Consider the following 55,892-nt stretch of genomic DNA (forward strand, 5'->3'; position numbering starts at 1 on the left):
ATCTCCGCGGCGAACGCCTCAAGGCGCTGCCGCACAACCGAAAGCTCATGGGGGGTCATCGCAGCATGAAACTACCCACACCGTCACAGTGGCTCCACGACACGCCGACCTAACAAAGCACTACTAGCGAGCTCGTTCCTCGAACGCCCCGCCCGATATCGGACGGGGCGTTTTCGTTCGGCATGGATGCCCAAACTTCGGGTATGCCCGACACGCTGCAACTAATGATCTACCTTCTGTTAGGGAAGGCTGGCCGTTAGGGTCTTGCCATCGCGGGGCCGGTGATGCAGTGTCTAGCAAAAGAGGCTTCATCTCATGGAGGTGCCCATGTCGTTGAACCACTCACAGGAGACGCAGAGCAAGCTGATCGCCAGGGTTCCGGACATCACCGGACGCGCACTCCCCGAGTGGTTCCAAACCATCGACAACGGCCCGTCTTTCCTTCGCTGTGACGAGCGAGCCAACTGGCTCGCCGACGAGCACGGGCTGACCCACGGCTACGCCGCCGCGATCGTCATCGAGCACGAGCGGCAGCGCCGTTCCCGCATGGGCTTCCTGTAAGCCCTGCCACGCCTCAGCGCCCACGCCCCGAATTCGGCGTGGGCGCCGTCTTGTCCTCGGCCATCATGGACACATGGATCTGGACAAGGCACGTGAATTCCTCAGAGGCAACCATCGCGCGGTCATGCTGACCACCCATCCCGACGGCCGGCCGCAGATGTCGCCGGTGACCGTCGGCGTGGACGCCGAGGGGTACGCCGTGGTCAGCACGCGGGAGACCGCCGCCAAGACCCGCAACCTGCGCCGGAACCCGGCCGTGACGCTGTGCGTGATGAACGACGGGTTCTTCGGCGCGTGGATCCAGATCGACGGCACCGCCGAGATCGTCCCGCTGCCGGAGGCGATGGAGCCGCTGGTGGAGTACTACCGGAGCATCTCCGGCGAGCACCCCGACTGGGACGACTACCGTGCCGCCATGGAGCGGGACCGGCGCGTCATCGTCCGCATCGACCTGAAGCGCGCCGGCCCCGACACTCACCGGTGAGGGGCGCGGCGGTGGTCTGAGGAGGAGGGAGGGTGAGGGACGAGCCCGGACGACGACGAAGGCCGCCGCCTCAAGGAGCGTCCCTCACCCGCCGAGCGGAGCGAGGCGATCGAACGCTGCTAGCTGAGGCGCTCCAGCACCATCGCCATGCCCTGGCCGCCGCCGACGCACATCGTCTCAAGGCCGATCGACTTGTCGTGGAAACGCAGGCCGTTGATCAGGGTGGAGGTGATCCGGGCGCCCGTCATGCCGAACGGGTGCCCGACGGCGATGGCGCCGCCGTTGACGTTGAGCCGGTCGAGGTCGATGCCGAGCTCCTGGTACGACGGGATCACCTGGGCCGCGAAGGCCTCGTTGATCTCGACGAGGTCGACGTCGGAGATCGACATCCCGGCCCGGCTCAGCGCCTGCCGGGAGGCCTCGACCGGGCCGAGGCCCATGATCTCGGGGGACAGGCCGGTGACGCCGGTCGAGACGATGCGGGCCAGCGGCGTGATGCCGAGCTCGGCCGCCTTGACGTCGCTCATTACGATCACCGCGGCGGCGCCGTCGTTCAGCGGGCAGCAGTTGCCCGCGGTGACGGTGCCGTCGGGGCGGAACACCGGCTTGAGCTGCGAGACCGCCTCGTAGGTGGTGCCCGGCCGGGGGCCGTCGTCCTTGCTGACGACCGTGCCGTCCGGCAGCGTCACCGGCGTGATGTCCTGCTCCCAGAAGCCGTTGGCCAGGGCCTTCTCGGCGAGGTTCTGCGACCGGACGCCGAACTCGTCCTGCTCCTTGCGGCTCACGCCCTTGAGCTCGGCGACGTTCTCGGCGGTCTGCCCCATAGCGACGTAGATGTCGGGCAGCCGGCCGTCCTGGCGCGGGTCGTGCCACTCGGGGCCATTGCCCTCGGCGCGGGCGTCGGTGCGGGCCTTGGCGTCGAGGAACAGGGGGTTGGTGGTGTCGGGCAGCGAGTCGGAGTTGCCCTTGACGAAGCGCGAGACGCACTCGACTCCGGCGGAGATGAACACGTCCCCCTCGCCGGCCCTGATCGCGTGGAAGGCCATGCGCGTGGTCTGCAGCGACGAGGAGCAGTAGCGGGTGACCGTGGTGCCGGGGACGCCGTCGAGGCCGAGCAGCACCGAGACCACGCGGGCCATGTTGAAGCCCTGTTCGCCGCCCGGCAGGCCGCAGCCCAGCATCAGGTCGTCGACGTCGTTCGGGTCGAGCTGCGGGACCTTGTCGAGCGCGGCTTTGATCATCTGGACGGTGAGGTCGTCGGGACGGATGTCCTTCAGCGACCCCTTGAAGGCTCGGCCGATCGGCGAACGTGCGGTCGCGACGATGACTGCCTCGGGCATGTGGCTCTCCTGGGTTCGTGGCAGGGGACTCCCTCCTGCGGAGGTTACCGCGCGGTAGCCCACTTGCCACGACCCGGGGCGCCAAGAAACAGAACTATGTACGGCAAGCGCGCGTTAGGGGCACTCGTCGCCGCAGGGTGGGGGCCGCCGCCGGCCTCGCGGCGTCAGCCGTACATGCCCGGCGTGGTGCCCGTGCCGTCCTTGACGGCGTGCACGGCGCCCTTCTCGTCGCGCCACAGGCGCCAGCCGTCGTGGCTGCCGGTGAACCAGGCGGGCGGGACCGGCGAGCCCGGCACCCGCGCGCCGGTCGCGAGGTCGAACTCGCACAGCGCGGCCACGGCGTAGAACCCCGGCGCCTGCCCCGCCAGCGGCAGAGGCTTGGGGTCGGTGACGCAGAACGACCAGCCCCGCTGCCCCTGGAGGGGGACGGCCTGGCCCGAGGGCAGGTCGAACGCGGCGCCGGCCTTGCCGGGCTTGAGGAAGCCGAGCCTTGCCATGTTGCCGGGGAAGGCCAGCCACCAGCCGGTGCCGGGCACCTGCCCGGCCGTGATCTGGCCGATCACCCGTCCCGAGGCCGGGTCGAGCCTGGCGAAGCCGCCGTATTCGCCATGCTCGTCCACGGGACGGACGATCGGCGCGAACCCCGGGCTCCCGCTCGGGTAGACGCGCACCACCGAGGGACGCAGCCAGTTGACCGTGCCGTCGGAGAGCTTGACCGAGAAGAGGCCGAAGGCGGAGGTCTTCTCGGTCCTGGGGTTGGTGTACGGCGCGACGTATCCGATGAGGTTGTCACCGGATGCGCCGAAGGCCCATCCGCCGGAAAGGTCGACGCCGGGGCTGACGGCGTGCTCGACGGGGAGCTGCCAGGACGGCCGGCCGGTCTTCAGGTCGTGGGACGACAGCACGGGGTGTTTCGCCATGTGGAGCATGACGACCCTGGAGGAGTCGGACCACTCCACCTCGGCGATGCCGGGCACCTTCCACAGTGTCCTGCCGGTGGCCGGGTCGAGGACGACCATGCGGGCGGAGGCGAGCGCGGTGTTCTCGGTCATGCAGATGTAGGGGCCGCAGCTCTGGGGGCCGAACGTCGAATGGACCGGACGGGTCCACTTCTGCCGCCCGGTGCGCGCGTCGCCGGCGACGAGCCGGGCCTTCGCGCCGCCGTGGTCAGGTGGGGCGATCGCCGCGATGACACCCTGGCCGGGCCCGGTCTCGACGGCGGCGGGCGGCTGCACGCCCATGCCCGGCAGCCGCCCGGCCAGCGTCGCGGGGTGACTCCAGAGGGTCTTGCCGCTGGCCAGGTCGAGGGCCGTGGTCGCCAGCGTGCCGTCCGGCTTGATGGAGGTGAGGGCCGCCACACCGGCGGCGACACCGGCGCGGCTGACGGCGTTCACCTCGGTGTTGTGCCAGGTGGGCGCGGCCGAGGTGTCCTCGGTGGCGGCCTTGCTGCCGGAGCAGCCGGCCAGGGCCATGACCCCGGCGAGCGCCAAGGCCGGTTTCGCGAGGGGCCGGATCACGGGCATACCACTCCAATGCGGGCGAAAAGTGACGACCGCGTCGCGGAGGGTGACCGGATTCAGGCGCTGCGAGGCATCACCCCCGGCCGCCGACGGAATATCGTGGCCCACCTTCCCTGGGGGCCGGTCGCACGGCCGGCGACGCGGGTCGCGGTGACCTCGGTGCCGGGCTCCTCCGCGGCGATGGCCGCCGCGAGGTAAATCGATTGCGATCCCTCGCCGCGCTGAGGCTCGGGTTCTGGCCACAACCCCAACGCGGCGCATACAGAAGGTAGCACTACGTAAGCGGCTCGTTGGTAGCCTCGCGCAGATGGGTGGTATCGGTCGGGTCCGAACATCTCGCCCGGATATGAGGCGAATTCCGGGCCGAGGACGTCGGCGAACGCCACGGAACGTCCGCCCTCCTCGATCACCGCGACCGTCTGGGCGGCGGCCAGCTGGCGGCTCCACCGCCGGGTGACCCAGCGCAGCGGCTGCGCGATGGGACGGATGGTGCCGAGGTCCGGGCAGGTGCCCACCACCACCTCCGCCCCGGCCTCCCGCAGCCGCCGCACGGCCTTCTGCAGGTGCCGCACGGCCTGGCCGGGCATGGTCTGGGTGGTCACGTCGTTCGCGCCCACCCAGATGACCGCGACGTCTGGCTTCTCCTTCAGAGCCCGGTCGACCTGGATGTCGAGGTCGGCCGACGCCGCCCCCGAACGGCCGAAGACGTTCAGCCGTACCGGACGCCGGGCCGCCTCGGTGAGCCCCTTGGCGAGGATCACGGCGGGGGTCTGCTCGGGGTCCGTCATGCCCAGGCCGACCGACGTGGAGTCGCCGAGCATGACGAGGCTGATCGGTTCGCCCCGGGGATTCTCGCCGTCCGGCCATCTCCCGTAGACGCCGTCGGAGGGAGGGCCCTCCATGCCGTGCGGCCGCCCGACGATCTTGCGGGCGAGCAGTGCCTCGGTGAAAAGCAGTCCGTAGACGGCGGCGCCGAGGAGGGTGACGCCTCCGCCGCCGACGGCCGCGGCGGCCGCGATGCGGCGCGCCGCCCGTGAGGTTGCCGGGGTCCAGATCACTTCCCGTTTCCCCTTCCTGTCCGATCTGCCTGCGCGGGATCTCTTCCTTCCGTGGACTCCGTTGTCATATGGCCTGTTCCCGGCGGGTTGCCCGTCGGATCAGGGTGTCGAGCATTATGATCGCGGCCTCGCCGGACGACGAGCGTGCGACTCGCGGACGCCTGTCCCTCTCGGTGGTGGTCGTGACGGTACGGTGAGGAATTGAACACAGGCCGGACACCGGATCATCCTTCGGAAACCGGCATCGTCAAGCTGGCAAAGCTTTGGTAAATGAGGTGCTATTCCCGGTGCGCGTACACGATTCGCTCATCGAGCTCATGGGCGACACCCCGCTCGTGCGGCTGCGCAAGGTCACGGCCGGCGTATCCGCCCAGGTCCTGGCCAAGGTCGAATACTTCAACCCCGGCGGGTCGGTGAAGGACCGTATCGCGCTCCGCATGGTCGAGGCCGCCGAACGCTCCGGCGAACTGCGCCCCGGTGGCACGATCGTGGAGCCGACCTCCGGCAACACCGGTGTCGGGCTTGCGATCGTCGCCCAGGAAAAAGGCTACCGCTGCCTGTTCGTCGTGCCCGACAAGGTCGCGCAGGACAAGATTGCGGTGTTGCGCGCCTACGGCGCCGAGGTGGTCGTCTGCCCGACGGCGGTCTCGCCCGACCACCCCGACTCCTACTACTCCGTCTCCGACCGGCTCGCCCGCGAGGTCCCCAACGCCTGGAAGCCCGACCAGTACTCCAACCCCGAGAACCCCGAGAGCCACTACCACTCGACCGGCCCGGAGATCTGGGAGCAGACCGAGGGGCGCGTCACCCACTTCGTGGCCGGCGTGGGCACCGGCGGCACCATCAGCGGCACCGGCCGCTACCTCAAGGAGGTCTCCGGCGGCCGGGTCCAGGTGATCGGCGCCGACCCGGAGGGCTCGGTCTACTCCGGCGGCAGCGGACGGCCGTACCTCGTGGAGGGCGTCGGCGAGGACATCTGGCCCGCGACGTACGACACGACGGTCGCCGACCGCATCATCGCCGTCTCCGACAAGGACTCCTTCGGCATGACCCGCCGCCTGGCCCGCGAGGAGGCGCTGCTCGTCGGCGGCTCGTGCGGCATGGCCGTGGTGGCGGCGCTCAGGGTGGCGGCCGAGGCCAAGCCGGACGACGTGGTAGTGGTGCTGCTGCCGGACGGCGGGCGCGGCTACCTGTCCAAGATCTTCAACGACGAGTGGATGGCCGACTACGGCTTCCTGACCACCTCCAGCGAGGAGGGGCTGGTGCGCGACGTGCTCGGCCGCAAGGCGCCGGGGCTGCCGGAGTTCGTGCACACCCACCCGCACGAGTCGGTCAGCACGGCGATCTCCATCATGCGCGAGTACAGCGTGTCGCAGCTGCCGGTGATGAAGGAGGAGCCGCCGGTCATGGCCGCCGAGGTGGTCGGCTCGATCGTCGAGCGCGACCTGCTGGAGGCCCTCTACCGCGGCAAGGTGCGCGGCGAGGACCCGATCGCCGACCACATGTCCGCGCCGCTCCCGATGATCGGCGCCGGTGAGCCGGTGTCGAAGGCCATCGAGGCCCTGGAGAAGGCCGACGCCTCGGTCGTCCTCGACGACGGCAAGCCCATCGGCCTGGTCACCCGCCAGGACCTGCTCGCCTTCCTCGCACGGTGACGAGCTAGCCGCGAGGGGCGCGGCGGTGGTCTGAGGAGGAGGGAGGGTGAGGAACGAGCCCGTACGACGACGAAGCCCGCCGCCTCAAGGAGCGCCCCTCGCCGCCGAGCACAGCGAGGCCATCAAGCACTGCGCTCCAGCGGGAACCAGGCGCGGACCTCCCAGGTGCCCTCGTGGGTGGGCCCCGCCTGGAGGTCGCCGCCGACGGCCTTGACCCGCTCCGTCATGCCGACCAGGCCGAACCCCCCTCCGAGCCGCGAGACCCGCGGGTCGGAGGACGACCTGGGGTTGCGGACGTGGAGCAGCACCCCGCGGTCGGCGGCCTTCAGGTCCGCCTGCACCCACCAGGTGTTCGGCGCGTGCTTGCGGATGTTGGTGAGGCTCTCCTGCAGTACGCGGTGCAGGGTGGTGAGCACCTCGGGCGCCAGCGCCGACTCGGTCACCCCCTGGCCGATCTCGAAGGAGACCTGGGGGCCGGCCGCGGAGAACTTCTCGACCATCAGGCGCAGGTCGGCGAACGTCGTGCCGGCCTGCCGGGAGGCGTCGTCCTCGGCCCGGAGCACCCCGACGAGGCGGCGCATGGACGTCAGGGCGTCGGCTCCCGCGTTGGCGATCGCCTCCAGCGCGGGCTCCACGGCCTGAGGCTTCTGCGCGGCCACGGTCTTGGCCGCCTGGGCCTGGACGACGATGCCGGTGATGTGGTGGGCGACCAGGTCGTGGAGCTCGCGGGCGAGTTCGAGCCGTTCGGCGCGTCGTACGGCGTGCACGGCCTCCTCGCGACGCTCCAGCTGGTAGCGCAGGTAGCCGCCGATGGCGATCGCCACCGCCCAGGCGACGAAGAACAGGAAGCCGAAGGCGACCTCGGTGCCGTTCGGCCCGCGCAGGCCGGCGGCCATCTGCAGCACGACCATCGACACGCCCGACAGCACCAGGGCCAGCCGCAGGGGCTTGACCCAGCGCAGGACGCCGACGGTGAGGAGCAGCAGCACCCCCGCCTCCGCGAAGCCGGGAGAGCCCTGCCAGTTGAGGAAGCCGGCCGCGAAGGACACCACCGCCGACATCGCCGCCAGAAGGATGAAGCCCTCGACGCGGAAGCGGCGGCGCAGCAGGTAGGTGCCGACGGCGAGAAGCCCCAGCAACGGCACGAGGAACTGTCCCCGGACGATGCCCGCGGCCCGGTACACCGACCCTACGGTGTCGACCAGGAGGAGCAGCCCGAGCCAGCAGACCAGTGCGATCTCGCTGAGCCGCTGAACCCACGACGCGATCCGCTGGGTCTTCCTCACCTGTACCTCACGGTCACCGAGCCTAGACCGAGTGGTGGAGTGCCGGATCGGCCATTCGGACGAGCCGCGACCAGCAGGATCGATCGTTGTGGCGAGGTCGCGCCGGGCCTCTCCGGGCGAAGCTTGATGCCAGGAGGGGAGAGACAAATGACTCTTTTCGGAGTGATCCTGCTGATCGTAGGGATCTGCGCCATCGGCCTGCTGGCCATCGCGGACCCCCTACTGCTCTCGCGCATCACCGGGGAACGCGAGAAGCCGGTGTTCCTCCACCGCGACCTGCCCTCGGGAGGGCGATAACGTGGGGACATGATTGAAGGCTTCGAAACCCTGGCCATTCACGCAGGCCAGGAGGCCGACCCGCGCACCGGCGCGGTCGTGCCCCCCATCTACGCCGTGTCGACCTACAAGCAGGACGGCGTGGGCGGCCTGCGTTCCGGATACGAGTACAGCCGTTCGGCCAACCCCACCAGGACCGCCCTGGAAGAGTGCCTGGCGGCGATCGAGGGCGGGACGCGCGGGCTGGCGTTCGCCTCGGGACTCGCCGCCGAGGACACCCTGATGCGCACCGTCTGCAAGCCCGGCGACCACGTCATCATCCCGGGCGACGCGTACGGCGGCACGTACCGGCTGTTCGCCAAGGTTCTGTCCCGCTGGGGCCTTCAGTACGACCCGGTGCCGCTCGGCGACCTCCAGGCGGTGCGCGCGGCCGTCCGGCCCGAGACCAGGGCCATCTGGGTCGAGACGCCGACCAACCCGCTGCTGGGCATCGCCGACATCGAGGCCCTGGCCGAGATCGCGCACGCCGCGGAGGCGCTGCTGGTGGTCGACAACACCTTCGCCTCGCCGTACCTCCAGCAGCCGCTGGCGCTCGGGGCGGACGTCGTCGTCCACTCCACGACCAAGTACGTCGGCGGCCACTCCGACGTGGTGGGCGGAGCCCTGGTGACCCGCGACCAGACCCTCGGCGACGAGCTGGCCTACCACCAGAACTCCATGGGCGCGGTCGCCGGCCCGTTCGACGCCTGGCTGACGCTGCGCGGCATCAAGACGCTGGGCGTCCGGATGGACCGTCACTGCGACAACGCCGAGAAGGTCGTCAACCTGCTGCTGTCGCACCCGAAGGTCATCGAGGTGCTCTACCCCGGGCTCTCCGAGCACCCCGGCCACGAGGTGGCCGCCAAGCAGATGAGGCGCTTCGGCGGCATGGTGTCGTTCCGTGTCGCCGGTGGCGAGGAGGCCGCGGTCGAGGTCTGCAACCGTGCCAAGCTGTTCACCCTCGGCGAGTCGCTCGGCGGTGTGGAGTCGCTGATCGAGCACCCCGGCCGCATGACCCACGCGTCGGCCGCCGGCTCGCCCCTGGAGGTGCCCGCCGACCTCGTCCGGCTCTCGGTCGGCATCGAGACCGTGGGCGACCTCCTGGAGGACCTCACGCAGGCGCTTGCCTAAGAGGGGTTGAACCACACCATCAGCGCCAGGATGACCAGCCAGATCAGCGCCATGATCGACGAGAGCATGGCGATGCGGCCGGTCTGAACCTTGGCGTCGTCATCCTGGGCCTCGTTCGACAGCACGCGGACGGCGGTGCCCTGGTCACGATCGATCATGATCAGGAGCACCGCCGCCACGATGAACAGCGTCATCGAGACCGAGAGGTAGGGCTTTCCGAGGTTCGATCCGCCCAGGGCGAGACCGAAGAGGAATACGCCGAGGGTGAGGACGCCGAAAATGCGCGTGCTGCGGTGCAGGTAACGCAGCACGGCGACGTCCTTGGCCCTGATGTATCTCGGGGTGAACATGGTGGTGGCCGTCACCGGGCCGATCGCGAAGATCGCGAAGCCGATGTGCAGCCAGAGCAGGAGGTTGCCGAGAAACGACATGCCGCCGACATTATCGTCTCGGTGATCAGTGAGGGAACGCCCGCCGCCGAGCGTACGCAATCATGAGAGATGTCTCATGATTTCGGGACGTCCGGCGTGGCGTGCGTCTCCGCGACCTGCGCCTTCGGCTCCTCCTTGGGCGCTTTGGGATGCCGGGGCCGGTTGTTCACCGTCACCTCGAACATCGCCACCGTGAAGATCATCAACACCAGGAGAGCGACCGCAGCGAACATGTCACCCTCCTCCCGTGCCGTGGGGAACCGCCTGGCCGTCGTAAAGGGTGTGCGTCGAACACCCCTCGAAAATATCCTCGGCCATTGCATATCGATAGGCAACCGATTAATGCGGCGCTCGTAAAAGCGACCACTTTCCGCGCGCCGTGAAATATCCGGATATGTACCCACGTGGGGCGGCCATGCAACGGCCGGTGCTCAGCGGGCGCGGCGGGAGCGCAGGAAGTCGCTGACGACGTACTCCCCGAGCCGGTCGGCGCTGGGGGAGAAGACGCGCCCGCCGTTGCGCCGGGCGAGCTCGTCGACGAAGTCCTTGAGCCTTTCGTCGGCGGCCAGCATGAACACGTTGATCGTCGCCCGGCGCCGGGTCATCTTGTCGACCTCGGCGAGCGTGAGTTCCAGCGTCTCGCGGGAGGGCGGCCACTCGAACCAGTAGCGGCCGTTGCGCATGAGGTGGGCCGTCGGCTCCCCGTCGGTGACGACGAGCACCACGGGCTCGAAGTCGGGGTGCCGGTCGAGGTGGCGTCCGGCGATCAGCAGGGCGTGGTGCAGGTTGGTGCCCTGCACCATGTCCCATTCGAGCCCGGCAAGCTCCTCGGGCTGCAGCACCCGCGCGTAGTTGGAGAAGCCGATGATCTGCACGGCGTCCTGCGGGAACTTGGAGGCCACCAGCGCCTGCAGGGCGAGCGCGGTCTGCTTGGCGGGCCCCCACGTGCCGCGCAGGGCCATGGAGTACGACAGGTCGACCAGCAGGCAGACCGCGGCGGCCGTCCGCCGCTCGGTCTCGGCGACCTCGAAGTCGTCCACCGACAGCGTCACCCCCCGGCCGGCGCCGCGGCGCACGCCGTTGACCAGGGTGCGTACGACGTCGATGGGCTGCTCGTCGCCGAACCGCCACGGGCGGGAGGTGCCGGTGAGCTCGCCGGCGGCCCCGGCGTCGCGCTGATCATGGTCGCCGCGCCGCCCGCTGTCGAGCGAGTCGAACACCCGGCGCAGGGCGGTCTCCCCGAGCCGGCGGACGGCCTTCGGGGTGAGTTCGAGCTTGCCGCGCTGCCGCCGGAGGTATCCCTGCTGCTCCAGCTCGCGCTCGATCCGCCTGAGGGTCTCCAGGTCGTCGACCGCCGACCGGCCGAGGGCGCGGCGGATCGCGGCCTCGTCGATGTCGTCGAGGCGCGCTCCGGGGTAGTCCTGGCGGAGGGCGGCCTCCAACTGGCTCAGGTCGGCCAGTTCCTCCAGGACGCTGACCGCGTCGCCCATGCCGAGGGGCTGGTCGCCGTCCATGCGCTCGGGGGTGTCCCAGGCGAGGTCGGGACGGCGGGCGTACAGGGCCTCGCCCAGGCGGGCCATCTGCTCGGCCAGGCCGGCCTGCTCCAGGGTCTGGTCGATCAGGGCCTGGAGCTCGGCGCGCTGCTCGGGGCTCATCGAGGCCATCATGCGCTGGGCGGCGGCGGCCCGGCGGGCGAGGATGTCGACCAGCTCTTCGAGATTGCGGGGGTTCTCCGGGAAGAATTCCCCATATTTCTGCATGAAGTGATCGAAATCTTCTTGCGTGTGCTGCCCGCGGGCGTCCCGGTCCAGCATCTCGTTCAGATCCGACATCATCTGCCGGACCCGTTCCATCGCCGCCGGGTCGGGATTCGCCAGGGCGTCGCGCATGCCGCGGAACCGGCTGTCGAGGACCTCTCTGCGCAGGAGGTCACGCAGCTCCTCGAAGGTCTGCCGCGCGGCCGCCGACCGCCACTCGTACGAGCCGAGCTGCCGCACCGCGCTCGCGGTGTCGCCCGGCACCGAGTCGAGCTCGGCCTCGCGCAGGCGCGCCTCGTCGGAGGGGTCGGGGAACAGCTCGGCGCGTTCCTGCCCGATCGCCTTGTCGAGCAGGGCCCGGGCGCGCTCCAGGGTGCCGTCGAGGTTGCCGCGTTCGCGCAGCTGACGCCGCCGCTCGCGCACCTCGCGGAGAAGATCGTCCAGCCCCCGCCGGTCGGGGGCCCCGGGCAGGCCCCGCCTCAGCAGGTCGCGCAGGGAGTCGAGCGGGCTCGTGCCCGAAAGGATCGCGTCGCCCATCTCGTCGAGCGCGGCGCGGACGTCGTACGGCGGCGCCAGCGGATCGGGCCCGTCGTGGTACTCGCCGTATCGGTAGCCACTCATCTCTTCGGAGCCTAACGTCGTGTGCCGGTGTGGCGGGAAGGTCGCATGACCGGTCCCGGCTCGGCGCGAACCGAGCCGGGAGAGCAGGGGTCAGGTGCGGTAGACCGAGCCGCCGTCGGTCTCGTCCTTGGACAGGCGCCGCATGAGGTAGAGACCTTCGAGGGCGAACTCCAGCGCGGCGGCGGCGTGGCCCGGGGACTCGTCGCCCTCGCCCATGCCCACCGCGGACATGATCTTCGACAGGCCGTTGACGGGCCCGATGCGCTGGAGCAGCTCCGTGGCGGGGGTCAGCTCGCCGGACTCGATCTGGGCGCCCTCGGTGAACTTGTCGAGCAGGGCGGACAGGTCCATGCCGCCGAGGGTGCCGCGGAAGGTCTCGGCGACGGCCCGCCGCAGGAGGTGGGCGAGCACCTCGACCTCGCGCCCCTCCTCGCTGACCTCGAACTCCACCTTGCCGCGCAGCGTGGGGACGACTCCCGGCAGGTCGCAGACCCGGGTGACGGGCCGCTCCTCGCCGGTGATCGCCGCCCGTCGTACCGCGGAGGCGGCCGCCGTCTCCGCCGCGGCGATCGAGAACCGCGCCGACACGCCGGACCGCGAGTCGACGGCGGTGGACTCGCGTACCAGGCGGGTGAAGCGGGCGATGGTCTCCACGATGTGGTCGGGCAGCTCGGCGCTCAGCCCTGGCTGCTCGCCGTCCTTGCCGGCCGTGCCGCCCGTGGGCCGGCGCCAGTCGAGCTCGGCCTCCTGGCGGATCAGGTCGAGCTCGTCCTCCAGGGTGAGCGGGTAGTGGGTGCGGATCTCGGCGCCGAAGCGGTCCTTCAGGGGGGTGATGATGCGGCCGCGGTTGGTGTAGTCCTCGGGGTTCGCGCTGGCGATCAGCAGGATGTCGAGGGGGAGGCGCAGGTTGTAGCCGCGGACCTGGATGTCGCGCTCCTCCAGCACGTTGAGCAGCGCGACCTGGATGCGCTCGGCGAGGTCGGGCAGCTCGTTGACCGAGAAGACGCCCCGGTTGGTGCGGGGGACCAGGCCGTAGTGGACCGTCTCGGGGTCGCCGAGCGTGCGGCCCTCGGCGATCTTGATGGGGTCGACGTCACCGATCAGGTCGCCGACGGAGGTGTCGGGGGTGGCGAGCTTCTCGCCGTAGCGCTCGTCGCGGTGCTTCCAGGCGATCTTCAGCTCGTCGCCCTGCTCGGCGGCGAGCCTGCGGCAGCGGACGCACTCGGGGGCGTACGGATGATCGTTGATCTCGCAGCCCTCGACGACGGGGGTCCACTCGTCGAGGAGGCCGGTGATCGTGCGGATGAGCCGGGTTTTGCCCTGGCCGCGCTCGCCTAGCAGCACCAGGTCGTGGCCCGCCAGCAGAGCCCGCTCCAGATGGGGCAGGACGGTCTCGTCGAATCCGACGATGCCCGGGAATCTCGGCGCGCCTGAGCGTAGTCTGGCCAGCAGGTTCTCGCGGATCTCCGCCTTGACCGTGCGGTATGGGTGGCCACTTTCGCGTAGTTCGCGGAGATTGCGGGCGTGCGGAGCTTCGGTTCGCGGTGTGGGCGATTCATGCACGGAACCGAGACTACGTCGCGGGGGAAGGTCACGGCAGCGGATACAGATTTCGGATCTTGACCATTATGAGACGCTATGGGTGCGTTGTCGCTCCGGTAGTGGGGAGAATCCGGCCAAGAGGGTCTATTGTGCGACACGCTACGACTCGCGACCACTCGCGACCTGTGCGCGACCGCTCGCGACCTGAGGGGAGGCGAGGCGTGTGGCAGTGCTGACCAGCCGCTTCGCGGATGGTCTCGCCGTCGGTTCCGACCTGGTGGTAGCCGCCGAGCAGGCGGTACGCCAAGCGCTCTCCGGCCTGTCGGGACCTCCCGACCTCGTGTGCTTCTTCATCTGTGGCGACGACCCCGAGGAGGTCGCCCGTGCCGGGTTGCGCGTCATGCGCATGGCGCCCGGGGCCCAGGTCATCGGGTGCAGCGCCACGGGCGTCATCGGCGACGGCCGGGGCGTCGAGCTCACCTCGGCGGTCAGCGCCTGGGCGGCCAACCTCGGCGGCGGCCGGGCGACGACGTTCGCGCTGGAGACCCTCCGCATGGAAGACCGCTTCGTGATCATCGGCCTGCCCGACCGGGATCCGGACGACCGGGTGGCGATCCTGCTGGCCGACCCCTACAGCTTCCCGGCCGACGCCTTCGTGGAGCACTCCCGCGACGTCCTCGGCGACCTCCCGCTGGTCGGCGGCCTGGCCAACGGCCTGCGGGGCCAGGGCTCGGTGCGGCTGTTCGCCGGCGGTGAGATGTACACCGAGGGCGCCATCGGCGTGATGCTCAGCGGCCCCATCAACGTCAGCACCGTGGTCAGCCAGGGCTGCCGTCCCATCGGGCCCACGATGGTGGTCACCCGGTCGGAGGACAACCTGCTGCTGGAGCTCGCCGGGCAGCCCGCCCTGGCGCGCCTGGAGGACATCGTCAGCAACCTCGACGAGGAGGACCGCGAGCTCGTCGCCTCCGGCCTGCAGATCGGCATCGCCATGGACGAGTACGCCGAGAGCCACGAGCGCGGCGACTTCCTGATCCGCGGCATCCTCGGCATCGACCCCGAGCGGGAGGCCGTCGCGGTCGGCGACGTCCTCGACATCGGGCAGAGCGTCCGCTTCCAGGTCCGCGACGCCGCCGCCGCCGACGAAGACCTGTACGAGCTGCTCGACGCCCACACCGAGGAGCGCGGGCGGGTCGACGGCGCCCTGCTGTTCTCCTGCAACGGCAGGGGCACCGCGATGTTCGGCAGCCCCGACCACGACGCCCTCGCCCTCCACGACACGCTGGGCCCGATCGGCATGGCCGGCTTCTTCGCGGCGGGGGAGGTCGGCCCGGTCGGCGGCCACAACCATGTGCACGGCTTCTCCGCCTCCATCCTGGTCTTCTCCAGCGACACCGGCCACGAGGTCCCCGGGAGAAGCGAGAAGGCCACCGGCCACATGTAACGGTTTTTACCCCTTCGTCCAAGCAGGGGCGTAAGTATGCGGACGACGAAGGGAGCGAGGCCGGTGCGCCTCAAACGTTCGGGGTTGGCGTCGATCGCCGACGACCCCGAGGCTTTCGAAGCCTTCTACCGGCGGCACGTCGACGAGGTGACGCGGTTCCTGGCCCGGCGGGCCGGCGATCCCCACACCGTGGCCGACCTGGTCGCCGAGGTCTTCCTCGCCGTTCTCGACTCGGCCCACACCTACCGCCCGGCCCTCGGCAGCGAGACGGCCTGGCTGTACGGGGTGGCGCGCAACACGCTGCTGGCCGAACGGCGGCGGGCGGCGCGCGAGCTCCGCGCGGGCGGCCGGATCGCCGGCCGCCGGCTCCTGGAGCCCGACGACGTGGCCCGCCTGGAAGACCGCATCGACGCCGAGAGCCCCGCGCGCAGGGCTCTGGAGGCGATGAACGACCTGCCGGAAAGCGAGCGGGCCCTGCTGGAGCTGGTCGTGATCGACCAGCTCACCGTGTCCGAGGCCGCGGCCGCCCTCGGCATCCGCCAGGGCACCGCCCGCGTCAGGCTCTACCGCGCCAGGCGGGCGCTCCAGCGCGTCCCCGGCGTCGTCCCGCCCCTGGTCATGGAAGGAATCAAGTGAACAGCACGTTCGAGGACAGACTGCTCGCCGAGCTGAAGACGGAGATGGCCGCGAGGCGCTCGGAGGCCCGTACGGCCGTCCCCGCCCGCCGCTGGACGACCGGCCGCCGGTTCTTCGCCGCGGCCGGGGTGCTCGGGGTCGCCGCGGCGGCGGCGATCGCCGTCCCGCTGGTGACGGGCTCGTCGGCCCCCGCCTACGCGGTGACCAAGAACCCCGACGGGACGATCAATCTGAGGATCAACGAATTCCGGGACCCGGAGGGGGCCGAGAAGGAGCTCGCCGCGGCCGGCGTGAAGGCCGACATCACGTACATGCCGCTCGGCAAGCGGTGTGAGGAGGGACGATTCCACCGGCTGCCCGAGGACGAAGTGTCGGTGTCGAAGGAGGAATTGGAGAGTCGCGATCCCCAGGTGCGGGCCGAGGTGAGAAGGAAGATGCTGGACACTCCTTCCGGCAAGGCCATCCAGATGAGGAACGGCATCACCATCCATCCGGAGTACATCAAGCCCGGCCAGACCGTGGTACTGGAGATCGCGGAGAACTCCAAGGAGCCCACCGCGGAGCACCCCGGCGTCGCCTACCAGGTCATCAGCGGCCTGACCGACGGACCGGTCCAGCCGTGCAAGCTGATCGACCAGCCCGATGCGTTCGACATCGGCGACGCCACACCGCCGCCCGGGGCGCACTGATCCGGAGCCGGGGCTCTCCGGCCGCCCGCCTGATCGGCCGTGATGCCGGCACGCGAGCCGGTCAGGCGCTACGGGGCCCCGTACGCCCATGAGGGCCTCCCGAGACTTGTGGGGCGGTGGAGGCGCGGGCGGGCCGTCAGTGGGAGACTTCGGGCATGGCGCACCCTCAGGTGACCTATGACGACGTGGTCGCCGCCCGTGAACTGCTGGACGACCTGATCGTCCACACGCCGCTGCTGCATTCCCGCGTGCTGTCCGACATGATCGGCGGTCCGGTGTACCTCAAGTGCGAGAACCTCCAGCGGGCCGGTTCGTTCAAGGTGAGGGGCGCCTACGTGCGCATCGCCCGCCTGAGCGACGAGGAGCGGGCCCGAGGGGTGGTGGCGGCCAGCGCCGGCAACCACGCGCAGGGGGTCGCCCTGGCGTCCGGGCTCCTCGGCTGCAAGGCCACGGTGTTCATGCCCGAGGGCGCGCCGCTGCCGAAGGTCGAGGCGACGCGCTCCTACGGCGCCGACGTGATCCTCACGGGCACCACCGTCGACCACGCGCTGGCGGCGGCCAAGGAGCACGCGGAGGAGAGCGGGGCCGTCTTCATCCACCCGTTCGACCACCCCGACGTGGTGGCCGGCCAGGCCACGGTGGGGCTGGAGATCCTCGAGCAGCTCCCCGACGTCGGGACGATCACGGCGGCGGTCGGCGGCGGCGGGCTGGCGGCGGGCATCGCCCTGGCGGTGAAGTCGCTGCGTCCGGGCGTCCGGGTGGTGGGCGTGCAGGCGGAGCGGGCCGCCGCCTACCCCGCCTCGCTCGCCGCCGGCCACCCCGTGGTGGTCGAGCCCATGTCCACCATGGCCGACGGCATCGCGGTCGGGCGTCCCGGCGACATCACCTTCGAGATGATCCACTACCTGGTCGACAGCGTGGTCACGGTCTCGGAGGAGACGCTGTCGCGGGCGCTCCTGCTGTGCCTGGAGCGCTCGAAGCAGGTGGTGGAGCCCGCGGGGGTCGCCGGTGTCGCGGCGCTCCTCGACTGGCCGCACGCCTTCGAGCCGCCCGTGGTGGCCGTGCTGTCCGGGGGCAACATCGACCCGCTGCTGCTGTCGAAGGTGCTGCGGCACGGGCTCTCGGTGGCCGGGCGCTACCTCGCCTTCCGCATCCGGCTGCCCGACCGTCCCGGGGCGCTCGCCACGCTTCTCTCCCGCCTGGCCGAGCTCGGGGCCAACGTCCTCGACGTCGGCCACGAGCGGGTCGACCCGCGCCTGCACCTCGACGAGGCCGAGGTGCTGCTCCACCTGGAGACCAAGGGCCCCGTCCACTGCGACGAGGTCCTCGCCGGCCTCCGCCGCTACGGCTACAAACTGATCTTCAGCTAGTCCCGGGCGAGGACCCGGGTGAGGACGTCGTGAAGCGCCGTGGCGGGGTCGGGGGCCGGTGAGGGGGAGCGCCAGGCGACGTAGCCGTCGGGGCGCACCAGCACCGCGCCCGCGTCGGTGACGCCGTATCTCGCCGCCCAGTCGCCGCTCACGTCCCGGACATCCTCGCCGATCCGGTACACCTCCAGCTGGACACCCAGCCGTTCGGCGGTGGTGGCGGCGGCGGACGCCCAGGCCCCGGCCTGCGTCCCGGCCCCCGTGAGCAGGACGAAGGCCCGGCCGAACAGCTCGAGCACCGACATCTCCTCTCCGCCCGCGGAGATGGTGAAGTGCGGCGCGCGGCCTCCGGGGCGGCCGGTGAGGTGGCGGACGTCCTCGGCGATGGAGCCGTCGTCGCCGGGCTCGGTCAGGACGGCCTTCGAGTGGTAGCGGTGCCCCAGCATGTACGAATACGGGTCGGCGACCGGCTCGGGGAAGTCGACCCGCTGGGCCGGAGGCATGCGGAAGCCCAGGTTGGCGAGTTGCGCGTCGGCGGTGAGCTTGCCGATCGGCCGCCGTTCGGCGTCGTAGGAGTCGAGGAGGCCGGGACCGGCCTGCCCCGAGAGGACCAGGGCGAGCCGCCAGGCGAGGTCGCAGCCGTCCTGCAGCGCGGTGCTGCCGCCCTGGCCGCCGGTCGGCGGCATCGTGTGCGCAGCGTCCCCGGCGAGGAAGACGCGGCCGGAGGAGAACCTCGTGGCCACTGCGTGTCCCAGCGCCCAGGTGTTCTGGTCGACGATCTTCACCTCGAGGTCGGGGACGCCGGTGCCGATCCGGACCAGCTCGACGCACCGCTCCTCGGTGAAGTCGGTCTCGCTCTGTCCCAGCGAGGGATCGAAGTTGATCGCCATCACGTGAACGCCGACCCCGGTGCCGGTGACGATGGCGCCGTCGAAGGCGTCGTTGCGGAGGTACCAGAGGGTCAGCGTCCGCTCGTCCACCTGCTCGGACAGGTCGGCCCTGAACATGATCGAACGGCACAGCCCCAGCTCGCCGCGTCCCTCGACGGGGACGCCCAGGCGCTCGCGGACGCCGCTGCGGTGCCCGTCGGCGCCGATGAGGTAGTCGGCGCGGACGGTCCGGGTGTCCCCGCTCGCCCGGTCGCGGATCACGGCGGTGACGCCGTCGTCGTCCTGCTCGAAGTGGACCAGCTCGGTGGAGAACCGCAGGTCGGCGCCGTGACGCTCGGCCTCGGCCCGCAGGGTGCTCTCCACGAGCGACTGGGGGAGGCCCACGCCCGAGGTGGGGGTGACGTCCCGGACGAAGGCGAAGTCGTCGCTGCCGTGCACGATCATCTGCGGGTCGGGGTCGGTCAGCGTCGAGGCGATCGCGATCCGGATGTCCTGAGGGATGCCCTCGGACCGCTTCCGCAGCGCCTCCTCGACTCCGGGGACGACGCGGAGCAGCTCCATGGCCCGCTCGTTCACGCCGAAGGCCTTCGGCTGGAACGAGGTGCTCGCGTGCCGCTCTACCAACAGCACCCGTACCCCGCGCCAGGACAGCAGGAGGGCCGCCGAGAGCCCGGCGTACCCCGCGCCGGCCACCAGGACGGGCACTCTTTCGTCGTACATCGGTCGTCTCCCCTCGGTCGAGATACATCGCGTCTCTACTCGAAAGACGATATGTCGCGTCTTCGGTGAGGGTCAAGATACGTCGCGAAAACCCGTCCGAACTTCTGGCCCTCCCGGTGCATCCAACCGATACGTGAAGACACCGAAGCGGACACTCGCGCTGGCCACCCTTTCCCTGGCGGCGGCTGGGACGCTGTTCGTCCCCGCCGCCCAGGCGGCGACCGGGAGCGCGAACTCCTGTCCCACCCCCAGCAAGGCGGAGATGAAGCGGTCCCACGACGTCAAGATCGACAAGCCCGCGAGGGGGACCGGCGCCATCAAGGGACTGCGCGTCGGCCACATCCCCAAGGGCTTCACCTATGGCGGGGTCGTGACCGGCAAGCACGACGGGGCCGTCGAATACGGTTACCAGTGGGGCGACGACCGGGCGAACGCCGACCCCGAGCAGCGGAGCCTGTGGGTGCGCGTGGTGTGCTGGCCGGACGCCCAGAAGCTCGCCGACCTGAAGAAGCTTCCCGTCACCTATGGGACCTTCGGCGCGAACGTGAAGACCGCGAAGATCGGCGGCCGCCAGGTGCTGACCAAGCCGGGCGACGGCGCGCTCGGCGACGGCACGTACGTCGGCTGGGTGGAGCGCAAGGGCGTCGCGATCACCGTGATGGCCTCCACGCCGCTCGTCCCCGAACTCGACAAGATCGTCAAGAGCATCACCCTGCCGTGACGCCCTTCCGGCCGTCCCGCCCCCCGTGCGCCGGTCACGCGGGGCGGGGAGGATCGTCCGGCGCTATTGCTGCGACGGGCGGACGGGCTTGAACAGCCAGGCGTCGAACAGGGCGTCCAACTGCTGCCCGGAGAGCTTCTCGGCGAGCTTGACGAACTCGTCGGTGGTGACGTTGCCGTACTTGTGCTGGTCGGTCCAGGTGCGCAGGAGCGTGAAGAACGTCTGGTCGCCGATGCGCTGGCGCAGCGCCTGCAAGGTCATCGCGCCGCGGATGTAGACCGAGCCGTTGAAGAGGTCCTTCGGCTGGGCGACGCCCGGAGGGTACTGCCAGATCGGGGCCTTGGTGTCGGCGTAGTAGTCGTCGAAGGTCGCCTGGGCGGTGGCCCCGCCGTTGTGCTCGCTCCAGAGCCACTCGGCGTAGGTGGCGAAGCCTTCGTTCAGCCAGAGGTCCTTCCAGCGCTTGACGCTCAGGCTGTCGCCGAACCACTGGTGGGCGAGCTCGTGGGCGATGATGCTCTCGTCGGGGTCGAAGCCGCCGTACATCGGCTTGGTCTGGTTCTCCAGGGCGTACCCCGCGGCGAAGTCGTCGATCACGCCACCGGTCGACGAGAAGGGGTAGGGCCCGAAGACCTTCGACCAGTAGTCGGTGACCTTGGACGACACCGAGTAGAGGAAGTCGAGGTTGCGGCGGTACGTCGGGTCGACGGCCGCGTACAGCGGTATGCCGTCGGCGGTCTTGCCCGTCTTGACGTCGAACTTCCCGAGGGTGATCGTCGCGAGGTAGGTGGCCATCGGGTGGCCCTCACGCCAGCTGAACGTCGAGCGGCCGCCCGAGGTGACCGGCGCGCCGCGCATCTCGCCGTTCGCGACGACCGTCGTGCCGGCGGGGACGGTGACGTCGAAGTCGTAGGTCGCCTTGTCGGCCGGGTGGTCGTTGCACGGGAACCACGTGCGGGCGCCGTTGGGCTCGCTGGTGACGAACGCGCCGTCCTTGGTGGGGATGAAGCCGTAGGTGCCGAGGTTGGAGGAGTTGCGCACCGGGTCGGGCTTGCCGGCGTAGTCGACGGCGACCGTGAACGTCGTGCCGTCGGCGATCACGCTCGACGGGGTGATGACCAGCTCGTCGCCGTCCCTGGTGAACGTCGCGTCCCTGCCGTCGACCGTCACCTTGCGCACGGTGAATCCGTGCAGGTCGAGGTCGAACCGCGACAGGCTCTGCACCGCCTTGGCCTTGACGCTCGCGGTGCCGGAGAGGCTCTGGGTGGGCGGGTCGTAGGCCAGCTTCAGCGCGTAGTGGTCGACGTCGTAGCCGCCGTTGCCGTCCTTGGGGAAGTCGGGGTCGCCGATGCCGGCGGCGCCGGGCATGCCCGCACCGGCCGGCGGATTGCCGGGGTTGGCGACCTGACTGGGCGCGGTCGCCCCGATCGACGGCGAGCAGGCGTTCACCCCGAGCACCGTGGCGGACAGCAGGACGGTCGTCAGCCGCTTGGGCCGCTTGAGCTGCATGTCTCGCAGACTACGCGAGAAAACCCAGGTCATCAGGCATCTACGACAATGGTCGAGGCGGCTTTGTCATGCAAAGCCTGCTTCTTGCCGTCGAAGAGTATCCACAACAGGTCCACCAGACCCAGGCAACAGACCAGGCTGAAGATCCCGTACACCAGCTCCCGGATCGCCGCCTGGCCCGGGGTCACGCGCTCCTGGGTGGGGTCCTGCACGACGCGCAGCCGGAAGAGCTTCTTGCCCAGCGTCTGCCCCCGCCAGAAGGCCGTCAGCAGCCAGAAGTAGAGAAACCACACGACGGCGACCGCGAGCCCGTTGCGGGCGCTGACCACCTCGACCGTGCCGTCGGGCATCCGCTGGGCGACCGTGGTGGACAACGGCGAGGTGATCACGGCCACGATGAGCAGGTCGGCGGCTCCGGCCAGCAGCCGCCGGAAGCGTCCCCCCAGGGGCGCCCCCCAGGGGCCGTACGGCGGGCCGCCCCCGCCGTAGGGCGGTCGTCCGTACGGCGATGGCTCGCCCGCTGGTGATCCCATGGCTGCTTGATCACCAGCGGGCGTTCACCCCAAACGCGGTCAGAGGTTGCCGCGGCGGGCCTGCTCCCGCTCGATGGCCTCGAACAGCGCCTTGAAGTTGCCCTTGCCGAAGCCCAGGGAGCCGTGCCGCTCGATGAACTCGAAGAACACCGTCGGCCGGTCCTGCACGGGCTTGGTGAAGATCTGCAGCAGGTAGCCGTCCTCGTCGCGGTCGACCAGGATGCGATGCTTCTTCAGCTCCTCGATCGGGGCCCGCACCTCGCCGATCCGGGCGCGCAGCTCGGGGTCGTCGTAGTAGGAGTCCGGCGTGTCCAGGAACTCGACCCCGGCCGCCCGCATCTCGGTCACCGTGCGGATGATGTCGTTGGTCGCCAGGGCGATGTGCTGCACGCCCGGCCCGCCGTAGAACTCCAGATACTCGTCGATCTGCGACTTCTTCCGGCTGACCGCGGGCTCGTTCAGCGGGAACTTCACCTTGCGGGTGCCGTTGGCCACGACCTTCGACATCAGCGCCGAGTACTCGGTGGCGATGTCGTCGCCGATGAACTCCGCCATGTTGGTGAAGCCCATCACCCGCTTGTAGAACTCCACCCATTCGTCCATCTTGCCGAGCTCGACGTTGCCCACGCAGTGGTCGATGGCCTGGAAGTACCTCTTGGCGGGCGGCTCCACGATCGGCTCGGCGGGGACGTAGCCGGGCAGGTAGGGGCCGCTGTAGTTCGACCGGTCGATCAGGGTGTGCCGGGTCTCGCCGTAGGTCGCGACGGCCGCCATGACGACCTTGCCGTGCTCGTCCTCCAGCGTGTACGGCTCCACCAGGCCGCGCGCGCCCGCGCCGGTCGCGTGGGCGTAGGCGGCCTCGACGTCGGGGACGTCGAGGGCCAGGTCGATCACGCCGTCGCCGTGCTCGGCCACGTGCCGGGCCAGGTCCGTGCCCGCCCGCACCGAGCCGCGCAGCTCGAACCGCGCGCTGCCCGAGGTGAGCACGTACGCCGCCTCGTCGCGGCTCCCCGTCTCCGGGCCCTTGTACGCGACCAGGCGCATCCCGAAGGCCGAGGAGTAGTAGTGCGCCGCCTGCTTCGCGTTGCCCACCGCGAAGACCACCGAATCCATGCCGTGTACGGGAAATACATCGCTCATGAGGTCACTCTCGGATGGCGTGACCGATATGTGCAAGCGTTACCCAAATGGGTGGGCAGTCTGTCTAGCGGATCCGCGATTCGACTCGTAATCCTGTACAGCATGACGATTGACGAACTCGACGCCCGCCTCATCAAGCTGCTCGCGGCCGAGCCCCGCGTCGGCATCCTGGAGGCGTCCCGGAGGCTGCACGTGGCCCGGGGCACCGTGCAGGCGAGGCTCGACCGGCTGGTGGCGAGCGGCGTGATCACCGGGTTCGGCCCGGACGTCGACCCGGCCGCTCTCGGGTATCACGTGACCGCGTTCGTCACCCTGCAGATCAGGCAGGTCAGCGGGCACGATCCGGTGGCGAGCCTGCTCGCCGCCATTCCGGAGGTGCTGGAGGTCCACACGATCACCGGCGGCGGGGACATGCTGTGCCGGGTGGTGGCGCGCAGCAACGCCGATCTCCAACGGGTGATCGACCTGATCGTCGACGTCGAGGGTGTGGTGCGGACGTCGTCGGTGATCGCCCTGGACACGCCGGTCGCCTACCGCGTGCTGCCGCTGGTGGCCGAGGTGCCCCGCCACCGCTGACAGCCGGTCCCGTCAGCCGTCGGCGCGGGTGAGCGACCGCAGGCACGGGCGCAGCAGTTCGACGATCTGCTCGGGAGGGGCGTCGCGCAGGTCGTCGAACTTGAGGAGATGGCGGCTCACGACGAGGCCGATCATGATCGCGCTGATGGTGGCGGCGCGCACGCCCGCGTCGTCCCCGGGGATCGCCTCGCGCAGCGATTCGCTGTAGCGGGCGGCGTTCTCGGCGGCCGCCCGGGAGGCGCCGGGGTGGGTGAGCATCGACCGCATGACCGCCAGCGAGGCGACGGGCTCCTCCGCGAGGGAGGCGGCCAGGGTGGAGAGCAACTGCTCGGTGAGCTCCGCGGGCGTGCCGCCGGCCGGTTCGTCGGCGCTGGTGCGGGCGGTGGCCCGCAGGAACAGCTCCTCCTTGGAGCCGAAGTAGTGCATGACCAGGCCCGCGTTCACCCCGGCGGCGGTGGCGACGGCCCGGATGGTGGTCTGCTCGTATCCCGTGTCGGCGAACAACCGCTTCGCCTCGGCCAGGATGCGGGCTTCGGTGTTCCTGCGCTGTTCCGCCCGGGAGACGCGTGGTCGGGGCTCGCTCACGGGTCGATTGTACGGGCGTTGACCCGGCCTCCATTTCGTTATACGCTCGTTTAGTAAACAAGCGTTCAATGAAAAGGAGCCCGTCATGGCCACCCCGACCCCGCGTGAGATCATCGACCGCCGCCGCCGTCTGGTCCTCGACAAGGACGCCGACGGCTTCGCGGACCTCTTCGCGGCCGACGGCGTAGTGGAGTTGCCCTTCGCGCCGCCCGGCATGCCCAGGCGCATCGAGGGGCGCGACGCGATCCGCGCCTTCTCCTCCCACGCGTTCAGCCCCCGGGTCCGGATCGACGACCTGTCGGCGAGCGCGGTGTACGAGACGACCGATCCCGAGGTCGTCATCGTCGAAGTGGAGAGCAGGGGGACGGTGACGGCGACCGGGCGGCCGTTCCAGGGCACGTCCGTGCAGGTGTTCCGGGTCCGGGACGGCGAGATCGTCCTCTTCCGCGACTACTGGAACCCGCAGGGCCTCGCCGAGGCGCTCCACGCGATCACCGACCGAACGTGACGGGCCGCTCCCGGGCGCGTCACGTGGCTCGACGCACGCGGCATCGTTATCTATCGTTTACTCTGGACGATCCGCCCAGCTTACGGGGGTTTGCTGAGCAGTAGATCGGGGGTTGCGCCGTGCGGGACGGACGGAAGAAACGCCGCTCGAGGCGTCGGCTGCTCCACCGGTTCCTCATCGCGGGCGGCATCGCGGTGCTGGCCCTCGCCGGGATGGTGGCCGTGGCATGGGCCCTCACGCCGATCCCCGACTCCACGCAGAAGCTCGCGACCGCGCAGGGCTCGCTGATCTACTACCGCGACGGCAAGACCGTGCTCGCCCGGCAGGGCGTCAACCGCAAGAGCGTCTCCCTCGACCAGGTGCCCAAGGTCGTCCAGGACGCCGTCATCTCCGTCGAGAACCGCACGTTCTACCAGGACCAGGGCGTGTCCCTGCAGGGCACCGTGCGCGCCATGTGGTCGACGGTCACGGGCAACCAGGTGCAGGGCGGCTCCACCATCACCCAGCAGCTCGTGCGCAACTACTACAGCGGGCTCAGCCAGGAGCGCTCCGCGACCCGGAAGTTCAAAGAGATCCTGATCGCGCTCAAGGTCGACCAGTCGAAGCCGAAGTCGTGGGTGCTGGAGCAGTACCTCAACACCATCTACTTCGGCCGGGGCGCCTACGGCATCCAGGCCGCCGCCCAGGCGTACTTCGGCAAGGACGTCGGCGGCCTCGACACCTCCGAGGCCGCCTACCTGGCCGGGGTCATCCAGCAGCCGTCGCGCTTCGCCTCCCCGCAGGGCGCCGACCTCGACGCCGCCAAGGCCCGCTGGCAGACCGTGGTGAACGCCATGGTCAGGACCGGCGCCATCGACCAGACGCAGGCGTCGGGGCTCACCTTCCCCAAGCTCGCCAAGCTGAAGAACCCTCTGTCGCTCAACGGGCAGAAGGGCTACATCCTCGCCCAGGTGCGGGCCGAGCTGAACCGCAACGGCTACAGCGACGAGGACATCCAGCAGGGCGGCCTGAAGATCACCACGACGTTCGACAAGCGGCTCATGGCCGCCGCCGCGCGCGCCGTCTCCGACAGCCTCCCGCAGGACACCTCCGACAAGGTGCGCACCGGCCTGGCGGCCGTCGACCCGGGCACCGGCGAGGTCGTCGCCTTCTACGGCGGCAAGGACTACGCCGTCAACCAGTACGACAACGCCTTCTCCGCCAAGGTGCAGGCCGGGTCGACCTTCAAGCCGTACACCCTGGCCGCGGCGCTGGAGAACGGCTACGGTCTCGACACCCGCGTGCAGGGCAACTCGCCGATCCGCGTCGCCTCGGCCAAGCAGCCGATCCCCAACGCCGGCGACCAGTCGTTCGGCTCCGCCATCGATTTGGTGGAGGCGACGCGCAACTCGGTCAACACCGCCTTCGTCGATCTCGCGCAGAAGGTCGGCCTGTCCAAGGTGGCCAAGGCGGCCGAGGCCGCGGGCATCCCGGCCGACCAGATCGCTCGGCAGAAGGACTTCCCGACCTTCCCCCTCGGCACGGCGTCGGTCAGCGCCGTGCAGCAGGCCTCCGGGTTCGCGACCTTCGCCGCCGAGGGCGTCCACCGGCAGGCGCACGTCATCCGGTCGGTCACCGACGCGCAGGGCAAGACCAGGAAGTTCACGGCCGAGGGCGTGCGCGCGTACAGCCGGCAGACGGCGGCCGACGCGACGTACGCCATGCAGCAGGTCGTCGAGGGCGGCACCGGCACGGCGGCCCGCCTGTACGACCGCCCGGTGGCCGGCAAGACCGGCACCAGCGACTCGGCGAGCTCCGTCTGGTTCGTCGGGTTCACACCGCAGCTGTCCGCGGCGGTCAACATGTTCCGTGACGACAACAAGACGGTGTCCGTCCCGGGATACGGGGCTCTGTACGGCGGCTCGCTGCCCGCGCGGGTCTGGCGGGCGTTCATGACGGAGGCCATGGCCGGCAAGCCGGTGAAGGACTTCCCGCCGCCCTCGTCGTACAACCAGGGCTACGACGACTGGTACGGCGACAACGGCGGCGGCTGGGACCAGAACGGCGGGAACGGCGGGAACGGCCAGGACCGCCAGAACGGCTGGGGCGGCGGTGGCGACGGCGGCGGCGACCCTCGTGGCGGCCCGCCCACCACCGCTCCGTCCCCCCAGCCCAGTGACACCCCGCCGACGTCGGACCCGCTCCCGACCGGCGGCCCCGACCAGAGCCCGCCCCCGGACTCCGACCAGACCACTCCCGACCTCGTGGAGACCCCGCCTCCGCCGGCCTAGTCTCCCGGGCCGGCCGCCGGTCACCCCCTCCTGGAACCCAGCAGTTCCCTCTTCAGGTCGCCGGGGGTGGTGACCGGGGCGTGACAGGTGAAGCCGCGGCAGACGTACGCCGCGGGCTCCCCGCCGACCAGGCCGCGGCCCTCCATGAGGGGCACCTCGCCGTCGCCGAGGGCGATCACCAGGCCGGGGACGCCGGCCATGAGCGCGGCTCGGTGCAGTGCGGCCGTACGCGGATCGTCCAGACCGCCGGTGATGGCGACCTCCACCGGACCGGCCAGGGCGGCCTCGGTCACCGCCAGGCCCCACCCGGCGAAGCGAGCGTGCCGTTCGGCCAGCACCGACACCGTCCCCAGCGCCGCCTCGGCGGCCTCCCGGTGCCGGGCCGAACCGGTCAGCGCGCCGTACGACAGCAGCGCACCCGCCGCCGCGAACAGCCCCGACGGCGCGGCGTTGTCGGTCGGGTCCTGAGGCCGCTGGAAGAGCCGCTCCCCGTCGTCGGGGGTGTCGTAGAAGCCCCCGGAGCCGTCGGGGAACCGCGTCAGGACGGTCTCCAGCAGCTCACCCGCCCGATGGAACCAGCGCGCGTCCCCGGTGACCGCGTACAGGGCCAGGAAGCCCTCCGCCACGTCGCCGTAGTCCTCCAGGACTCCGGCGTTGTCGCCCGCGCGGCCGTCCCGCGAGGTGCGCACGAGCCGGCCGCCGTCGATGTGCACCTCGTCCAGCAGTTCGGCCGCCCGGGTCGCGGCCTCGACCAGGCCGGGCCGCTCGAACAGCGCCCCGGCCTCCGCCAGCGCCGCGACGGCCAGCCCGTTCCAGGCGGCCACCACCTTGTCGTCCCTGCCGGGACGCACCCGGGCCGAACGGGCGGTGAGCAGCTCCGCGCGCACGTCGTCCAGCAGCGCCACGTCATCGGGGTCGGACAGCAGTTGCAGCACCGAGGTGCCGTGCTCGAAGGTGCCCGCCTCGGTCACCTCGAACACCGACGCGGCCCACGCGCCCCGCTCCTCGCCCAGCGCCTCGCGCAGTTGCGAGGGCGTCCAGACGTAGAACCTGCCCTCCACGCCCTCGCTGTCGGCGTCCAGCGCCGAGGCGAAACCGCCCTCCGAGGTGCGCATCTCCCGCAGCAGCCAGTCGGCGGTCTCCAGCGCCACCCGTCTGGCCAGCGGGGACCCGGTGGCCCGCCACCACTGGGCGTACACCCGCAGCAGCAACGCGTTGTCGTACAGCATCTTCTCGAAGTGCGGCACCACCCAGCCGGCGTCGACGCTGTAGCGGGCGAAACCGCCGCCGAGCTGGTCGTAGATGCCGCCGCGCGCCATGGCCTCCAGGGTCTTCTCCGCCATGCGCACGGCGTCCGGGGTGCCGTGCCGCAGCAGGAAGGCCAGCACCATCGACGGCGGGAACTTCGGCGCGCCGCCGAACCCGCCGCGCACCGCGTCGAAGCTCCGCTCCAGGTCGCGTACGGCCTTCTGCGTGGTCTCGGCGGTCGGCAGCGGCCCGGGGGGTAGCGCGGCGGCCTGGCCGAGCGCCTCCACCACCTTCGAGCCCTGCGACAGCACGGCCTGCCTGTCGGTCGCCCACGCCTGCCCGACCCCGGCGACCAGCCGCTGGAACTGCGGCCGTGGGAAGTAGGTGCCGCAGTAGAACGGGTCGCCGTCAGGGGTGGCGAACACCGTCATCGGCCACCCGCCGTGCCCGGTCATGGCCGTGGTGGCGTTCATGTAGACGGCGTCCACGTCGGGACGCTCCTCGCGGTCGACCTTGACGTTGACGAACCGCTCGTTCATCATCCGGGCGGTCTCGGGGTCCTCGAAGCTCTCGTGCGCCATGACGTGGCACCAGTGGCAGGCCGAATAGCCGACCGAGATCAGCAGCGGGACGTCCCGCCGCCGCGCCTCGGCGAAGGCCTCCTCGCCCCATTCGAACCAGTCGACGGGATTGTCGGCGTGTTGCAGCAGGTACGGGCTGGTCGCGTCCTTCAAGCGGTTCATCGAGATCCCCCCGCGTTCGCTCTGCTCGCCGGCCACCGGCTGTGGTGCTCCTGACCCCTGCGGTCCCTCTCACACTAGACCGGCGGCGCGAGCGCGATCACCGCGCGGGTGAAGGGCCGCCGTAGGCGGCGGCGAGGGCGTGGAAGGCCTTTTTCGGCTCCCAGGCCAGGTCCGGGTAGGCGGTGCCCGTGCCGTCCTTCAGCACCCGCACGACTCCGTACGCCCCCAGGTCGAGGTCGAGGCGCGGGTCGGGGTCGTACGGCATGTGGTAGCCGGCGAAGGTGAACCAGAAGGCGGTGTCCACGGCCTCCTCCTCGAAGATCGCCAGCAGGTCGGTGAGGTAGCGGACCTGCTCGTCCTCGTCGCGGACGTAGTCGCCGTTCAGACGCGGAGGCGTGGCTTCGTGGTCCACGATCGCCCAGGCCATCCCGCCGCGCGCCCCGGCGCCGGTGTACGCGCAGGTGCCGAACTCCGTCACCGCGACCGGCTTGCCGTGCCGGAAGTACGACCGCAGCTCGTCCCGGTAGCTCGCGGCGTTGCCCTCGTCGCGGTACCCGTCGAGCGCCACGATGTCGAAGGGCGTCCAGTCGACGTTCTCCCACATGCCGGAGGCGTAGCTGACCTGGCCGCCGAACACCTTCCGTACGGTCGCGACCGCCTCGGCGAGGAAGGCGTTGAACCGGGCGGGCAGCGTGGCCATCGCCTCGTACACCTTCGGGTCGCCGGACATGAGCGCGTCGATCCGCTTGTGGAAGTCCTCGCCGGGGATGAACCCGGCGGCGAACAGGCTCATCTCGCAGCCGGTCACGAAGACCACCTCCGCCCCGCCACGCCGCACCTTCTCGGCCCGCTCCGCGCAGTCGGCGAAGAACGGGAGCAACTCCTCCGGGCCGAGCTCGCAGGGGAAGGGGGAGAACCAGACCGCAAGGCCGGCGTCCGCCGCGTGCCGGGCCGCGACCTCGATCCGCCCGGGGTCGCCGCCGGTGATCCGGACGGCGGTGCAGCGCAGGTCGTCGGCGATGACCCGCATCTCCCGGCGGACGACCTCGGGGTCGAAGTGCTCGCGGGAGTTCCTGCCTGCCGGGAAGAAACCGGTGTCGTAGTTGATGCCCTTGCCGCGCATGATGGTGCTCCTTTCGTAGGGAGGATGTCAGGCCTTCCGGGCCTCGGCGTCGATCATCTTCTGCATCGGGTCGAAAGCGGCCCCGCCGCTGACGATCATGGCGAGGACGATGGCGCCGATGAGCATGACGGTGGACAGCCAGACCATGGTCGAGATCGGCAGCGTGAAGGCGCCGATGATCCTCGCGGCGCACTCGGCGAGCAGCGCGCCACCCCAGATCATGCTGTACAGGCGTTCGGCCCGGCGGAACCGCTGCGAACCGGCCGACAGCCGGTCCCAGGCGGCCGTCCTCACCGGGTCGCCCTTGGTGACGAACGGCTTGAGACCCGCCGACATCAGCGGCCTGCCGCGGAACGCGGAGACCAGGATGGACAGGCCGATCACGCTGCTGATCGCGGAGTCCTTCGCCATCATCAGCCGGGCGTCCCCGGCGACGAAGGTGAGCAGGATGCCGGCCACGTTGACCACCAGCATCAGCCCGGCGAGCCCGTTGAACGTCCTGTCGCGGACGATCCCGGCCAGCGTGCGGACGGCGGGGACGACGCTGCTCAGCGCGAGCGAGGTGAGGAGGTCGAGGCCGAGGCCGTCCTTCAGGAGGTAGTAGGTGCCGAGGGGGACGGCGACGTCGAGCACCAGCGGCTTCAGCGTCTGGATCAGGGGGTTGCCCTGCGGCTTCGCCGTCGCTTCGGGGATGGTGGTCTGCGCCATTCGGGGGCTCCTGCGGGTCTCGCCGTCGTTGTGCGACAAGCTTCGCGAGAACCGGCGTCCGCCCGGCAGAGCGACCTGTCCATGGCTCGGCGGTACAAATGTCCCGGCCGCGCCCCCCCGGAGGGACGGCGCGGCCGGTGGCGGTCAGCGGACCTTGGCGAAGAACGCGCCCAGGTCGGCGGCGAAGTGGCCCGCCTGGTCCATGGCGATGAAGTGGTGGCCGCCGGGGTTGTCCTCGGGCCAGTGGACGATGGTGCTGGTGCGCTCGGCGAGCCGGCGGATGCCGGGCGGCCCGCTGTACACGCCGGTCGGCACGGCCTTCTGCCCCTCCGGCCAGCCGAATCCGGTGCTCTCGTAGTACGGCCAGGCCGAGGAGCCGAACGTCCCGGTGAACCAGTACAGGCTCAGGTTGGTCAGGAACAGGTCCCGGTCGATCACCTGGTCCAGCGGTTCGTCCGAGGCGTTGAACTCGTGGAACTTCTGCGTCATCCAGGCCAGCGCGGCGACCGGGGAGTCGTGCCATCCGTAGGCGAAGGTCTGCGGCGCCGCGCGCAGCAGCCCGTGGTGGTCCACGCCGTTCATCCAGTCCTGCCCCATGAGCCGCTCGTAGCCCTCGCGCTCCTCCTCGGTCATCTCCGGGAGGTCGTCCTGCGTCGGGAAACCGAGGCCGGCGGTGATGTAGACGCCGGCCACCTCGTCCGGGGCCGCCTTGGCCATCTCGGGGGCGACGTACGCCCCGAAGTCCCCGCCCTGGACGCCGTACCGGTCGTACCCGAGGCGGCGCATCAGCTCCACCCACAGCCCGGCCACGCGGGCGGCGCTCCAGCCCGTGTCGCGCGGCGGCGCGGAGAATCCGAAGCCCGGCACCGAGGGCACGACGACGTGGAACGCCTGCGAGGGGTCACCGCCGTGCGCGGCCGGATCGGTGAGCCGCCCGACGAGCTCGGCGAACTCCACGAAGGAGTTCGGCCAGCCGTGGTTCAGGACGAGCGGCAGCGCGCCGGGGACCGAGGAGCGCACGTGCAGGAAATGGATCTCCTGGCCGTCGATCTCCGTGGTGAACTGGGGGAACTCGTTCAGCCGGGCCTCGTGCCGGCGCCAGTCGTACTCCTTGTGCCAGTACCCGGCGAGCTCCTCGAGGACGGTGACGGGGACGCCGCGGCTCCATCCCTCTCCGGGCAGCTGCCGGGTCGGGCGGACGCGGGCGAGCCGGTCGTGCAGATCGTCCAGGTCGGTCTGCGGGATGTCGATACGGAACGGCCGGATCTCGGTGCTCATGGATCTCTCCTCGTGCGTCGCGGTGACCTGACCGACGATAGAGACCATGTAGGTCGGATCCTGTCCTACATAGCGGTGCATGATGGATCCCGTGAGCGACAGTCCCGAACGCCTTTTCCGACTTCTGTCCCTGCTGCAGACCCCACGCGAGTGGCCCGGCAGCGAGCTGGCCGAGCGTCTGGAGGTCAGTCCCCGCACGGTCCGCCGCGACATCGAAAGACTGCGCGACCTGGGATATCCGGTGCAGGCGACCATGGGCGCGGCCGGCGGATACCGGCTGGCCGCGGGCACGGCCATGCCGCCGCTGCTGCTGGACGACGACGAGGCGGTGGCCATCGCGGTGGGCCTGCGCACCGCCGCCGGGCACCCGGTGGACGGCATCGAGGAGGCGTCCCTGCGGGCCCTGACCAAGCTGGAGCAGGTGCTGCCGTCCCGGCTGCGGCACCGGGTCGGGACGCTCGGCGCCGCCACGGTGCCGATGCTGAGCGGGGAGGAGGCGAGCGTCGACCCGCGCACTCTGGTGGTGCTCGCCGCGGCCGTCGCCAACCGTGAACGTGTGCGCTTCGCCTACCGCGCCGCCGACGACGCCGAGAGCAGGCGTCAGGCCGAACCGTACCGCCTGGTCGCCGCCGGGCGTCGCTGGTACCTGCTCGCCTACGACAACGACCGCGACGACTGGCGCGTCTTCCGCGCCGACCGGATCAGTGACGCGCGGCCGACCGGCGTACGCGTCCCGGCCCGGGTGCCGCCCGAGGAGGACCCGGCGGCGTTCGTCAGGCGCAAGCTGCACTCATCGGCGCCCACCTACGAGGTGGTGGCGACCCTGCGCCTTCCGGCCGGGCAGGCGGCCGCACGGCTGGGCGCGACGGCGGCCGGCATCCAGCCGGTCGACGAGCACAGCTGCCGCCTGCGCGGGCACGCCGACACGCTCGAATGGCTCGCGGCACGCCTGCTGATGCTCGGCTGCGATTTCGAGGTGCACGAGCCGCCGGAGCTGGTGGCGTACCTGCGTGAGGTGGGCGCCCGCGCCACGCGGGCCGCCGGATGATCGGCAGCAGAACAACGGCGCCCGCCGATGGCGTGCGCCGTTGACCGGACTTCTGGACCGGTGAAGGTCAGGCGGTCGCGGTGACCAGGAGAGCGATGCCGAGCAGGATCACGACCGGGATCAGCCACATCACGGCCTCAACCGCGAACTCCTTGTACATGTGCAGTGTCTCCCTCATGGATGATCTGTTGCGCCGTGAATGGCTCGCCATGCAGCTTAACCGGACGAGACGAGAGCGTTGACCAGGTAGATCACATTCTCCGGGAGGCGCTCGGGTTTCAGGCGGCGCCGGCTTCCGCCAGGTGGGCGTTGAGGGCCTTCCAGGCCTGCCAGGCCCTCGTGGCGCCGAACTGGGCGTTGAAGCGCAGGACGGCCCGCACGTCGTCGTGCGACGCGCCGGCGCCCAGCGCGCGGCCGGTGTGGATCCGGAACGTCTCGTCCAGCGTCTGGTAGTGCACGTCGATGCTCATGGTCACGAACGCGCGCTCCCGCACCGAGAGGGTGCCGGGGCCGTAGCCGGTCCGCATCCGGGACTGCAGCTCGAACCATTCGGTGAAGTGCGGGTCCAGCGCGAGGAGGTGGGCGCGGACCGGCTCGGGCAGGGGTGTGGGCGCGGCGCCGGGGCCGGTCAGCAGCAGCTCGGGGGCCAGCGGTTCGGCGTCCGGGCGGGGGAGGCCGTCCGCCGCCTCGATCTCGGCCAGCCGTTCGAGCGCGGCCAGCGCGGCGTGGTACCCGCTGTCGTACGAGATGAGGCGCAGCAGTGCGCGGATGTCGGCGGTCGACACCCCCCGGGCCATCCCCCCGCGTACGTGGATCTCGAACGGGAGGCCGAGGCTCTGCTGGCAGACGTCCGCCGTCACGGCCAGGAGGACCTTTTCACGGTCGCTCAGCTGGGGGAGCGCCCAGGCGTGCTCGACGGTGGCGACGGCCATCTGGGCGAAGACGGGGTCGAGGGCGATCACCCGGTCGCGGGGGGAGGCGCCGGTTGCGAGGGTCATGGTGATTCTCCTTGTTCATATGTAGCGCTACAGGCGTAGCGCTACGACTGTAGCCCAATGTCGATCTCGATACAATGGCGCGGTCATGGACACCACCCCGGCCCCCAGCGCCGCCACCCGCCGCCGGCCCAACGCCCGCGGGCAGGGCGAGCGGCTGCGTGAGGAGATCGTCACGACGGCCGTGGGCATGCTCGACGAGCTCGCCGACGACGAGGCCCTGTCCCTGCGCGCCGTGGCCCGCGAGGTCTCGATCGCCGCGACCTCCGTCTACCTGCACTTCCCCGACCGCGACGCCCTGGTGCAGGCCGCCATGCGCCGCTGCCACGAGGAACTGGTGCGGACCGGGGACGCCGCCGAGGCCGCACACGAGGACCCGGCCGCGCGGCTACGCGCGCGCATCCTGGCGCAGGCCGCCTGGGCGGAGGCGCATCCGGGGCTCTACAAGGTGCTGCACGAGAGCAAGGTGCACCGGCGGCTCGGCATGCCGTTCAAGGAGGTGCTGGTCGAGCGGACGACGACGGCGGTGCGGCGCTGCATGGACGCCGGCGCCGCCCCGCCCGGCGACGCCGCCACCGTCGCCATCGATTTGCGGGCCGCCGTCAACGGCATGCTGTCCCAGCGCATCAACGAGCCCGACCTGCGGTGGCCCCCCGCCGCCGAACAGATCGACCGCTTCCTCACCAAACTCGTCGGTCTCACCCTGCCGACCGCCGACTAGCCCCGGATAAGGCCCTCTCAGACCTGGAAAAGGTCCTCGCCTCCGCGCCCTGGGGGCGCTCCGGCTCGGGCTGTTTTTCTGGGTGCTTCGCCCTACCGCACGTCAGCGCATGAGCGATGAGTGCGAAGGTGTGGATGGTGAAGCCGGATCTGGTCGTCGATCTCGGTGATGTCCTCGCCGTGGTCGCCGTCCGGGAACGAGGTGACGATGACGCGACCGTTGATCAGCTCCACCCGCAGATGATCAGGAGCCACCCGGTCGAGGACCTCGAAGTCCTCGACCGTGACGTCGGGCCGCCCGGTGGACATGCGTTGAGAACAGGCCGATCGCGCGTCAGGAGTAGCTGTTCTCGCCCTGCGCCACATCTCGCCCGCCGTCCCACAGCTCGGTGACGTGGTAGGCGAAACGGTCGAAGAGGCCGTCGTCCTGGCGGCGTCTGAGGTGCAGCATCGGGGCGTCGTGGCCGACCAGTCTCGCCAGATGGGGTGTGACCAGCATTTCGGTGTCGAATCTGAAGACGCTCATCGAGATGTGGTCGTCGCTGAACCTCGCTTCTATTCCGGGAACGGCCCGAAGTCGCTCCAGTTCCGAAAGGGTGATGCGAATTCGGGTGGAGACGGTCAACGGGACGCCCTCCACCTGCTCGCGGTGCCGCGTCACCTCGCTTTCGGGGTCGCCCACCAGGAAGCGGATCCGGCATCCCTGCTCGGCTTTCCGCTTGAGGACTTTCGCCAGGTTGGGATGCTCCAGCCAGAGGAAGTAATTGGTGTAACCGGCGAAGATCATTTCTTTGGCGGCTGAGCCCATCAAGCTCCGCCATATCGACTTCGGGCATGCCGAGCGATAGGGGTAAACGCTCAGGATCTCGCGGTCGGGGCCGGTTTTCACGGTGTTGCGAATCGCCTCTGGCCAGAGCATCGACGAATCAACTCCCAGGACCTCAGCGGCAGCCCACTGATGTCGTTGATGCGGAATCCGCGTCTCGTCCTGCACCCACCGTGCCACCGTTTTGACGTCCACACCGCAACGCTGTGCGAGGTCTCGGTCGGTGACCTTCGCGTCCTGCATGGCACGGCGCAGGAGGACATTGGCCACGGTACACCTCCGATCGGGAGGACGTGAGGGACGTTCCTGAGCCTAACGTCGGAACGTCCGAGACGTCTCGTGAACGTGGTTGGTTCGTAACTCACCGCGATCGACGCTGGTCCCGACCGCACAATTCGATCCTCGAAATGCCCTATTTGGGATCGCTTTCGAGGTTCGTGGGATGAAAGGCAAAGGCGTGACCGCCGGGACTCTGCCAGGCGTCATCGATCTTGTTGGTTCCCCCGAGTCCGTAGCTCGAGCGCGTGAGTTCATCAGAAGGAAACTGCGTGAGGACCACCCGGCCTTCGATGACGTGACGCTGCTGACCTCGGAGGTCGTCACGAATGCCGTGGTGCATTCGGACTCCAGGTGTGGAGGGAAAGTCATCGTGGCGCTGGCCGACTGCCACGACTTCATTCACGTCGACGTCGTGGACGCCGGCGCCGAGACGACTCCATGCGTCAGGCAGGAGGATTTCACCGAAGGCGGGCGGGGGCTCATGCTCGTGGAAACACTTTCGAGCGCCTGGGGGACGTACGACCATCACAGAGGCCGGACGGTTTGGTTCCAGGTGAAATACAAGCGGTAGGAGGGTGAAGGGTGCGGCCGTCAGGGGCCGGCCCGAAGCCTCGATGAAGCCGGGGCTCGTGGCGGCCTGTGACGATCTTCGCTGCCGGGATGGCGGGTTGTGGCCGGGGTGAGGAGGGGCTCGGCGGAGCGGCTCGGGCGTTGACGCGATATGTCGTGACCTCTAACATCGAGTTATATCGCGTTATAGGAGCGCGGTAAAGCTGTCTGAGCTGGAGAGTGGACTCGTGAAGGACGTCAGCGCATCGCACACCGCCGGTTCCGTCACCTCGCGGGACGGGACCACGGTCGGTTATCTCCAGGTGGGGCGAGACGGGCCGGGCCTCGTACTCCTCCACGGCGGCATGGAGACGGCGGAGCACCACTTACAGCTGGCCGAACAGCTGGCGGGCGATTTCACCGTCTACCTTCCCGACCGCCGCGGGCGCGGCATGAGCGGCCCGTACGGGGAGGGCTACTGTCTGCGCAAAGAAGTCGAGGACGTCAAGGCGCTGCTCGACGAGACGGGTGCCGAAGTGGCCTTCGGCGTGAGCTCGGGGGCGATCATCTGCCTGCAGGCCGGCCTCGAACTGCCGGAGCTGCGCAAGATGGCGATCTACGAGCCGCCTCTTTCGATCAACGGCTCGTTCCCGGTGGACTGGCTGACGCCGTTCGACAAGAAGATCGCCGAAGGGGATCGCCTGGAGGCGCTGGTCATCGCGACGAAGGCCACCCGGCAGTTCGGCCACACATTGCCCCGATGGCTGATCAGGACCATGGCGCGGATCATGCTGGGCGACATGGTGCGGCTCGTGCCGACGTTCCACTACGACGCGCGGCTCGTGGTCGAAACGCTGGACCAGTGGCGGCGCTACGAGGACGTCAAGGCCGACGTCCTGCTCATGGGCGGTGGCAGGAGCCCCGCCTACATGAAGACCGCTCTCGACGCTCTGGAGCAGGTCCTGCCGCACGTCGAACGCGTCGAGTTCCCCAAGCTCAACCAGGGCGGCTCCGGCAACCGGAACAGAGGGGGGAATCCCGCTCTCGTCGCCGGCACCATGCGTGAGTTCTTCGCACGGCCGGGCGCGCAGGGCCGCTGACGGAACCGTCGTTGCGTTCCGCGTCAGTGCGGCTCCGTGCTCCGGGCGAGGGACAGCAGCAGATGGTCGACCAGTGAGTCGACGTAGCCGGGGGTGAGTGGTCCCAGGCCGAACAGGACGCGGATGTACATCGGGGCCAAAATGTGGTCGAGGATCTCCATGCCGCCCGGTGGGCGTTCGCCGCGTTCGCGGGCCCGGTCGAGCATGCCCTGGAGCTGGCGCCCGCGTTCGGCGAGGAACTCGTCGCGTGCCCGGCCGCCCGCCTCGCCCGCGCTGGACAGGGCGATGACCAGGCGAAGGACGGCCAGCCCGTCGGGTCCTGTGACGTCGCGGGCGACGTTGGCCGCGTAGGTGCGCAGGTCCTCCTCCAGGCTCCCCGTGTCGGGGATGGGGGAGGTGGTGGTGAGCCAGGTGATCGCCACGTCCACGAGCAGGGCCTCGAGGGTGCCCCAGCGGCGGTAGATGCTCGTGTCGGCCACCCCGGCGCGTGCCGCGACCTCGCCGACGGTGAAGTTGCCGTATCCCCGTTCCGCGACCAGGTCGGTGGCCGCCTGGTGCACCGCGGCACGGACGCGCGCGCTGCGCCCTCCGGGCCGCCGCGCCGGCTGTCGATCCTCTTCCACGCTTCCACCTTAACGCAGCTCTGACTTGCGTTTGCTGATTCCATAACTGTACGGTCCTCCTAAACGCAGTCAACAACTGCTTTAGGAGCGATCGTGGAGCCTCTGTTCTTCTCCGGCAACCCGCAGTTCTGGTACGAGACCCTGCGCACATTCGGGCACATCGCCTACGGTGGTGCCGACTTCGGCGAGGTCGTGGTGACCGCGCGGCGGATCACGGCCGGTGACTACGACAGCTGGCACGATGAGTGGCTGGCCACCGCCGACCGGGTGGCCGCCGAGGGGCGGACGGCCCTGGCCGCCGGGCACCGGATCAGCGCCCGGGACGCCTTCCTGCGCGCGTCGAACTACTACCGCTGCGCCGAGTTCTTCCTGCACGGCGACGCCGCCGACGCGCGCATCCTGCACGCCTACGACGCCTCGGTCGCCTGCTTCCGGCAGGCCGCCGCGCTGTTCACCCCGGCCGTCGAGCCGGTGGAGATCCCGTACGAGGGTGGCGTCCTGCCCGGTTACCTTTACCGGGCGGATGACTCCGGCGCGCCGCGGCCGACCGTGGTGATGTGCAACGGGTTCGACGGCACGGTGGAAGAGATGCACTTCTTCGGCGCCGCCGCGGCCGTCGAACGCGGCTACACCGTGCTGTCCTTCGACGGCCCCGGCCAGCCGGGCACCCGCTACCACCAGGGGCTGGTGTTCCGTCCCGACTGGGAGAACGTGGTCGGTCCCGTCCTGGACCACGCCCTGACCCGGCCCGAGGTCGATCCCACCCGGATCGCCCTGTTCGGCGCGAGCATGGGCGGCGTGCTCATGCCGCGCGCCGCGGCCTTCGACCATCGCGTCGCCGCCCTCATCACCCTGGACGGGATCTACGATCTGGGCGTCATCGCCACGTCGAGCATCCCGCTGCCCCGCGCCGAGGCCGAGCGGCGGCTGCGCGCCGACCAGGACCCCGAGCTGGATGCGATGCTGGAGGCGGCGATGGCCGCCGCTCCCATGATGCGCTGGGCCATGGAACACGGGATGTTCGCTCTGAACGTCGACACCCCGCGCGCGTTCGGCGCCGCCTATCTCGACTTCCACGTGCGCGACGGCGTCGCCGAGAAGATCACCTGTCCGACCCTGGTCTGCGCCGGGGCCGACGACGGGTTCTTCAAGGGCCAGCCCGAACTGCTGTACCAGCACCTGACCTGCCCCAAGACGCTGCTGGAGTTCACCGACGAGCATGGCTCCGACGCCCACTGCCAGTCCGGCATCCAGCGCCTGGCCTTCGCCCGCGTCTACGACTGGCTCGACGACGTCTTCGGCACGACCGCCTGAATCTGCAAGGAGAACGACATGACCACCGTGATCGATCAGATCGACCGCGCTCTCGCCATGACCACCGCCGTCGTCAAGGGCGTCACCGGCGACCTGCTCCCTGCCCCCACACCGTGCCCGGGATGGGACGTACGGACCGAGCTCAACCACCTGGTCGGCGGGATGCGGATCTTCGCCGCGGAGCTCGGGGGAACCGAGGCCGGCGGAGCCCATGAGGACGACTGGCTCGGCACCGACCCGCAGGCCGCCTACATCGCCGCCGCCGACCTCGATCACGCCGCCTGGCACCGCCCGGACGCCCTCCAGGGCACCGTGCGGCTGGGGTTCGGCGTCGTCCCCGCGCCGATGGCCGCGCTCATCCACCTCACCGAGGTCCTCGTCCACGGCGCCGACCTGGCGATCGCCACCCGGCAGGAGACGCTCATCGACGAGCAGGCCTGCGCGGACCTCCTGGAGATCATGCGCGGCATGGACTTCGAGGCCTTCCGCCGCCCGGGGATGTTCGGCCCCGAGGTCGCGGCCCCGGCCGACGCCCCGGCCCATCGGCGGCTCCTGGCCTTCCTCGGCCGGGACCCGCGACCGGCCGCCCACTGCTGAGCACCACGCCGCACGCGGTCCAGATCTATCGACGAACACGTCGCCAAGCACCATTGGCGGCCCGAAGCCGGACGGGTGTCTCAGCTGGGGAACAGGTGGGCGTTGACCTCGCGCACGCCGGGGGCCAGGGCGGGGATCTCGACCACTTCGACGCCGGCCTCGCGCAGCGTCTCGGCGCCGGTGCAGTCGACGAAGACGTCCGGCTCGCGCCAGGCGAACACCACGCGCCGGATGCCGGCGGCGATGATCAGCTCGGTGCAGGCGCGCGGGCGGGAGGCCCGTGTGGTGCACGGTTCCAGCGAGCTGTAGATGGTCGCGGACGCGAGCCGCGGATCGCCGGGGGCGACCTTGGCCAGGGCGGCCTCCTCGGCGTGGTCGTGCGGGTCGCCCTCCCGCGAGTATCCGGTGGCGAGCACCTCGCCGCCGGCGCCGACGATCACCGCGCCGACGGCGAACGCGGTGGTGGAGACCGGGCAGCGGCGCGCGAGCTCGATCGTCTCCTCCAGCCACCGCCGGTCGGCCGCGGTCGCCTCAGCCACCGGGGGTCTCCCCCTCGTGGCCGGACGGCGTGAGGTACCGCAGGAGGACCACCTCGCCGATCCGCCGGGTCTCGGCGAGGCGGAGAGGGTTGTCCGGGCCGTACGGGAAGGCGCCGTCGCCGACGAAACGCGGGGCGCCGGAGTCGCCCACGAAGAACGGGGCGACGACCAGGTGGAGCTCGTCGACCAGCCCGGAGGTGAGGAAGAGGGTGTGGACGCCGGTGCCGCCCTCGACCATGAGCCGTCGCACGCCGCGAGCGGACAGGTCGGCGAGCACGCCGGGAAGGTCGAGCGGGTCGCCCGCGTCGGCGATCGTCGCCACGCCGCCGAGCCGCTCGCGGGTCTTGGGCAGGCCCGGACCCGTGACGTAGACGATCTTCTCGACGTCGCCGAGGGTGAAGAAACGGGCCGCCGGGTCGAGGTCGCCGTTGCCGGTCAGCGTGACCTTGAGCGGCGTCTCGCCGAGCCCCTGCCGGAGGCGTTCGGCGCGGCGGGCGGCGGAGCGGACCAGCAGCCGAGGGTCGTCCCTGCGGACGGTCTCGGCGCCGACCAGGATCGCGTCACAGCCGGCGCGCACCTCGTCGACCCGGTCGAAGTCGGCGTCGTTCGACAGGGCGAGCGGACGGTCGGAGCGATCGTCGATGTAGCCGTCGATCGACGTCGCGACCGACAGCAGAACGTACGGACGATGGGGCACCGGAACCTCCATGACGAAGGTCTTCATCATGGACCCGAGCCGGTGATATGCCGAATCCGGCCCGTGGGGGGCCGGATGCCCGGACGGGAGCGCCGGGCGGAGGGGGTCAGGCGGCGGCGGGGATGGCCCTGTCCACCCAGACCTGGACAAGGCGCACGACGAGCGCTTCGACGAGGATCACGGCTGCCTTGGCGAGCACGGCGGCGAAGAAGTCGGACATCAGAACCTCACTGGTGGGACTGCTCTGTTGTATACAGCATCGGCCCTGTTTGTGGCTAGATGTCCATTTCAAGATGAACGCCAGATGAACGATGTGTGGCGGTTGCCTGTCGGCCCGCTGATCACGTGGCCGCCGGTACGGGCTCCGCCTCCGCCGGTGCCGGCTCCGCCTCCATCTTCGAGATCAACCGGCCCGCCAGCCCGGACACCGCGCCGCTGCCCAGCCCGATCGCCCAGCCGAGCGGCCCCACCGGCCGGCAGCCGAACAGCCCGCTCAGCCCCGGAGTCGAGACCGCCACGAAGAGGCACGCCATCGACGCCGACGCCGCGGCGATGACCATGGGATCCCTGCCCCCCACCATGAGAGTCTGCATCAGCTGGGCCGCGACCAGGCCGATCAGGCCGACCGTGTCCGCCCGCCCCGCCGTGCCCGTCGCCCGCGCGAGCAGCCACGCCGCCCCCGCCGACGCCGCGGTGGCCCCGGCCCGTACGTAGATCGCCCGGTTCAGGGCGGCGCCGAGCGAGGCCTCCGGGCCTTCCCGCAGGAGCTTCTCGGGGCTTGTCGCGCTCGGCGGTCGCACGGCTATCGCCAGGGCGGGAAGCATGTCCGTCAGCAGGTTGACCAGCAGCAACTGCCGGGCGTTCAGGGTGTTGCGGCCGAGGATCAGGTTCGACCCGACGGTGAAGGTGATCTCGCCGAGGTTGCCGCCGAGCAGGATGCTGAGCGCGTCCCGGACCGAGCTCCACATCGCCCGGCCCTCGACGATGGCCTCGACGATCGTCTCGATGCGGTCGTCGGTCACCACCACGTCGGCGGCGGACCGCGCGGCCGGGGTGGCGCGGGAGCCGAGCGCCACGCCGACGTCCGCCAGCCGGATGGCCGGGGCGTCGTTGGCGCCGTCGCCGGTCACCGCCACGACCTTGCCCGCGCGCTGCAGCCCGGCGACGATGCGCGCCTTGTGCGCCGGGGTGACGCGGGCGAAGATCGACACCTCCGGGAGCGCGTCGGCGAGCGCCTCGTCGCTGATCTCGTCCAGCTCGGGGCCGGTCATGACCCGCATGCCGTTGAGCACGTTGAGCTCGGCGCCGATGGCCTCGGCCGTGCTCGGGTGATCCCCGGTGATCATGACGACCCGCACGCCCGCCCGTGCCAGCCGCCGTACGCTCTGCGCCGCCGTCGGGCGCACCGGGTCGGCCAGCCCGAGGAAACCCAGGAAGCACAGCTCGCCGATACGGGACTCGTCCAGGTCGCCGCGGTTGGAGGCGGGCCGTTCGGCCACCGCGAGCACCCGGTAGCCCTGCTGCGCCAGCCGGTCGACCTCCTTGGCGAGCGACCGCCTGGCCACCTCGTCCAGCGGCGTCTCCTCGCCGTCGCCGTGGACGGTGGCACACCGCGTGAGCACCACCTCGGGCGCGCCTTTCACGCTGAGCAGGTGCCCGTCCCCGATCTTCCCCAGTACGGCGTGGTAGCCGCGCGCGGGCTCGAAGGGAAGCTCCGCGACGCGCTCCCAGCCGCCCGGCCCCTCGGACGGCGTGACGCCCAGCCGGTCGGCCCCCTCCAGCACCGCGCGGTCGGTGAGGTGCGGGACGACCCGTTCACCGCTCGGCTCGGGACCGGCGCGCAGCGCGGCGGCCAGGATGTGCCGGAACTCCGGCGGGAGGTTCTCGGCCGGATGCTCCACCCGGCCGTCGGAGACGCGTCCGAGGCTGATGCGTCCCTCGGTGAGCGTGCCGGTCTTGTCGAAGCACAGCACGTCGACCCGGCCCAGGGCCTCGATGGTCGACGGGTTGCGCACCAGCGTCTCGCGGGCGGACAGCCGCCTGGCCGCCGACAGCTCGGCGACGGTGGCGATGAACGGCAACCCCTCGGGCAGGGCGGCCACGGCGAGGCTGACCGCCGGGGCGACCGCGGCGGCGGCGCTGGAGCGGCGCAGCAGGTTGGTGAGCATCAGCAGGACGCCGGACCCGATGGCGAGCGGCATGATCTGCCGGCTCAGGGCGCGCAGCCGCAGCTCGACACCCGTCGGCGGCGCCTCGCGGGTGCTCATCCGGGCCGTGCGTCCCGCCTCGGTGGCGGCGCCGGTGGCGACGACGACGCCCAGGCAGTAGCCGGCCGCGATCGTGGTGCCCTGGTACACCATGGAGGTGCGCTCGGCGAGGGCCGGCTCGGCCGTGGGCGCGGGCGACTTGGAGACCAGCTGCGACTCGCCGGTGAGCGGCGCCTCGTCGACCTCCAGCCCGCGTGCCTTGATGACGCGGCAGTCGGCGGGTACGGCGTCGCCCGCCCGCAGCTCGATGACGTCGCCCGGCACGAGGTCGCCCGAGGTCGCGCTCACCGTTCCCTGGGGGCGGCGCAGCCGTACGCGGATCGCGGCGGCTCCGGCCAGCCGGGTGAGCGCGCGGTCGGCGTTGCTGCGCTGCACCCCTCCGATGAGCCCGTTGACGCCGAGCACGATGCCGATCAACGCGGCGTCCAGCACGGAGCCCACGACGGCGGACACCCCCGCGGCGGCGGCCAGCACCGGGGTCAGCGGATTGGCGAGCTCCTCGGCGGTGGCGCGCATCAGCGACAGCGGCCTGCCGCCGTCCTCCTCCCCGGGAGCGGTCCTGCGGCGCGTGGCCTCGGCCTCGGTGAGCCCGGTGGGGGCGGAGGAGATGCGGGTGAGCACGTCCTGCACGGGAAGGGCGTGCCAGGGGGTGCGGTCGACCTGCTGGGGGAGCCGGTCGCGTCCGAGGTTGCGCGCCGTCCACGCGCCGGCGCCGAAGCTGAGCAGCGAGGTCGCGTCGCCGAGGAGCTGGACGCGCCGCACGGCGCCGGTGGCGGGCCCGAGAAGGGTCAGAGCGCTCCCGGCGGTCATCCCGGCGACGGTGGCCTTCACACTGCGCTTACTGGTGGTCCTGGCGACGGGGAGCGCCTTCAGCAGGAGGTGGACGGCCTCGGCGGTGCCCAGCACGGCCGCCTCCCATGGCAGCCGGTCGGACCCGGTCAGCAGGCCGATGCCGATGTCGGACTCGCGCAGCCCGCGACGCGAGAACCGGGTGACCAGGACGACCCCGTGCCCCTCCGCCTGCAGGCCGCGGACGGTGGCGGGCAGCCGGGCGCCGCCTTCGACGGGCTCGCCGGTGCCGAGACGCCACGCCAGGCTCGGATGGCCGCCCGCAAGGAGCACCCGGCACGCGCGGCGCGCGGCCTCGACGAGCGCCTCGGCGTAGGGGTGGAGCTCGGGGACCATGCCGACCAGGGCCACTCTGCGGCCCTGGTAGCTCACCGCGGTCGGGTACACGTCCTGCTCGCGCCAGTGGGAGGCCTCGTCGGGCACCGACGGCAGCGGCGTCACCGCCCAGTCGCCCTGCTCTCGGCGTGCGGTGGCGTCCGCGCCTTCGAGGAGGGTGTAGACGCGCGCGTGCAGCTGGTCGGTGTCGACGCCGGGGGCGGAACCCACGGGGATCACCTCGTGGATCGTCCAGGCGTCCAGCGTCAGCACGTCGGCGTCGAAGACGACCGTGTCGACGCGGTCGGCGCGGCGCAGCGCGTCGCGGTCGAGCACCAGGGCGCCGCGCCTGGCGAGGGCTCGGCCGAGGGCGATGAGGAAGGCCTCGCGGCCGAGCCGGGCGGCCTTCGGCGTGTTGGTGACCAGCATCCCCAGGGCCCGCTCCCGGTCGGGGCTCACCACCGACGTCAGCCCGTACGACGCGAGCGCGCCGACCGCCGCGGTGTCGGAGAGGCGCTCGATGGGCCCGTACGAAAGGGGCGCGGGCCGCGGTGAGACGAGGTCCGGGCAGATGTGGTGGTAGGCGCCCTTCCTGACCGCGAACTCCTCTTCGCGGGCCGCCCACGCCTGGCCGTTCGCGTGCGCCTCGATATAGCGGCCGGCGGCGCCCATGGAGTCGATGAGCATGGCGAGCGGGCGCATCGCGATGGCCTGGACGGTGAAGCGCGTGGTGGCGAACAGCAGGTTCGCGGTGGGGCGTCCGAGACGGCGCTCCAGCTCGTGCCGCACGCGGGGGGTCGACTCGGCCAGCTGCAGCAGCGCCGGCAGCGTGGCGGGCGCTCTGGTCGTCTGCACGGCCTGACCGGCCAGCGTGAGACCGAGCCCGAGGAGCCCGGCGCCGAGTTCCACGAGCGCGGCGGCGCGCTGCTCGACGGGATGCCGGGCCCTCCGGGGCCCGGCCCCGCCGCTTCCCGCGGCGTCCCGCTCAAGGGTGTCGAACTCGTCGACCACGGCCGTGAGCCCGCGAATGTCGGCCGCATCCGGGTCGCACTCGACGAAGACGAAGCCGAGCGCGCCGTTCACCTCGGCGCGGCCGGCCCCGTCGAGCGCGCAGAGGCGCTCTTCCAGCTCGGTCGCCCGCTCGGAGGTGCCGGGGGCGCCGAGGTGCCGCAGCTCGACACGGAGGCCGCCCGCGCACCGGTGCACCTGGCGGGGGCAGGGCAGCACCTCGCGGACGCCCTCCGGGAGCATGGACGCGAGCATGCCGACCGAAGTCCTGAGCTCACGAAGCAGGAACACGACGCCTCCTGGGACCCCCGCACCCATACGCCGACCAGACCGCGTGGCGTGCGGTCTGATCGCTTGGTATTAAGTCTGCCCAGGTCAGCGCGTTGAACCCCTCTCAGGGCGTTCCGGATTCGGGCGTGGTCGCGGCGCCGCGCGAAGTGGTGGCGCCGGCCGCCCTCGACGTCCGCGCGCGGGTCGTCCGGCCGGTCGCCGAGGTGGTCCCACCGGCGGTCGTCCGGGACGTGCGCGTCGTCGAGCGCGTGGACGGAGTGGTCGTACGCGTCGTCGTCGAACGGGCCCTGCTCGGAGTGGTCGTACGCGGGGTCCGCGTCGCCGTGGTGGGTGTGGGGGCCTCCATCTGCCCGGCCATCGGCCCGGACGGCCGTCCCATCGCGCCGCGTGCCCGCGCGGCCACCATCGTCCCGGCTCCGATCGCCGCGGCCACGGGCCACTCCAGCAGGCCGATCGCGGCGAGCAGGCCGAGTCCGCCGTAGTAGAGGAGGCGGTCCGGCGGCGGGAGGAACGTCCTGGCGGTCTCCATCGCCCGGTTCATCTCCTGCCCGCGGTTCGCCGCCGTGTCCTTCATGCGTTCCATGCGCGGCATTCGCGGCATGTGGGGCCGGTGGACGTGGAAGCTGACGACGGGCGTGTCCAGGGCGAGCAGATCGTCGTCTGCCCCGGTCGCCGTTCGCATGCGATCCGCGCTCGTACGTCTGTTCTCGGCTACGGTCATGGTCCCTCCTTCGTCGCCGAAGCGAACTGTTCTTCATTTCAGACTTTTCCCAGTTCGCGAGGTCTAGCTAGGGCCTTTCGTCATCTCCTGGTATGGCCTGCCGCGGGCGTCGGCCACGTGCCGGAGGCCGCACTGCCCGCCGTGCGCGGGATGGGCGTAGGCTCACACGGCGTGAGCGTGGATCTGGAGTTCGTCACCGAACACGCGGGCCGTCCCGCGAGCGTCCTGACCCGTCGCGACGTCGCCCGGGCGTTGCTGGCCGTTCCGAGCGGCCAGGCGCTCGTGTCGATCCCCGACCTGCGGCGCGAGATGCTCGCCGCGGGCAACCCGCTGTCGCCGGCCTTCTGGGAGTCGGCGAAGTCCGCCCTGACCGGCATCGAGTCGGGTGTGGCCACCGTGGGCGACGTGCAGCGATGGCTGGAGTCCACCGGCACCGAGCCGATCCTCATCACGCGCGGCTACTTCGTGTGGCCGGAGGAGGACGAGCGCGGGCCCGTCGCGGCCGAGCTGTACGACAGGCTCGTCGCCCACCTGGAGGAACACGTCGAGAGCGGCGAGATCGACCCCGACCGGCTGGTGGCGGGCGACCACGACGCACGGCTGGTGTACGAGGAGATCCAGGAACGCTGGCTCGGCACGGCGCTGCCCGACGGCCGGGTGCCGGGCGACGCGGTGAACGACGAGCTCGACGAGGGGCTGTTCGCCTCCTGGGACGAGGAGGAGGCCTACGCGCTGAGCGAGCTGCGGCGCGTCCTCGCCGACCTGCCCGAGCCGCCGTTCCCCGGCGTCGACCTGTCGGAGGCGGTGCGGCGGCTGCGGAAGACGCTCGCGGAGCCGGGTTACCCCGGCACGGTCCTGAGGGCCTGCGCGGGCTTCGACGACGAGGCGCTGCCCGAGGAGGACACCGAGCTGTGGCTGGCCGTGGCGGCCGGCATCGCCTCACCGGTCTCCGACCTGGAGGACGACGACGAGCACCGGTTCTGGGACCTGGACGGCGAGCTCAGCCAGGAGGACTCGGCGCTGGCCGCGTTGTGCACCATCCACTACGCCGACTGGCTGGCCGCCGTCATCGAGCTGGCGCGGCGCGGCCCGGGGGTGCTCGCCTCCCCCGAGCGCATCGCGAGGTTCGTCGCCGAGTCGGAGGACATCGACGTCGACATGGACGACCCCGAGGACATCGCGACCACCGAGACGCTGTTCGCGTCGGTCACGCCGCTGTGGCAGCGGCTCGGCATCGTCGACGCGCAGGACGTCCTGACGCCGCTCGGCTGGTGGGGCCTGCCGAAGGCCCTGGAACGGGCCTGGTCGTCACAGGAGTGACTCAGTGCGCGGCCTCGGCGACGAGGTCCTGGTATTCGGGGTGCCGTTCGACGTAGCGGCGCACGAAGCGGCACAGCGGCACGATCGACAGGCCCTCGGCGCGCACCGAGTCGAGGGCCTCGCGGACCAGGCGGCTGCCGAGCCCCTGCCCTTCGAACTCGTCGCCGATCTCGGTGTGGGTGAAAACCAGCCGTCCCGGACGGCGGCGGTACTCGGCGAACCCGGCGAGCCGGCCGTCGACCGTGATCTCGAACCGGGCGGCCTCGGCGTTGTCGCTCACCTTGATGTCGTGGTCCACGCGGGTTTCCCTCTCCTGGACCACGGCGTTCAGCGGGTCCCGTTCGACTTCGGCTCGGCTTCGGAGCCTGCGGTCTCCTTCTTGTCCAGATCGGCCTCGTGCGGAACCTCGATCTTCGAGATCTGCTTGTTCATCGACTTGACCAGGAAGTACAGCGCGACGCCGATCGCGGCGACGATGAGGAAGGCGACGACGCCGGGACCGACCGGGGGCGGCTGGGCGGCGGACACGGTGGCGTTGGCGGCGAGAACAGTCACCCGTCAAGTCTCGCACCAGGGGGTGGCGCCCCGTTCGCTGACCGGGTCCCCTGGGCGGCGCCGGCCGCCCGGGGGACCTCTCAGGTCACTTGCCGACGGGTGACGGCTCGCACACCTCGCCGGCGTGGATGCCGGTGAACAGGTCGTCCTCGGGCAGTTCGGTGTCGACCAGCGACCGGGCCAGGTGGTAGTCCTCGGTGGGCCACACCTCGCGCTGCAGTTCGCGGGGGCAGACGAACCAGAAGCCGTCGGGGTCGACCTGGGTGGCGTGGGCCATCAGGGCGAGGTCGCGGGTCTCGAAGTAGTCGCCGCAGGGCACCCGGGTGGTGATCTCCCACTTCTGCGGGCGGTCCTCCCAGCGGGAGATCCAGTCGCCGTACGGCGAGCCGATGCCCCGCTCGGTCATGGCGGCGTGCAGGGCCTCGAACCGCTCCCGGGTGAAGCCCATGTGGTAGTAGAGCTTGAGCGGCTGCCAGGGCTCCCCGAGCCCGACGTAGCGGTCGGGGTCGCCCGCCGCCTCGAAGGCCTCCACCGAGACGCGGTTGGTCATGATGTGGTCGGGGTGGGGGTAGCCGCCGTCGTCGTCGTAGGTGAGGATCACGTGCGGCCTGAACTCGCGCACCGCCGCCACCAGGGGCGCGGCGGCGACCTCCAGGGGCTGCAGCGCGAAGCACCCTTCGGGCAGCGCCTCGTTCTCGTCCTCGGGCAGGCCGGAGTCGATGAAGCCGAGGAACTGCTGCCGGACGCCGAGGATCTCGCGGGCCTTCTCCATCTCCTGGCGCCGCACCTCGGTGATGTTCTCCAAGATGTCTGGAAGGTCCATCTTGGGGTTGAGGATCGAGCCGCGTTCACCACCTGTACATGTCGCGACCAGCACATCGACGCCCTCGGCCACGTAGCGGGCCATCGTGGCGGCACCCTTGCTGGACTCGTCGTCCGGGTGCGCATGTACAGCCATCAGTCTCAGCTGTGCACTCACGACTCTTTACTCCTCAAGTGTCCAGGACGGCTCCCCAGAGAGGCTATTTTCTCTTGGGGCGACGCGGAGGGCGAAGCCCCGCAGGGGACAATTGTCTCGTGCAACGACGAGCGACCGCTGGGAGATTCCGTCATGACCGATAGCGGCGTCGGTCAGGGGTCTGGCCGGCCGGTGCTGGGGACCCCTGACTCCTTTCCGGAGCGTCCTGGACGCTTCGGGCGTACCGGACGATCTATTGCCCTCATCATCATAGGGATCTTTATCGCGATCGCGATGGGCGGCTGGGGCTACGTCATGATGTCCATGAGGGGAAATCCGGACGTGCCGACCGACGTGATCGCTTTCGATGTGAGCGGTCCCACATCGGTGACGATAACCTTCCAGGCGCACAAGCCCGCCGACCGTGAGGCGGTGTGCCGGCTGAGGGCCGTCGACACCGAGCATGTCGAGGTCGGCACCCGCGACGTCACCCTGCCGAAGGGGCGGTCGGACGTCCAGCTGACCGAGCGCCTCCAGACCAGCGCGCAGGCCACTTCGGGCCACGTCCAGTACTGCTATCTCGTACAATGAGACTTTTGGGAAAGCGTTCGACCGGGTTAATTTGTTAGTCTCCCGGAATTCGAACGCTCGCAACTCGTACGAGTACGCAAGGAGAACCCGTGGTCGACTCCCGCGAAGAGAACGTCACCTGGCTGACGCAGGAGGCGTACGACCGCCTGAAGGCGGAGTTTGAGTATCTCTCGGGGCCCGGGCGTGTCGACATCGCCAAGAAGATCGAAGCCGCTCGCGAGGAGGGCGACCTCCGGGAGAACGGCGGATATCACGCCGCCAAGGAGGAGCAGGGCAAGATGGAGGGCCGCATCCTCCAGCTCCGCCAGCTGCTCGACCAGGCGAGGGTGGGCGAGGCCCCCCGCACCGAAGGCGTTGTCGGCCCCGGTATGACCGTCACCATCCGGTTCGATGGCGATGACGAAGAGGTGACGTTCCTGCTCGCCTCCCGTGAGGAGAGCGGGGCGCCGATCGACGTCTACTCGCCGCAGTCTCCCCTGGGCGCCGCGATCAACGGCAAGAAGATCGGCGAGAAGGCCACCTACACCCTGCCCAACGGCCGGCAGAACACCGTCGAGATCCTCGAGGCGGTGCCCTACATCGGCAACTGAGCCTGTGACTGATCCGCCGGGGCCCGGGGCTCCGGCGGATCTGGTCTGTTCGGGGACGAATGGCCGAACATATCGTTAGACCGGGGCGAATCGCCGGACAGGAAGCGGCTGACTTCGCGACAATCAGGCAGTGACCGGGACGACGCACGCCTGGACGTCCGCCACTGGATGCGGCAGTCTCGTCACCGGCGCCACACATTCGGGGTGAAAGGGGTGGAGCGTGCTCGATCGACGACCGCGTAGCTCGGCCGTCGTCATCCGAGACAGCCTCACCCGAGGGCTGACCGGCGTGCGCGACTACCTGGGGGACGCGCTGGCCGAGACCCGCGAAGACCTCACCTACCGCCCGCGCGTCCAGGCCCGTCGCCGTCCCGTGCCGAGGACGGTGCGCCGGGCCGTGCCGCTCGTCGCCGCCGCGCTCGTCGCCGTGCTCGCCGCCGACGTGGTGGTGCTCGGCGATCTGTCCAAGCGCCAGGCCCAGGTCGCCGAGCCCCGGCGCGCCGTCGGCAAGAGCGATGTGGCAAGCCGGCGAGATGCCGGCTACGTCGCCGCCGAGGGCACACTGCCGGTCGCGCCCACGCAGGCCCAGGTGGCCCCGTTCACCACGCTGCGCGCCCCGCATCTGTTCGTCGTGGCGCCGCGCAGGCTTTCGGACACCGCCGTCCACCGGGTGGCGGCCAGCAAGGGCGTCAAGGCGGTGGAGGTCGTCGACGCCGCCGACGTCATGATGGGCGGCAAGCGCATCCAGACCATGGGCGTGAACCCCTCGACGTTCCGGGCCTACACCCCGCGTTCCACGGCCAGGTCCGACGCCCTGTGGAACAGCATCGCGGGCGGCGACGTCGCCGTGTCGTTCACCCTGGGCAGCGACGGCGGGGTCGCGCTCGGCTCCACGCTCGACACCGGCAGCCGCAAGCTGCGCGTCGGGGCCTACGCCACCATGGGCATGGGCATGATCAACGCCGTGGTCTCCCAGGACGTCGCGCGGTCGCTCGGCGTCCCCGAGCGGAACGCCATGGTCGTCAGCGCGCCGGGCGTCGACTCCACCCGGCTGCGCCTGCGGCTGCTGAAGGTCCTGCCCAAGGGCAGCCAGGTCGCCCTGATCAATCCCGTTCTCACGCCGCCCGCCAAGGCCCGGCGGACCACCTCCTGGCCGGCCGGCTCCTTCATGACCACCGACCAGCTGAAGGTCATGCTCGCCGCGGCCGTCAGCAAGCTCGGCCGGCCGTACGTCTGGGGCGCCGAGGGGCCCGACACCTTCGACTGCTCCGGACTGGTGCAGTGGGCGTTCGCCCAGGCAGGGGTGCGCATGCCGCGCGTCACCCACCAGCAGTGGGTGACCGGGCCGCAGGTCCCGCTGGCGCAGGCCCAGCCCGGCGACCTGATCTTCTGGCGCAACGACCCCACCAACCCCGGCTACATCTCGCACGTGGCGATCTACTGGGGCAACGGCAAGATGCTCCAGGCCCCGCACACCGGCGACGTGGTGAAGTTCTCGCCCGTCTACACCAGGAACCTCGCCGGCGTCGTCCGCGTCAGCCCCGCCGTGGCCGCCCAGGTGCACTAGCCCCTGTCGTCCCTCTGACGGGTTACTCCTGATCGACCCGGCGGGGGACGTCCTCGCCCGGACCGCCCGCTTACCTTCTCTTGGGGAACGGGGGCACACGGGGTGTTCCCGCACATGAGAAAGACGGGTGGATCGCCATGGGCAAGACGCGCACTTCGCTGGACGACATCGCGGCGCTGGGTGCCGAGCTCGACGAGAGCCAGCTCCTCCAGGTGAGCGGTGGGGCCAAGAGCCAGGTCATCGTGATCCACGGTGGCCACACCCACACCTCGGGCGACTCCAACTGAGTAGGGCGGGGGCGCGGCCGTATCAGGGCGCGCCCCCGTCTCCCGGTAGCGAGCAGGGGGAGCCCGCCGATGATTCTCGTTCTGACCTGTGACGGCGATGAGCACGCCGACCGGGTTCTGCACCTGCTGAAGGCCAGGGACGTCGACGCCGTCGTCTTCGATCCCTCCGCCTACCCGGCCAGGGCCACCCTGGAGATCGTCCATCCGGGGACCGGGCCCGCGGTCAGGACGCTGCGCGACGGCGCGGGCCGCCGCGTCGTCCTCGACGAGCTGACGGCGTTCTGGTACCGGCGCCCGCTGGACCCGGCCGCCCCTCCCGAGATCGCCTCCAGCTCCTGTGCCGCCTACGTCGAGGAGGAGTGCCGGGTCGTCGCCGAGAGCCTGTGGGACAGCCTCGGTTGCCTCGGCGTCCCCGCGTCCAGGCCGGTCATCGACCGCGCGGGGCGCAAGCCGTACCAGCTCGAACGGGCGCGACGGCTGGGGTTCGAGATCCCGGCGACGCTGGTGACGACCGACCCCGAGACGTTCCTCGACTTCTACGACCGGCACGAGGGACGGGTGATCACCAAACCGGTGCACGGCAACCAGCCGACGGGGCAGGGGGAGCGCTTCGGACGGTTCGCGGCGCCCGTCACCCCGATGGACCTGGGGCACGCCGACGCGCTGCGCCTGTGCCCGGTCATCGCGCAGGCCTACGTGCCGAAGAGGCTCGAGGTGCGGGTCACCGTCGTCGGCACGCGGGTCTTCCCGGCCGAGATCCACTCACAGGTGAGCAACCACACCAAGTACGACTGGCGCCACTACGACCCGGGCGCCACGCCGATCCGCCGGCACGACCTTCCGGGCGAGGTGTCCGAACGCTGCGTCGCGCTCGTGCGGGCGCTCTCGCTCACCTACGGGGCCATCGACCTGATCCTCACACCCGACGGCCGCTACGTCTTCCTGGAGATCAACCCGAACGGCCAGTTCCTCTGGATCGAGGACGCCACCGGGCTGCCCATCAGCGCGGCCATCGCCGACCTGCTCACAGGAGGAAGCACGTGAACGCCGCTACGGACCCGCGGCTGACGGACGGGCGGATGCTGACCGAGGCGATACGCCTGCTGAGCGGCGGCGCGGCCGAGCGCGACCTGGAGACGTTCCGGGCGGGGCATCCGGGGATCCGGGCCCGGCTGGTCGGGCAGCGGGAGGAGTACGACGGTTCGCTGCACCACGCGCTGCTGGTCAAGGGCGAGGACGGCTCCACCGTCTCCCTGTCGTGGTGTCCGGCGACGGCGCTGCCCTGGCCGCTGCGCGGCGTGCACCGGGCGGCCGAGCACCTGCTGCTCCGGGTCAACGGCGTCGACACCCCCGTCTCCCGGGCCATCGCGTGCCTCGATTTCGTCTGGGACGAGTCCAGGGTGGCCGACCGGCTCATCACCGACGCCCTCGTCCGTGAGTCGCTGGAGGAGTCGCCCGAGCACTTCACCGACGCCGAGCTGCAGGAGGCGTTGAACGCCTTCCGCAGGGCTCGGGGCCTGCTGACCGCCGAGGCGACCCGCGCGTGGATGGACCGCCACGGCATCTCGCACGTCGAGCTGGAGGAGCTGGTGACGGCCGAGGCCTCGGTGGCCCGGCTCCGTTCCCGCGTGGCGGCCGGGCGGGTCGAGGAGTGGTTCGCCGCCCACGGCCACGAGCTGGACGTCGCCCGTGTCGTACAGCTGACCCTCACCGGCGAGGGGGCCGAAGTGAAGCCGGGCTCCTTCCTGGCGGCGGCCGAGCGGGCCTTCGCCGGCGGCGAGGCCGCGCCGGCCCCGCTGTTCGCCACCCTGCGGCGCGGCGAGCTGGCCCCGGAGGTCGCCGCGCTGGTCTTCCGGGCGGCTCCGGGGACGGTCGTCGGGCCGGTCCGGACGGGCGACGGCGAGGTGCTCTACAAGGTGCTGGCCGTGGTGCCCGCCGTCCTCGACGAGGCGGTACGCCTGGAGGCCGAGCGGCGGATCTTCGCCGAGTGGATCGAGCGGCGCAGGAGCACTGCCAAGATCGAGTGGTTCTGGGGCACGGCCGACCGCACGGCTTAGTGCCTTCGGGTCAGAGCGGCAGGCCTTCTTCGAGCAGGGCCAGGACCCGGTCGACGAGGTCGGACAGGCGTTCCGCGCCGTCGGATTCGACCCAGGACTCCATCGCGGCGATCCAGGCGCCGATCACGGCGCCGGCGAAGACCCGGACGGTGAAGTCGTCGGCGGAGCGGCCCGTGCGCTGGGCGAGGGCGCCGGTGAGCATCGCCATGGCGGTGACCCGCCCTTCGACCTCCCGGGCGCGCAGCGAGGGGATCGACCAGATCAGCTTGACCCGCTGGAGTTCGGTCTCCTCCCCGTCGGCGAAGGCCTCGGCGAGGACTTCGCGCATCGCCGCGCGCAGGGCGCCCAGCGGGGTGAGCGCGGCCGGTTGCGCCAGGAACGCCGAGATGAGCAGTGGATCGTGGTCGTCCTTGACGATCACGTCTTCCTTGCTGGGGAAGTAGCGGAAGAAGGTGCTCGGCGAGACGTCGGCGGCCTCCGCGATCTGCTCGATCGTCGTGGCGTCGTATCCCTGCTCCGCGAACAGCCTCATGGCGTGTTCCTGGATGGAACGCCGGGTGCGGGCCTTCTTGCGCTCCCGGAGGCCGGAAGGCTGTTCGATGCGTGAGCTCATCCGGTAATTGTCTCGCTCAGAACCGTGTTCGGCAGTCCCCGATCCCTGATCGTTCCGCCCGGCGGCCGTGCGTCAGGGGCGCTCGCCCGGCCTGTCGACGACGGCGGTCCTGAGCAGGGCGTCCCAGCCGGTGATCTCGCCCTTCTTCAGTGAGATGTGGCCGCGCGGGTCGTCGTGGTCCCGCACGGCGATGGTCCGGTATCCGAGGTACTCGTAGGTCCCGGAGTCGA

The 55,892-nt window shown here is 70.8% G+C and carries 56 protein-coding genes (1 of these 56 running past the window's edge); 26 read left to right on the plus strand and 30 right to left on the minus strand.

Annotated elements, in window-relative coordinates; genetic code table 11:
• Positions 1-327 precede the first annotated feature (327 nt).
• Both KIK05_RS41790 and KIK05_RS41795 read left to right on the plus strand, forming a co-directional pair.
• The gene (locus tag KIK05_RS41790; RefSeq protein ID WP_214416455.1) at positions 328-561 is read left to right on the plus strand and encodes a DUF4287 domain-containing protein; all 234 of its coding nucleotides are present in this window, start codon (positions 328-330) and stop codon (positions 559-561) included.
• Between the two features lie 73 nt (positions 562-634).
• The gene (locus tag KIK05_RS41795; protein ID WP_214416456.1) at positions 635-1,045 is read left to right on the plus strand and encodes a PPOX class F420-dependent oxidoreductase; all 411 of its coding nucleotides are present in this window, start codon (positions 635-637) and stop codon (positions 1,043-1,045) included.
• Positions 1,046-1,164: 119 nt separating this feature from the next.
• Here the strand turns inward: KIK05_RS41795 and KIK05_RS41800 are convergent, their stop codons facing one another.
• From KIK05_RS41800 to KIK05_RS41810, 3 genes are all read right to left on the minus strand, one after another.
• Positions 1,165-2,385 (minus strand): acetyl-CoA C-acetyltransferase, encoded by a 1,221-nt coding sequence (locus KIK05_RS41800; RefSeq protein ID WP_214416457.1) that lies wholly within the window; start codon positions 2,383-2,385, stop codon positions 1,165-1,167.
• A 164-nt stretch (positions 2,386-2,549) separates the two neighbouring features.
• Positions 2,550-3,908: an outer membrane protein assembly factor BamB family protein gene (locus KIK05_RS41805; protein WP_214416458.1), complete on the minus strand. Its 1,359-nt coding sequence runs from the start codon at positions 3,906-3,908 to the stop codon at positions 2,550-2,552.
• 53 nt (positions 3,909-3,961) lie between these two features.
• Positions 3,962-4,963: an SGNH/GDSL hydrolase family protein gene (locus tag KIK05_RS41810; protein ID WP_214416459.1), complete on the minus strand. Its 1,002-nt coding sequence runs from the start codon at positions 4,961-4,963 to the stop codon at positions 3,962-3,964.
• Between the two features lie 287 nt (positions 4,964-5,250).
• Between KIK05_RS41810 and KIK05_RS41815 the strand changes: the two genes are divergently transcribed.
• On the plus strand, positions 5,251-6,618 hold the full coding sequence (locus KIK05_RS41815) for a cystathionine beta-synthase (RefSeq protein WP_214416460.1): 1,368 nt from the start codon (positions 5,251-5,253) through the stop codon (positions 6,616-6,618).
• 122 nt (positions 6,619-6,740) lie between these two features.
• Here KIK05_RS41815 and KIK05_RS41820 read toward each other — a convergent pair whose 3' ends face one another.
• Positions 6,741-7,904: a sensor histidine kinase gene (locus tag KIK05_RS41820; protein ID WP_214416461.1), complete on the minus strand. Its 1,164-nt coding sequence runs from the start codon at positions 7,902-7,904 to the stop codon at positions 6,741-6,743.
• A 147-nt stretch (positions 7,905-8,051) separates the two neighbouring features.
• On the opposite strand from KIK05_RS41820, the gene KIK05_RS41825 reads away from it, so the two are divergent.
• Positions 8,052-8,201 (plus strand): hypothetical protein, encoded by a 150-nt coding sequence (locus KIK05_RS41825; protein ID WP_214416462.1) that lies wholly within the window; start codon positions 8,052-8,054, stop codon positions 8,199-8,201.
• Between the two features lie 9 nt (positions 8,202-8,210).
• A complete protein-coding gene (locus tag KIK05_RS41830) occupies positions 8,211-9,350 on the plus strand; it encodes a cystathionine gamma-synthase (RefSeq protein WP_214416463.1) in 1,140 nt (379 codons plus the stop codon).
• Here the strand turns inward: KIK05_RS41830 and KIK05_RS41835 are convergent.
• The 4 genes from KIK05_RS41835 to KIK05_RS41850 form a co-directional block, all read right to left on the minus strand.
• Positions 9,347-9,781, minus strand: a complete 435-nt coding sequence (locus KIK05_RS41835) for a hypothetical protein (protein WP_214416464.1) — start codon at positions 9,779-9,781, stop codon at positions 9,347-9,349. The two genes, KIK05_RS41830 and KIK05_RS41835, sit on opposite strands and share 4 nt — an antisense overlap.
• A 74-nt stretch (positions 9,782-9,855) precedes the next feature.
• Positions 9,856-10,014 (minus strand): hypothetical protein, encoded by a 159-nt coding sequence (locus KIK05_RS41840; RefSeq protein ID WP_214416465.1) that lies wholly within the window; start codon positions 10,012-10,014, stop codon positions 9,856-9,858.
• A 198-nt stretch (positions 10,015-10,212) separates the two neighbouring features.
• Positions 10,213-12,159, minus strand: a complete 1,947-nt coding sequence (locus KIK05_RS41845; protein ID WP_214416466.1) for a vWA domain-containing protein — start codon at positions 12,157-12,159, stop codon at positions 10,213-10,215.
• 90 nt (positions 12,160-12,249) lie between these two features.
• Positions 12,250-13,722, minus strand: coding sequence for a sigma 54-interacting transcriptional regulator (locus KIK05_RS41850; RefSeq protein ID WP_214416467.1), 1,473 nt, complete (start codon positions 13,720-13,722; stop codon positions 12,250-12,252).
• Positions 13,723-13,924: 202 nt separating this feature from the next.
• Here KIK05_RS41850 and KIK05_RS41855 point away from each other — a divergent pair, with 202 nt between their 5' ends.
• The 4 genes from KIK05_RS41855 (at position 13,925) to ilvA (ending at position 17,840) form a co-directional block, all read left to right on the plus strand.
• Positions 13,925-15,145, plus strand: coding sequence for an FIST signal transduction protein (locus KIK05_RS41855; protein ID WP_308250353.1), 1,221 nt, complete (start codon positions 13,925-13,927; stop codon positions 15,143-15,145).
• A gap of 63 nt (positions 15,146-15,208) precedes the next feature.
• Complete coding sequence (locus tag KIK05_RS41860) at positions 15,209-15,781, plus strand: RNA polymerase sigma factor (protein WP_308250354.1); 573 nt, start codon at positions 15,209-15,211, stop codon at positions 15,779-15,781.
• Positions 15,778-16,470 carry a hypothetical protein gene (locus KIK05_RS41865; protein WP_214416469.1) on the plus strand — a complete coding sequence of 231 codons (693 nt, stop codon included), beginning with the start codon at positions 15,778-15,780 and terminating at the stop codon, positions 16,468-16,470. The genes KIK05_RS41860 and KIK05_RS41865 overlap by 4 nt, the downstream gene beginning before the upstream one ends.
• Positions 16,471-16,625: 155 nt before the next feature.
• Positions 16,626-17,840, plus strand: coding sequence for a threonine ammonia-lyase (gene ilvA / locus KIK05_RS41870; protein ID WP_214416470.1), 1,215 nt, complete (start codon positions 16,626-16,628; stop codon positions 17,838-17,840).
• On the opposite strand, the gene KIK05_RS41875 is transcribed toward ilvA, so the two are convergent.
• The gene (locus KIK05_RS41875; protein ID WP_214416471.1) at positions 17,837-19,447 is read right to left on the minus strand and encodes an FAD-dependent monooxygenase; all 1,611 of its coding nucleotides are present in this window, start codon (positions 19,445-19,447) and stop codon (positions 17,837-17,839) included. The genes ilvA and KIK05_RS41875 overlap by 4 nt on opposite strands.
• Positions 19,448-19,580: 133 nt before the next feature.
• Here KIK05_RS41875 and KIK05_RS41880 point away from each other — a divergent pair, with 133 nt between their 5' ends.
• Positions 19,581-20,168 (plus strand): hypothetical protein, encoded by a 588-nt coding sequence (locus KIK05_RS41880; RefSeq protein ID WP_214416472.1) that lies wholly within the window; start codon positions 19,581-19,583, stop codon positions 20,166-20,168.
• A gap of 63 nt (positions 20,169-20,231) precedes the next feature.
• On the opposite strand, the gene KIK05_RS41885 is transcribed toward KIK05_RS41880, so the two are convergent.
• Genes KIK05_RS41885 through hppD form a run of 3 tightly spaced genes read right to left on the minus strand, consistent with a single transcriptional unit; the run spans position 20,232 to position 23,347 of the window.
• Positions 20,232-21,674 carry a M1 family metallopeptidase gene (locus KIK05_RS41885; protein WP_214416473.1) on the minus strand — a complete coding sequence of 481 codons (1,443 nt, stop codon included), beginning with the start codon at positions 21,672-21,674 and terminating at the stop codon, positions 20,232-20,234.
• Between the two features lie 32 nt (positions 21,675-21,706).
• Positions 21,707-22,207, minus strand: coding sequence for an RDD family protein (locus KIK05_RS41890; protein ID WP_214416474.1), 501 nt, complete (start codon positions 22,205-22,207; stop codon positions 21,707-21,709).
• Between the two features lie 39 nt (positions 22,208-22,246).
• Positions 22,247-23,347 carry a 4-hydroxyphenylpyruvate dioxygenase gene (gene hppD, locus KIK05_RS41895; RefSeq protein ID WP_214416475.1) on the minus strand — a complete coding sequence of 367 codons (1,101 nt, stop codon included), beginning with the start codon at positions 23,345-23,347 and terminating at the stop codon, positions 22,247-22,249.
• Positions 23,348-23,449: 102 nt separating this feature from the next.
• Between hppD and KIK05_RS41900 the strand changes: the two genes are divergently transcribed.
• Positions 23,450-23,923 (plus strand): Lrp/AsnC family transcriptional regulator, encoded by a 474-nt coding sequence (locus KIK05_RS41900; protein WP_214416476.1) that lies wholly within the window; start codon positions 23,450-23,452, stop codon positions 23,921-23,923.
• 12 nt (positions 23,924-23,935) lie between these two features.
• Here the strand turns inward: KIK05_RS41900 and KIK05_RS41905 are convergent, their stop codons facing one another.
• On the minus strand, positions 23,936-24,508 hold the full coding sequence (locus KIK05_RS41905) for a TetR/AcrR family transcriptional regulator (RefSeq protein WP_214416477.1): 573 nt from the start codon (positions 24,506-24,508) through the stop codon (positions 23,936-23,938).
• Positions 24,509-24,593: 85 nt separating this feature from the next.
• Here KIK05_RS41905 and KIK05_RS41910 point away from each other — a divergent pair, with 85 nt between their 5' ends.
• Positions 24,594-25,016 carry a nuclear transport factor 2 family protein gene (locus KIK05_RS41910; RefSeq protein ID WP_214416478.1) on the plus strand — a complete coding sequence of 141 codons (423 nt, stop codon included), beginning with the start codon at positions 24,594-24,596 and terminating at the stop codon, positions 25,014-25,016.
• Positions 25,017-25,135: 119 nt separating this feature from the next.
• On the plus strand, positions 25,136-27,286 hold the full coding sequence (locus KIK05_RS41915) for a transglycosylase domain-containing protein (RefSeq protein WP_214416479.1): 2,151 nt from the start codon (positions 25,136-25,138) through the stop codon (positions 27,284-27,286).
• Positions 27,287-27,306: 20 nt separating this feature from the next.
• Here KIK05_RS41915 and KIK05_RS41920 read toward each other — a convergent pair whose 3' ends face one another.
• The 4 genes from KIK05_RS41920 to KIK05_RS41935 all read right to left on the minus strand — a co-directional run bounded on the left by KIK05_RS41920 (position 27,307) and on the right by KIK05_RS41935 (position 32,386).
• Positions 27,307-29,277 (minus strand): thioredoxin domain-containing protein, encoded by a 1,971-nt coding sequence (locus KIK05_RS41920; RefSeq protein WP_214416480.1) that lies wholly within the window; start codon positions 29,275-29,277, stop codon positions 27,307-27,309.
• 97 nt (positions 29,278-29,374) lie between these two features.
• Positions 29,375-30,400: a glycoside hydrolase family 113 protein gene (locus KIK05_RS41925; protein WP_250564336.1), complete on the minus strand. Its 1,026-nt coding sequence runs from the start codon at positions 30,398-30,400 to the stop codon at positions 29,375-29,377.
• A gap of 27 nt (positions 30,401-30,427) precedes the next feature.
• The gene (locus KIK05_RS41930) at positions 30,428-31,108 is read right to left on the minus strand and encodes a VC0807 family protein (RefSeq protein WP_214416481.1); all 681 of its coding nucleotides are present in this window, start codon (positions 31,106-31,108) and stop codon (positions 30,428-30,430) included.
• Between the two features lie 144 nt (positions 31,109-31,252).
• The gene (locus tag KIK05_RS41935; RefSeq protein WP_214416482.1) at positions 31,253-32,386 is read right to left on the minus strand and encodes an epoxide hydrolase family protein; all 1,134 of its coding nucleotides are present in this window, start codon (positions 32,384-32,386) and stop codon (positions 31,253-31,255) included.
• 91 nt (positions 32,387-32,477) lie between these two features.
• Between KIK05_RS41935 and KIK05_RS41940 the strand changes: the two genes are divergently transcribed.
• The gene (locus KIK05_RS41940; RefSeq protein ID WP_372455657.1) at positions 32,478-33,434 is read left to right on the plus strand and encodes a helix-turn-helix transcriptional regulator; all 957 of its coding nucleotides are present in this window, start codon (positions 32,478-32,480) and stop codon (positions 33,432-33,434) included.
• A 278-nt stretch (positions 33,435-33,712) separates the two neighbouring features.
• Here the strand turns inward: KIK05_RS41940 and KIK05_RS41945 are convergent, their stop codons facing one another.
• The gene (locus KIK05_RS41945; RefSeq protein WP_214416484.1) at positions 33,713-34,432 is read right to left on the minus strand and encodes a carboxymuconolactone decarboxylase family protein; all 720 of its coding nucleotides are present in this window, start codon (positions 34,430-34,432) and stop codon (positions 33,713-33,715) included.
• Positions 34,433-34,517: 85 nt separating this feature from the next.
• Between KIK05_RS41945 and KIK05_RS41950 the strand changes: the two genes are divergently transcribed.
• The gene (locus KIK05_RS41950) at positions 34,518-35,150 is read left to right on the plus strand and encodes a TetR/AcrR family transcriptional regulator (RefSeq protein WP_214416485.1); all 633 of its coding nucleotides are present in this window, start codon (positions 34,518-34,520) and stop codon (positions 35,148-35,150) included.
• 92 nt (positions 35,151-35,242) lie between these two features.
• Here KIK05_RS41950 and KIK05_RS41955 read toward each other — a convergent pair whose 3' ends face one another.
• Together KIK05_RS41955 and KIK05_RS41960 are read right to left on the minus strand one after the other, a co-directional pair.
• Positions 35,243-35,458: a Uma2 family endonuclease gene (locus KIK05_RS41955; protein WP_214416486.1), complete on the minus strand. Its 216-nt coding sequence runs from the start codon at positions 35,456-35,458 to the stop codon at positions 35,243-35,245.
• Positions 35,459-35,483: 25 nt separating this feature from the next.
• Entirely contained in the window at positions 35,484-36,245 is a 762-nt protein-coding gene (locus KIK05_RS41960; protein WP_214416487.1) for a DUF5919 domain-containing protein, read from the minus strand.
• Between the two features lie 172 nt (positions 36,246-36,417).
• Here KIK05_RS41960 and KIK05_RS41965 point away from each other — a divergent pair, with 172 nt between their 5' ends.
• Both KIK05_RS41965 and KIK05_RS41970 read left to right on the plus strand, forming a co-directional pair.
• Complete coding sequence (locus KIK05_RS41965; protein ID WP_214416488.1) at positions 36,418-36,825, plus strand: ATP-binding protein; 408 nt, start codon at positions 36,418-36,420, stop codon at positions 36,823-36,825.
• Between the two features lie 226 nt (positions 36,826-37,051).
• Positions 37,052-37,903 carry an alpha/beta fold hydrolase gene (locus KIK05_RS41970; RefSeq protein WP_214416489.1) on the plus strand — a complete coding sequence of 284 codons (852 nt, stop codon included), beginning with the start codon at positions 37,052-37,054 and terminating at the stop codon, positions 37,901-37,903.
• 23 nt (positions 37,904-37,926) lie between these two features.
• Here KIK05_RS41970 and KIK05_RS41975 read toward each other — a convergent pair whose 3' ends face one another.
• The gene (locus tag KIK05_RS41975; protein WP_214416490.1) at positions 37,927-38,526 is read right to left on the minus strand and encodes a TetR/AcrR family transcriptional regulator; all 600 of its coding nucleotides are present in this window, start codon (positions 38,524-38,526) and stop codon (positions 37,927-37,929) included.
• 93 nt (positions 38,527-38,619) lie between these two features.
• On the opposite strand from KIK05_RS41975, the gene KIK05_RS41980 reads away from it, so the two are divergent.
• Positions 38,620-39,840: an alpha/beta hydrolase family protein gene (locus tag KIK05_RS41980; RefSeq protein ID WP_214416491.1), complete on the plus strand. Its 1,221-nt coding sequence runs from the start codon at positions 38,620-38,622 to the stop codon at positions 39,838-39,840.
• Positions 39,841-39,858: 18 nt separating this feature from the next.
• Positions 39,859-40,437, plus strand: a complete 579-nt coding sequence (locus tag KIK05_RS41985) for a TIGR03086 family metal-binding protein (protein WP_214416492.1) — start codon at positions 39,859-39,861, stop codon at positions 40,435-40,437.
• An 80-nt stretch (positions 40,438-40,517) separates the two neighbouring features.
• Here KIK05_RS41985 and KIK05_RS41990 read toward each other — a convergent pair whose 3' ends face one another.
• The 4 genes from KIK05_RS41990 to KIK05_RS42005 all read right to left on the minus strand — a co-directional run bounded on the left by KIK05_RS41990 (position 40,518) and on the right by KIK05_RS42005 (position 47,124).
• The gene (locus KIK05_RS41990) at positions 40,518-40,976 is read right to left on the minus strand and encodes a deaminase (protein WP_214416493.1); all 459 of its coding nucleotides are present in this window, start codon (positions 40,974-40,976) and stop codon (positions 40,518-40,520) included.
• Positions 40,969-41,673, minus strand: a complete 705-nt coding sequence (locus KIK05_RS41995; RefSeq protein ID WP_308250355.1) for a RibD family protein — start codon at positions 41,671-41,673, stop codon at positions 40,969-40,971. Before KIK05_RS41995 ends, KIK05_RS41990 begins: the two co-directional genes overlap by 8 nt.
• Positions 41,674-42,014: 341 nt before the next feature.
• Positions 42,015-46,403: an HAD-IC family P-type ATPase gene (locus KIK05_RS42000; protein ID WP_308250356.1), complete on the minus strand. Its 4,389-nt coding sequence runs from the start codon at positions 46,401-46,403 to the stop codon at positions 42,015-42,017.
• Positions 46,404-46,506: 103 nt separating this feature from the next.
• Positions 46,507-47,124 carry a hypothetical protein gene (locus KIK05_RS42005; protein WP_214416494.1) on the minus strand — a complete coding sequence of 206 codons (618 nt, stop codon included), beginning with the start codon at positions 47,122-47,124 and terminating at the stop codon, positions 46,507-46,509.
• Positions 47,125-47,295: 171 nt separating this feature from the next.
• Between KIK05_RS42005 and KIK05_RS42010 the strand changes: the two genes are divergently transcribed.
• A complete protein-coding gene (locus KIK05_RS42010) occupies positions 47,296-48,444 on the plus strand; it encodes a hypothetical protein (protein WP_308250357.1) in 1,149 nt (382 codons plus the stop codon).
• 1 nt (position 48,445) lies between these two features.
• Here the strand turns inward: KIK05_RS42010 and KIK05_RS42015 are convergent, their stop codons facing one another.
• From KIK05_RS42015 to mca, 3 genes are all read right to left on the minus strand, one after another.
• On the minus strand, positions 48,446-48,766 hold the full coding sequence (locus tag KIK05_RS42015) for a GNAT family N-acetyltransferase (RefSeq protein ID WP_308250358.1): 321 nt from the start codon (positions 48,764-48,766) through the stop codon (positions 48,446-48,448).
• 5 nt (positions 48,767-48,771) lie between these two features.
• Positions 48,772-48,999: a hypothetical protein gene (locus KIK05_RS42020; protein ID WP_214416497.1), complete on the minus strand. Its 228-nt coding sequence runs from the start codon at positions 48,997-48,999 to the stop codon at positions 48,772-48,774.
• An 85-nt stretch (positions 49,000-49,084) separates the two neighbouring features.
• Complete coding sequence (mca, locus tag KIK05_RS42025; protein WP_214416498.1) at positions 49,085-49,957, minus strand: mycothiol conjugate amidase Mca; 873 nt, start codon at positions 49,955-49,957, stop codon at positions 49,085-49,087.
• Between the two features lie 153 nt (positions 49,958-50,110).
• On the opposite strand from mca, the gene KIK05_RS42030 reads away from it, so the two are divergent.
• The 6 genes from KIK05_RS42030 to KIK05_RS42055 all read left to right on the plus strand — a co-directional run bounded on the left by KIK05_RS42030 (position 50,111) and on the right by KIK05_RS42055 (position 55,049).
• Positions 50,111-50,548, plus strand: coding sequence for a DUF4307 domain-containing protein (locus tag KIK05_RS42030; RefSeq protein ID WP_214416499.1), 438 nt, complete (start codon positions 50,111-50,113; stop codon positions 50,546-50,548).
• 89 nt (positions 50,549-50,637) lie between these two features.
• Complete coding sequence (gene greA / locus KIK05_RS42035; RefSeq protein WP_214416500.1) at positions 50,638-51,138, plus strand: transcription elongation factor GreA; 501 nt, start codon at positions 50,638-50,640, stop codon at positions 51,136-51,138.
• A gap of 220 nt (positions 51,139-51,358) precedes the next feature.
• Positions 51,359-52,705, plus strand: a complete 1,347-nt coding sequence (locus tag KIK05_RS42040; protein ID WP_308250359.1) for an NlpC/P60 family protein — start codon at positions 51,359-51,361, stop codon at positions 52,703-52,705.
• 137 nt (positions 52,706-52,842) lie between these two features.
• Positions 52,843-52,992 (plus strand): hypothetical protein, encoded by a 150-nt coding sequence (locus KIK05_RS42045; protein WP_214416501.1) that lies wholly within the window; start codon positions 52,843-52,845, stop codon positions 52,990-52,992.
• 69 nt (positions 52,993-53,061) lie between these two features.
• Positions 53,062-54,036, plus strand: a complete 975-nt coding sequence (locus KIK05_RS42050) for an MvdC/MvdD family ATP grasp protein (protein ID WP_214416502.1) — start codon at positions 53,062-53,064, stop codon at positions 54,034-54,036.
• Positions 54,033-55,049 (plus strand): TIGR04500 family putative peptide maturation system protein, encoded by a 1,017-nt coding sequence (locus tag KIK05_RS42055; protein WP_214416503.1) that lies wholly within the window; start codon positions 54,033-54,035, stop codon positions 55,047-55,049. The genes KIK05_RS42050 and KIK05_RS42055 overlap by 4 nt, the downstream gene beginning before the upstream one ends.
• 10 nt (positions 55,050-55,059) lie before the next feature.
• On the opposite strand, the gene KIK05_RS42060 is transcribed toward KIK05_RS42055, so the two are convergent.
• Positions 55,060-55,662 carry an acyl-CoA-like ligand-binding transcription factor gene (locus KIK05_RS42060; RefSeq protein WP_214416504.1) on the minus strand — a complete coding sequence of 201 codons (603 nt, stop codon included), beginning with the start codon at positions 55,660-55,662 and terminating at the stop codon, positions 55,060-55,062.
• Between the two features lie 72 nt (positions 55,663-55,734).
• Positions 55,735-55,892: the end of a CU044_5270 family protein gene (locus tag KIK05_RS42065; protein ID WP_214416505.1), read on the minus strand. Its footprint extends 874 nt past the window's final position; the window shows 158 of its 1,032 coding nt (coding positions 875-1,032); its start codon lies off the right edge, out of view; the stop codon is at positions 55,735-55,737.

It is taken from the genome of Sphaerisporangium fuscum (assembly GCF_018531465.1).
Lineage (GTDB): Bacteria > Actinomycetota > Actinomycetes > Streptosporangiales > Streptosporangiaceae > Sphaerisporangium > Sphaerisporangium fuscum.

Bases quoted from the DNA above. Each gene is read 5' to 3' on its own strand.
- KIK05_RS41790 (WP_214416455.1), top strand. From the start codon at position 328: ATGTCGTTGAACCACTCACAGGAGACGCAGAGCAAGCTGATCGCCAGG.
- KIK05_RS41795 (WP_214416456.1), top strand. From the start codon at position 635: ATGGATCTGGACAAGGCACGTGAATTCCTCAGAGGCAACCATCGCGCG.
- KIK05_RS41800 (WP_214416457.1), bottom strand. From the start codon at position 2,385: ATGCCCGAGGCAGTCATCGTCGCGACCGCACGTTCGCCGATCGGCCGA.
- KIK05_RS41805 (WP_214416458.1), bottom strand. From the start codon at position 3,908: ATGCCCGTGATCCGGCCCCTCGCGAAACCGGCCTTGGCGCTCGCCGGG.
- KIK05_RS41825 (WP_214416462.1), top strand. From the start codon at position 8,052: ATGACTCTTTTCGGAGTGATCCTGCTGATCGTAGGGATCTGCGCCATC.
- KIK05_RS41830 (WP_214416463.1), top strand. From the start codon at position 8,211: ATGATTGAAGGCTTCGAAACCCTGGCCATTCACGCAGGCCAGGAGGCC.
- KIK05_RS41835 (WP_214416464.1), bottom strand. From the start codon at position 9,781: ATGTCGTTTCTCGGCAACCTCCTGCTCTGGCTGCACATCGGCTTCGCG.
- KIK05_RS41840 (WP_214416465.1), bottom strand. From the start codon at position 10,014: ATGTTCGCTGCGGTCGCTCTCCTGGTGTTGATGATCTTCACGGTGGCG.
- KIK05_RS41845 (WP_214416466.1), bottom strand. From the start codon at position 12,159: ATGAGTGGCTACCGATACGGCGAGTACCACGACGGGCCCGATCCGCTG.
- ilvA (WP_214416470.1), top strand. From the start codon at position 16,626: ATGGCGCACCCTCAGGTGACCTATGACGACGTGGTCGCCGCCCGTGAA.
- KIK05_RS41875 (WP_214416471.1), bottom strand. From the start codon at position 19,447: ATGTACGACGAAAGAGTGCCCGTCCTGGTGGCCGGCGCGGGGTACGCC.
- KIK05_RS41885 (WP_214416473.1), bottom strand. From the start codon at position 21,674: ATGCAGCTCAAGCGGCCCAAGCGGCTGACGACCGTCCTGCTGTCCGCC.
- KIK05_RS41890 (WP_214416474.1), bottom strand. From the start codon at position 22,207: ATGGGATCACCAGCGGGCGAGCCATCGCCGTACGGACGACCGCCCTAC.
- hppD (WP_214416475.1), bottom strand. From the start codon at position 23,347: ATGAGCGATGTATTTCCCGTACACGGCATGGATTCGGTGGTCTTCGCG.
- KIK05_RS41900 (WP_214416476.1), top strand. From the start codon at position 23,450: ATGACGATTGACGAACTCGACGCCCGCCTCATCAAGCTGCTCGCGGCC.
- KIK05_RS41910 (WP_214416478.1), top strand. From the start codon at position 24,594: ATGGCCACCCCGACCCCGCGTGAGATCATCGACCGCCGCCGCCGTCTG.
- KIK05_RS41920 (WP_214416480.1), bottom strand. From the start codon at position 29,277: ATGAACCGCTTGAAGGACGCGACCAGCCCGTACCTGCTGCAACACGCC.
- KIK05_RS41925 (WP_250564336.1), bottom strand. From the start codon at position 30,400: ATGCGCGGCAAGGGCATCAACTACGACACCGGTTTCTTCCCGGCAGGC.
- KIK05_RS41930 (WP_214416481.1), bottom strand. From the start codon at position 31,108: ATGGCGCAGACCACCATCCCCGAAGCGACGGCGAAGCCGCAGGGCAAC.
- KIK05_RS41935 (WP_214416482.1), bottom strand. From the start codon at position 32,386: ATGAGCACCGAGATCCGGCCGTTCCGTATCGACATCCCGCAGACCGAC.
- KIK05_RS41945 (WP_214416484.1), bottom strand. From the start codon at position 34,432: ATGACCCTCGCAACCGGCGCCTCCCCCCGCGACCGGGTGATCGCCCTC.
- KIK05_RS41950 (WP_214416485.1), top strand. From the start codon at position 34,518: ATGGACACCACCCCGGCCCCCAGCGCCGCCACCCGCCGCCGGCCCAAC.
- KIK05_RS41955 (WP_214416486.1), bottom strand. From the start codon at position 35,458: ATGTCCACCGGGCGGCCCGACGTCACGGTCGAGGACTTCGAGGTCCTC.
- KIK05_RS41965 (WP_214416488.1), top strand. From the start codon at position 36,418: ATGAAAGGCAAAGGCGTGACCGCCGGGACTCTGCCAGGCGTCATCGAT.
- KIK05_RS41985 (WP_214416492.1), top strand. From the start codon at position 39,859: ATGACCACCGTGATCGATCAGATCGACCGCGCTCTCGCCATGACCACC.
- KIK05_RS42005 (WP_214416494.1), bottom strand. From the start codon at position 47,124: ATGACCGTAGCCGAGAACAGACGTACGAGCGCGGATCGCATGCGAACG.
- mca (WP_214416498.1), bottom strand. From the start codon at position 49,957: ATGGCTGTACATGCGCACCCGGACGACGAGTCCAGCAAGGGTGCCGCC.
- KIK05_RS42030 (WP_214416499.1), top strand. From the start codon at position 50,111: ATGACCGATAGCGGCGTCGGTCAGGGGTCTGGCCGGCCGGTGCTGGGG.
- KIK05_RS42045 (WP_214416501.1), top strand. From the start codon at position 52,843: ATGGGCAAGACGCGCACTTCGCTGGACGACATCGCGGCGCTGGGTGCC.
- KIK05_RS42050 (WP_214416502.1), top strand. From the start codon at position 53,062: ATGATTCTCGTTCTGACCTGTGACGGCGATGAGCACGCCGACCGGGTT.
- KIK05_RS42060 (WP_214416504.1), bottom strand. From the start codon at position 55,662: ATGAGCTCACGCATCGAACAGCCTTCCGGCCTCCGGGAGCGCAAGAAG.